Source organism: Brevundimonas faecalis, from assembly GCF_040549405.1.
Lineage (GTDB): Bacteria > Pseudomonadota > Alphaproteobacteria > Caulobacterales > Caulobacteraceae > Brevundimonas > Brevundimonas faecalis.
On sequence record NZ_JBEPTF010000006.1, the window covers coordinates 108,229 to 164,065 of the forward strand.

A 55,837-nucleotide genomic window follows, 5' to 3' on the forward strand; every position below is an offset into this window, starting at 1 on the left:
GATAGGCCGACAGGTCCAGGGCGCGGCTGGCGGCGGCCTCCAGCGGGAAGCTCATCATCACGTCGGCGGCGCTGAAGGCGGGACCGGCGAACCAGCCCGTGGCGGCCAGTTCGGTCTCCCACCAGTCGGCGTGGGTCTTGATCTGCGGATCGATGAAGCCGGACTGGGCCTTGGCTGCGATGCTCCTGACCAGGGGGCGGACCAGGCCGGGAGCGCGTCGGGGAAGTTGGGTGAAGACCAGCTTCAGCAGCAGGGGCGGCATGGCCGATCCCTCCGCATAGTGCAGCCAGTAGGTGAATTTCCGGCCGTCCGCCGTGCCGCGCGCCGGGCGCAGGCGTCCGTCGGGATCATGGGCGTCCAGCAAGTGCTCGACGACCGCGCCGGTTTCGGCCACGCGGACGTCGCCGTCGTCCACCACCGGCGACTTGCCCAGGGGATGGACGGCCTTCAGTTCGGGGGGAGCCAGCAGGGTGGCCGGATCACGCTGATAGCGCTTGATCTCGTACGCCAGACCCAGTTCCTCGAGCAGCCAGAGCACGCGCTGGGAGCGGGAGTCGTTCAAATGGTGGACCAGGATCACGCAGCCGCTCCTTCAAGGATGAAGGCGAAGCTTGCGGGGTTGACGCAGGGTCTGTCCAGTCCTGGCCTCAACGCGGGCGGCGGCCGCTCCAGCGGGCCTTGCTTCGCCCGCGACGCCCGCCGCGCGGCTGAGGCGAGGCGCTCGGACGGGACGCCTGATAGGCGCGCCACAACTCCAGCGCCAGCCCGGCCAGGGCCAGTTTGCCCGCGTTCCGTCCGGCGAAGCCCCGCGCCCGGCGCGACAGCAGGAGACCGCCCAGAAGGGTGAGAAGACGGGGCAGGGCCATGGGACGAAAACTCCGTGACGGTCAGGCGGCGTCCTGGAAGAACGGCCTGACCGCCCGGCGGTTCAGTTTCAGGACTTCGCCATCAGGGCTTCGGCGGCCAGGACGGAGCCTTCGACCCCCAGGGTGACGGCCGGTTCCGGCGTGATGCGGAACAGGGGCGAGTGGTGGCCGGGGGCGTCGTCCACCTGATCGGCGGGGGTGCCGCCGACGCTGAAATAGACGCCCTTCACCCCGCTCTCAGGAGTGACGAAATAGGCGAAGTCCTCGGCGCCCATGCCGCCGCGCGGCTTGTCGATCAGCACGTCCTCGCCAAGACCTGCCGTCAGGGCGGCGCGGACGCGGGCGGCGGTTTCCGCGTCGTTGACGGTCGGCGGGGTGTTCTCGAGCTTGGACCGGGTCACGGTCGGCAGCTTGTCCTCGGGCACGCCCAGGGCCAGGGCCGTGTTCCGCGCGATGCGGTCGATGCCGTCCAGAAGCTGGGTGCGGACCTCGGGACTGTCGGCGCGCACCGTCAGTTGCATGTCCACGCGGTCGGAGATGATGTTGTGCTTGATCCCGCCGTGGATGGCGCCGACCGTCACCACGGCCCCGTCCAGAGGATTGGTTTCACGGCTGCGCAGGGACTGCAGCGACACCACGATCTGCGAGGCCACCAGCACCGGATCGACGCCGAGGTGCGGCGAGGCGCCGTGCGTGCCGACGCCGTGGACGGTGATGTCCACGCTGTCCGAACTGGAGGAGGTGATGCCCAGCGGCGCCTCGATCTTGCCGGTCGGAGTGTCGGCCGAGACGTGGAAGGCCAGGGCGTAGTCCGGCTTGGGGAAGCGGGTGTAGAGGCCGTCCTCGATCATGGCGCGGGCGCCGAAGATGCGCTCCTCGGCGGGCTGGGCGATGAGGACCAGGGTGCCGGACCAGTTGGCCTTGCGGGCCTGCATCTGCCGCGCCGTTCCGATCAGGGCGGTGATGTGCACGTCGTGGCCGCAGGCGTGCATGACGGGCTTCTCGGCGCCGTCGCTGTCGACCTGACGCGCGGTCGAGGCGTTGGCAAGGCCCGAGTTCTCCAGCAGGGGCAGGCCGTCCATGTCGGCGCGGATCATGACGGTGGGGCCGGCGCCGTTCTTCAGCACCGCCACGACGCCCGTGCCGCCGACGCCGGTCGTGACCTCATAGCCCAGGGCGCGCAGTTCCTGGGCCATGCGGGCGGCGGTCTGGACCTCCATGCCCGACAGCTCGGGGTTGCGATGGAAGTGGTCGAACAGGGCGCCCAGGTTGGCGTCGTAGTCCGCCTTCACCGCCGCCTTCAGCCCGGCGTCCTGAGCGAAGCTCGGCGTGGCGCCCGCCGCCAGAGCCGTGGCCAGAACAGCCGTGATCGTCAGATGTTTCACTATTCTTCCCCTTGTCCCTGAAGACGACCCTATCGCGTCTGGCCGAGGCGGCAACCCTAAGACTCCTCCCCTGCGGAGCGGGGGAGGGGGACCGCGCGTAAGCGTGGTGGAGGGGGCGAAAGTCAGGCGCCGGTTTCCAGGTTTGGGCGGGTCGACGGTGAAAACAGGCTGACCGCTTTGTTTGGAGCCGGCCCCTCCACCACCTTCGGTGGTCCCCCTCCCCCGCAGGCGGGGGAGGAGCCGGCGTCTTTCCGGCCTTGCTTCGACGTCCCGTGAAAAAGCCCCCGACGTCGGAACGCCGGGGGCCGATCTCAGGGCTGGGCCGAGGCTCAGTTGTAGGACTGCACCGGGCGGACATCGAGGTCGCCGGCGCGGATGGCGGCGATGCCCTGCGCCGCGGCCAGGGCGCCGGCGGCGGTGGTGTAGTAGGGGATCTTCATCATCAGGGCCGTGCGGCGGATGGAGAAGCTGTCGGTCAGGGCCTGCTTGCCTTCGGTGGTGTTGAAGACCAGCTGGATCTCGCCGTTCTTCATGGCGTCCACGATGTTCGGGCGGCCTTCCAGCACCTTCTTGACCAGGCCGACCTCAAGGCCTTCGGACTTCAAGTAGTCATGGGTGCCGCTGGTGGCGACGACCGAGAAGCCCTGGGCCAGCAGGGACTTCACGGCCTCGAGGATGAAGGGCTTGTCCGCGTCCTTGACTGAGACGAAGGCGCAGCCTTCGGTCGGCAGGGTCGTGCCGCCGCCGATCTGCGACTTGGCGAAGGCGCGGGCGAAGGCGGGGGCCAGGTCGGCCTCGCCTTCGCGCTTCCAGTCCAGGCCCATGACCTCGCCGGTCGAACGCATTTCCGGGCCTAGGATGGTGTCGACCCCGGCGAAGCGCGCGAACGGGAAGACGGCTTCCTTGACCGCGATATGCTCCAGTTCCTTGTCCGTCAGGCCGAAGGAGGACAGCTTCTCGCCGGCCATGACCTTGGCGGCGATGGCGGCGATCGGCCGGCCGATGGTCTTGGCCACGAAGGGCGCCGTGCGGCTGGCGCGCGGGTTCACCTCCAGCACGAAGATGCGCGGCTCTGCGCTGTGCGGCTCCTCGATGGCGAACTGGACGTTCATCAGGCCGCGCACCTTCAGGGCCTTGGCCATGGCGGTGGTTTGACGCTTCAGCTCAGCGACGATCTCGGGGCGCAGCGAGAAGGGCGGCATGGAGCAGGCGCTGTCGCCCGAGTGGACGCCGGCTTCCTCGATGTGCTCCAGCACGCCGGCGACGAAGACGTCTTCGTCGTCGCACAGGGCGTCCACGTCCACCTCGGTGGCGCGGTTCAGATAGTGGTCGATCAGGACCGGATCATCGCCCGACACGCGCATGGCTTCATGGACGTAGCGGTCCAGTTGCTCGCGGTCGTGGACGATCATCATGCCGCGGCCGCCCAGGACATAGGAGGGGCGCAGGACGACGGGATAGCCGACTTCCTCGGCCTTCTGCGCGGCTTCCTCGGCGCTGCGAGCCAGGCCGTTCGGCGGCTGTTGCAGACCGATGGCCTGAAGCATCTGCTGGAAGCGCTCGCGGTCCTCGGCCAGGTCGATGCTGTCGACGCTGGTGCCCAGGATCGGCACGCCGTCCTCCTGCAGGGCATGGGCCAGCTTCAGCGGGGTCTGGCCGCCGAACTGGACGACCACGCCGATCAGTTCGCCCTTGGAGCGTTCGACATCAATCAGCTCCAGCACGTCCTCGGCCGTCAGGGGCTCGAAATAGAGGCGGTCGGAGGTGTCGTAGTCGGTCGAGACGGTCTCGGGGTTGCAGTTGACCATGATGCTCTCGACGCCGATGTCGTCGAAGGCGAAGGCCGCGTGGCAGCAGCAGTAGTCGAACTCGATGCCCTGGCCGATCCGGTTGGGACCGCCGCCAAGGATGACGGCCTTCTTCTTGTCCGAGGGTTCGGCCTCGCACTCGGGGACCTGGCCCAGGGCGCCGGTCTCATAGGTCGAATACATATAGGCCGTAGCCGAGGCGAACTCGGCGGCGCAGGTGTCGATGCGCTTGAAGGTCGGGCGGACCTTCAGGGCGCGACGGGCGGCGCGCACCTCGGCTTCGGACTTGCCGGTCAGCTGGCCCAGGCGGGCGTCGGAGAAGCCCTTGGCCTTGAGCTTGCGGAACTCGGTCTCGGTCGTGGGCAGGCCCTGGACGCGGACGTGGCCCTCGGTGCGGACGACGTCGGCGATCTGGCGCAGGAACCAGGGTTCGTAGGCGCAAGCCGAGGCGACCTCCTCGACCGTCAGGCCGTGGCGGAAGGCCTGGGCGATGACGCGGATGCGGTCCGGCGTGGGTTCGCCCAGGGCGCGGATCACGGCGGCGCGGATGGAGGCTTCGTCCTCCATCTCGGTCACGCCCTCGATCTCGACCTCGTTGAAGCCGGTCAGGCCGGTCTCCAGGCCGCGCAGGGCCTTCTGCATCGACTCCTGGAAGGTGCGGCCGATGGCCATGACCTCGCCGACCGACTTCATGGCCGTGGTCAGGTGGGGCTCGGAACCCGGATACTTCTCGAAGGCGAAGCGCGGGATCTTGGTGACGACATAGTCGATGCTCGGCTCGAAGCTGGCCGGCGTGACCTGGGTGATGTCGTTCTGCAACTCGTCCAGGGTGTAGCCGACGGCCAAGCGGGCGGCGACCTTGGCGATGGGGAAGCCGGTGGCCTTGGACGCCAGGGCGGAGGAGCGCGACACGCGCGGGTTCATCTCGATGACGACCATGCGGCCGTCGGCCGGATTGATCGCCCACTGGACGTTGGAGCCGCCGGTCTCGACGCCGATCTCGCGCAGGACGTTGATCGAGCCCGTGCGCATCAGCTGATATTCTTTGTCCGTCAGCGTCAGGGCCGGGGCCACGGTGATGCTGTCGCCGGTGTGGACGCCCATGGGATCCACGTTCTCGATCGAGCAGATGATGATGCAGTTGTCCGCCTTGTCGCGGACGACCTCCATCTCATACTCCTTCCAGCCGAGCACGGATTCCTCGATCAGGACCTCGGTCGTCGGCGACAGGTCCAGGCCGCGCTCCACGATCTCGTGGAATTCCTCGACGTTGTAGGCGATGCCGCCGCCGGTGCCGGCCAGGGTGAAGCTGGGGCGGATGATGGCGGGCAGGCCGACGAAGGCCAGGGCGTCGTCGGCCTCGTCGATGTGGTGGATGGCGCGCGAGCGGGGCGATTCCAGGCCCAGCTTGTCCATGGCGTCGCGGAACTTCTGACGGTCCTCGGCCTTGTCGATGACCTCGGCCTTGGCGCCGATCATCTCGACGCCGTATTTCGCCAGGGCGCCCGACTGTTCCAGGGCTAGGGCCGTGTTCAGGGCCGTCTGGCCGCCCATGGTCGGCAGAAGGGCGTCGGGACGCTCCTTGGCGATGATCTTCTCGACGATGTCGGGGGTGATCGGCTCGATATAGGTGGCGTCGGCCACCTCGGGGTCCGTCATGATGGTGGCGGGGTTCGAGTTGACTAGGACGACCCGGTAACCCTCGGCCTTCAGCGCCTTGCAGGCCTGAACGCCCGAATAGTCGAACTCGCACGCCTGGCCGATGACGATCGGGCCGGCGCCGATGATCAGGATGGACTTGATGTCTGTGCGCTTGGGCATCGGCGTCTACTCAGTTCGTCACGACCGCGCACTCCCAGCCGTCATAGTCCAGCTGAAAGGCCGCGGCCCAGGTTTGCATCATGGCCGATACAGGCGCGAAGGACGCCTCGTCGACCGGCATGGTGGTTTCCAGAACGGTCATGTCGCCCTGGCCTCTTGTCAGAAAACCCGCACGACGCGCGACCTCGCAGAGGTCGCCGTGCGCATCCTCGTCGCCGTAGAAATAGAACAGCGTATGGCGCGGGGTGATCCCGCTGTCGCCCTGCTCGGCCAGAGCAGCGCGCACCATAGCATCCTTTTCCTCGTGACTGTTCAGCGCCGGGCTCCACGCGCGCGAAGAAACCGGACGCAGGGCGAGCCCCCGCGACCGATCCGTTCAGGTTGTCGGTTAAGCGGCCCGTTTAGAGAGGAGGGGCCGGGGGAGCAAGGGCCAGAATGAGGCGGCTGTGGATTCAGTCCGCGCCTTCGATAGCGGCGATCCAGTCGGGCAGTTCGCCGATGCGGCTGAGGCTGACGTAGCGAGGGTGCCCCTCGGGGGCGTCGGCCAGTTCATGAGCCCAGGTGATCTCATAGGGAATATGAGCGGCGAAGGCGCCGGCCTCGATGGCGGGCAGGACGTCGGACTTCATCGAATTGCCGGCCATGACGGCCTCGGCCGCGCCGGTGCCATGGCGGGCGAAGATGCGGTCATAGGTGGAGCGATCCTTCTCGGACACGATCTCGACGGCGGCGAAGAGCTCGCCCAGGCCGGACGCCGCCAGCTTGCGCTCCTGGTCCATCAGGTCGCCCTTGGTGATCAGGACCAGGCGGTACTTCTCGGACAGTTCGGCCAGGACCTCGTCGACGCCGGGCAGGGTCTCGACAGGATGCGCCAGCATCTCGCGTCCGGCGGCCAGGATCTCGCGGATGATGTGCGGCGGGGCGGCGCCGTCGCACAGCTCCATCGCCGTCTCCAGCATCGACAGGGTGAAGCCCTTCACGCCGTAGCCGTAGAGCCGCAGGTTGCGGCGCTCGACCACCGACAGGCGCTCCATCATCACCGGCTCGTCGGCGTGGTCGGCCAGCAGATCCACGAACCGCTTCTGGCTCAGGCGGAAGATGGTCTCGTTGTGCCAGAGGGTGTCGTCGGCATCGAGGCCGACCGTGGTGATGGTCATGGGGAGGCTCCGTCGTCTTCGGCGGCTCTCTAACCCATGCCCGGCGCATTATCACGCGACGGGTGCGACATTTCGGTCTATGCGGCGAAGATGACCCAGACCGAAATCCTGCCTGATCCTCCGCATCGCATCGGATGGGCGCTGGCCGCCCTGGTGGTGGCCGGGAACATGATCGGTTCGGGCGTCTATTTGCTGCCCGCGACCCTGGCGCCGACAGGCAGCAGCAGCATTATCGGCTGGCTGATCTGCGGCCTAGGCGCGGTGACATTGGCCCTCGTGTTCGGCGGTCTGGGTCGGATGCAGCCGGACGCCGACGGCCTGTCGGACTTCACCCGGCGTGGCATGGGCCGGTTCATCGGCTATCAGACGGGACTGGCCTATTGGGCCGCCTGCCTGGCGGGCAATGTCGCCCTGGCGGTGGCGGGCACAGGCTATCTGGCCTTCTTCATTCCGGCGCTGAAGGAGCCCCTGTGGGCGGCGGTCAGCAACCTGGCCCTGATCTGGCTGACGACGGCGGCCTATGCCTCGGGCGCCAAGACGGCGGCGCGGTTCGGGGCCATTACGCTCGGCCTTGGCCTGATCCCCATCATCCTGGCCATCGTCGCCGGGGCCATGGCCTTCAGCGGCGACACCTTCGCGGCGTCGTGGAGCCCAGGCGATCAACCCCTGCTGAAGACTGTCCCCGCCTCCCTGGCTGTCATCTTCTGGGCCTTCCTGGGCGTGGAGAGCGCCGCCGCCCTGTCCAGCCTGGTCAAGAACCCCTCGGTCGACGTGGGGCGGGCTTCGCTGGGCGGCGTGGCTCTGGCCTTCATCGTCTATGTCGCCGCCAGCGTGGCGGTCTTCGGCGTCATTCCGGCCGACGTCCTGGTCCATTCGACCAGCCCCTACGCCGATCTGGTGGCGCGGGTCATGGGTTCGTCGGTGGCCGGTCTGGTCGCAGCCTGCGCCGTCATCAAGGTGCTGGGCACCATCGCCGGCTGGACCATGCTGGCCGGCGAGACCGCGCGGGGTTCGGCCGAGGCCGGCTGGATGCCGCGCTGGTTCGGCGGGGCGCAGAAGGGCAGGACCCCGCTGAGCAACCCCATCCTCAACTGCGTGGTCATGAGCGTTCTGGTCATCGCCAGCGCCCAGCCGACCCTGGGCCAGCAGTTCGGCGTCCTGATCGGCGTGACCTCGGTGCTGACCCTCTGCCTCTACGCCCTGTGCTCGCTGACGCTGTGGAAGCTGACGACCAAGACTGCCTGGCGCGTCCTGGCCGTGGTCGGCGTGGTCTTCTCGGCCTTTGCAGTCGCGGCGGCGGCGGGCGGCTATATCCTGCCCAGCGTCGGATTCTTCGCCCTGACCAGCCTGGCCTGGGTCTGGGTGCGGAAGGGCCAGAAGGCCTAAAGGTCGAAGGGCGGTTGACCCCGCCCCTGCATCTCTTTAGTCACGCCGCCGTTTGTCCGCCCGTTTTCACTGTTAGGAGCCTGCGCCATGACGACTCAGATTCTGTCCGGCGCCACCGGCGTCCTCGTGCTCGCTGACGGAACCGTCCTGCAGGGGATCGGCGTGGGCGCCGTCGGTTCGGCCCTGGGCGAGGTGGTCTTCAACACCGCCATGACGGGCTATCAGGAGATCCTGACCGACCCCTCCTACATGAGCCAGATCCTGGCCTTCACCTTCCCGCACGTCGGCAATGTCGGCGTCAATGTCGAGGACGTGGAGCAGATCGGCGACGGCGCCGGGACGGCCGCCGTGGGCGCGATCTTCCGCGATGTTCCGACCGATCCGGCCAACTGGCGCTCGCACGGCGACCTCGACGCCTGGATGAAGCGTCGCGGCGTGGTCGGCTTGTCGGGCGTGGACACGCGCGCCCTGACCAAGATCATCCGCGACAAGGGCGCGCCGCACGGCGTCATCGCCCATGATCCCGAGGGTCGCTTCGACATCGACGCCCTGGTCGCCCAGGCCAGGGCCTGGACCGGCCTGGTCGGCCTGGACCTGGCCAAGGAGGCCTCCACGCTGCAGGCCTTCGACTGGGACGAGGGCGTCTGGGAATGGCCGGCCGGCTATCCCAAGGTGGATGCGGCCGACAAGTCGGTGGTGGTCGTCGACTATGGCGTGAAGCGCAACATCCTGCGCGCACTGGCCTCGACCGGCGTCAAGATCACCGTGGTTCCGGCCACGACCTCGGCCGAGGACATCCTGGCCCGCAATCCCGACGGCGTGGTCCTGTCGAACGGTCCGGGCGATCCGGCCGCGACCGGCGAATACGCCGTGCCGGAGATCAAGAAGCTGGTCGCCAGCGGCAAGCCCATCATGGGCATCTGCCTGGGCCACCAGATGCTGGCCATCGCCCTGGGCGCCCGGACGGTCAAGATGGAGCAGGGCCACCACGGCGCCAACCATCCGGTCAAGGACCTGACGACCGGCAAGGTCGAGATCGTCTCGATGAACCACGGCTTCACAGTGGATCGCGACAGCCTGCCCGAGACCCTGGTCGAAACCCACGTCAGCCTGTTCGACGGCACCAACTGCGGCATCGCGGTCAAGGACAGGCCGATCTTCAGCGTCCAGCATCACCCCGAGGCCTCGCCCGGACCGACGGACAGCCTCTATCTGTTCAACCGCTTCGCGGACTCCATGTGGGCCTGAGGCTTCGGGCCGCCTGACCGTCAGGGCAGGGGCGCCAGCGCCGTCCGATCTCGCAGTTCGCATGCCTTGCGCACCGCCATGGGCGCGGCCGTCAGCCAATAGGCCGCGTCCTCCGTCCTGTGCGACCGCCTGCGCTCCAGGCCGCGTCGGCGGCGGGCGGCGGCGTTGTCCAGCAGGCGGGCGTGCAGGGCGCGCGGCGTCAGGACGGGAATGGCGGGGGAGCCGGGGACGGCGACGGCGTCGGGGCCTTGGGGCTCCACCGCCGGACGGGCGATGGCGATGAACATGGAGGGCTTCCTTGCGGCGATACATCCACAGGCTGTGGATAATTTCGTTATCCCTCCCGATTTCGTTCGTATTCGGACGACCCCGAGGCCGCAGAGGCCTTCTTGGTTAATGAAAACCTAACGGAGCTTTTGCGGGCCTGCCGCTTTTCCATCTGTCATGGATCGCGCCTAGAAGGGCCGTCTGGAGAATAGACATGGGATACAGCCTGATGCGGACGGCGGCGGTCGTTCTGAGCGCCGGCCTCCTGCTGGCGGCCTGCGCCAGCGGCGCGCGCAGCGACTTCGGCCTGAACGAGCGCGAGGCGGCCTCGCCCATCGGCTTTCCCAACGTCCGCTTCTCCGTCGAGGACGAGGCGGCGGCGCAGAAGATCGAACAGCAGTTGAGCGAGGGCGTGCCCAAGGGGCCGGACGGCCATTTCGACCTGATCGCCCTGTCCGGCGGCGGGGCCAACGGCGCCTTCACCGCCGGCCTGATGAACGGCTGGACCGCCAGCGGCAAACGACCCGACTTCGAGGTGGTGACGGGGGTGTCGACCGGCGCCCTGGCCGCGCCCTTCGTCTTCCTGGGGCCGCGCTGGGACGCAAGGCTGAAGGAGGCCTATACCGGCGGTCAGGCGACGGGCCTGCTGAAGAGCCGGGGCGTGCGCGCCCTGGTCGGCTCGGGCGTGTTCAGCGGCCGGCCCTTGCGCGAACTGGTCGAGAGCCATGTGGACGAGGCCCTGCTGGCCGAGGTCGCGGCCGAACACGCCAAGGGACGGCTGCTGCTGGTCGCCACCACCGACCTAGACGCCCAGCGCGGCGTCATCTGGAACATGGGCGCCATAGCCGAACGCGGCGGGCCGGAGGCTCTGGAGCTGTTCCGCGACGTCCTGATCGCCTCGGCCAGCATTCCCGGCGCCTTTCCTCCGGTCATGATCCGTTCGCAGGGGCATGGCGCGGCCTTCGAGGAAATGCACGTCGACGGCGGGGTGATGAACCCCTTCGTCGCCCTGCCGCAGATCATGTGGAACTGGGACGACGCGGCCGGGGTGTTTCAGGGCGCGCGGCTCCATGTCGTGGTCAACGGCAAGGACACCGCCCGCTTCGCCGTCACGCGCGACGCCGCCATTCCGGTCCTGACCCGCAGCCTGGACACGGTTCTGGGCGGCCAGCTGCGCGCCACCATCGCCGCCAACCGCGCCTTCGCCAGCCGCAACGGCCTGGAATTCCACGTCGCCGCCATCCCCGAGGATTTCGACGGCGCCAACAGCCTGGACTTCAGCCAGGAAGCCATGACCGCTGTCTACGACCTGGGCGAGGCCCTGGGACGAAGCGGGGAGGCGTGGAAGTAGGGCTCGCCTTTCTCCACATACTCACAGACTGTGCGTAAGTTTCCCGGGGACGGCGACGCGCGGAGCCTTCCCTTCATCCCTGAGCCGGGCTGTTTGACCCAGTGCGTTTCGACGATCGTTTCCTTGAAGAATTGAAGGCCCGCCTTCGGCCGTCCGACGTGATCGGGCGGACGGTGAAGCTCAAGCGTCAGGGACGCGAGTATGTGGGCCTGAGCCCCTTTGCGAAGGAGAAGTCGCCCAGCTTCTTCGTCAACGACGACAAGGGCTTCTTCCACGATTTCAGCTCCGGCAAGCACGGCGACGTCATCAGCTTCCTGCAGGAGACGGAACGTCTCAGCTTCGTCGAGGCGGTGCAGAGGCTGGCGGGCGAGGCGGGGATGCAGCTTCCCGCCGAGGACCCCCAGGCGGCGGAACGCGAGCAGAAGCGCCAGGGTCTGTCGGACTGGATAGACCTGGCCCAGAAGTGGTTTTCGGCCAACCTGCGCCGCTCGGTCGGCAAGGCGGCGCGGGAATATCTGGAAAAGCGCGGCCTGCCCGAGGACCAGTGGGACCGTTTCGGTCTGGGCTACGCCCCCAACGATCGCGAGGGGCTGAAGAACGCCCTGATCCAGCGCGGGGCGCGGCCCGGCGACCTGGTCGAGGCGGGGCTGCTGATCTCGCCGGAGGGCGGGGGCGCGCCCTATGACCGGTTCCGCGACCGGCTGATCTTCCCCATTCACGACGCGCGCGGCCGGGTGGTCAGCTTCGGCGGCCGGGCGATGAACCCCGATGACCGGGCCAAGTATCTGAACGGTCCGGAAAGCCCGCTGTTTCACAAGGGCGCCACCCTCTACGGCCTGCCGGAGGCGCGGCGCATCCTGGGGGCGGAGAAGCGCGGCGAGCAGGGGGTGGTCGTCGTCGAAGGCTATATGGACGTCATCGCCTGTCAGAGAGCGGGCGTCGCCGCCGTGGCCCCCATGGGCACGGCCTTGACCGAGGAGCAGATGGGCGTGCTGTGGCGCGTCAGCCCCGAGCCGGTCCTGTGCTTCGACGGAGACGGCGCCGGACAGCGCGCGGCGGCCCGGGCCATCGAGCGCGCCCTGCCCCTGTTGAAGCCGGACAAGTCGTTCCGCTTCGCCAAGCTGAACGGGGGCAAGGACCCCGACGACATCCTGCGCGAGCACGGGGCGGGGGTGCTGCGTGAACAGTTGTCGCACACCGAGGCCCTGGCCGACGTCCTGTTCCGCGTCGAGCGCGAGAAGGTCGGGGCCCTGGAGACGCCGGAGCGGCGCTCGCTGCTGAAGGCCCAGTTGCGCAAGGCGGCGGCGACCATCGCCGACACGGACCTGAGCCACGCCTATCGGCAGTATCTTCTGGACCTCAACGACGCCCTGCGGCGTCAGGATTCGACGGCGGTCTCTCCGCGCCAGGCGGGACAGGCCCTGGCGCGCAAGCGCTGGGACGACCATCGCCGCAAGGTAGTCGAAGGCGCGACGGCCGAGGGCCGTGCGGCGCGCGCGCGGCTGGTGTCGGCGCCCAAACCCCTGGCCGCCGCCGTGGCCGAAGGTCTGCTGCGCTATCCCGAAGTGGTTCACGAGAAGATGGACACCATCTCCAGCCAAGGGCTGGGGGATGAGACCTTGATGAAGCTGGGCGAGGACATCGTCCGCGTCTCGTTCGATATTCCCGACGCCGACGAAGGCCTGATGCGCAACCGCCTCAACGCCCTGGGCCACGGCGAGACCTTGAGCCGCCTGGCGCTGGTCGCTCCGGTGTCGGGGGCGCCCTTCCTGGCCGGCGGCGATCGTGAACTGTCGCGCGAGCAACTGGTTCGCGCGCTCGAAACCCTGGTGAAGATCCTGACGCTGAACCGCGCTCTGGATGAGATGAAGGACGAGGACGCGTTCGACTTCCCCGCCTTCTCGACCCTGAAGGGCGAACGCGACGCCCTGGTCCGCCATCTCGGCAGCGGGGCGATCTGGACCGATCAGGCCAGCGAGGAACTGCACTGAGAAGGGGGCGTGGAACATGAGTCTCGATGTCGCGTCGCGTGATTCGTCACGACATCTTGACTCGGCCGCCATACGTCGCCATCTGGCCCAATCGGATCATGATGCCTTGATGCACGAGGTCGAGAAGGCGGCGGCGAAGTCCGGCGCGCCATTCCTGGCTGCAGACAAGCCCCTCGGCGAGGCGAGGATCCGGTGGTCGCAGGCGTTCGACGCTCTGACCCGCGATGCGGGGGCGGGGCAGGCGCTCGCGTCAGCAAGGTCGAAGGCCCGCCGGGCCTTGGACGCCTCGGTTTTCACTCGCGTGAAGGCCGAGCGTGACGCCTTGCGACGGACCACCAAGACCGGAATGATTTTGGATGATGCCGCGGCTTCGTAACCAACGAAGTCGTCAGGCGTTGTAATTTCGCCGCAGGGGACTGATCACCCCTTTCGCGGTCGTGGAGACTGAACTGAATGAGCGCGCAGACCGAGACGCAGGACGCTGAGACCAACACCGACGGGCCCCTGCTCGATCTCACCGATGCCGCCGTCAAGAAATTCATCAAGCAGGCCAAGGCGCGCGGCTATGTGACGATGGACGAGCTGAACAAGGTCCTCAACAGCGAGGAAGTCAGCGGCGACGCCATCGAAGACACCCTGGCCATGCTGTCGGAAATGGGCGTCAACGTCGTCCAGGACGAGGAAGACGCGGCGGAATCGACCGGCACCGACGTGGCCGCCGCCGCCGAGACCTCGGTGGCCGAGACGGCGACCAAGTCCGCCTATGACCGCACCGACGACCCGGTGCGCATGTACCTGCGCGAAATGGGTTCGGTGGAGCTGCTGAGCCGCGAGGGCGAAATCGCCATCGCCAAGCGCATCGAGGCCGGCCGCGACGCCATGATCTCGGGTCTGTGCGAAAGCGCCCTGACCTTCGAGGCCATCATGGTCTGGCGCGAGGAGCTGGCCAACAACCGCATCCTGCTGCGCGAGGTCATCGACCTGGACGCCACCTACGGCATCCTCAATCCCTCGTCCCTGCCGCACAACCAGCCCCCCGCGGGCGAGGCGGGCGAGGAAGAGAAGCCCGAGAGCGACGGCGAGGGCGAAGATGAGGACGAGGACGACTTCGACGACGGCGGCGGCATGTCCATCTCGGCCCTGGAGGCCGAGCTGCGCGACGGCGTCATGGAAGTCCTGGACGCCATCGCGGCCGACTTCGGCGGCTTCCGCAAGCTGCAGGACAAGCTGGTCGAAGCCCGCCTGAAGGGCGAGGTCCTGAACGCCAAGGACCACAAGGCCTATGAGACCCTGACCGCGGCCATCAGCGATCGTCTGAAGACGATGAAGCTGAACAACAACCGCATCGAGGCCCTGGTCGAGCAGCTCTATGCGATCAACAAGCGCCTGATCGGCCTGGAAGGCCGCCTGCTGCGCCTGGCCGACAGCTACGGCATCTCGCGTCCCGAGTTCCTGAAGGCCTACTTCGGTTCCGAACTGGATCCGAGCTGGACCGAACGGGTCAAGGAGATGGGCGTGCGCTGGACCAAGTTCAGCGACAATGAAGCCGCCCAGATCGCCAAGATCCGCGCCGACGTCGCCGCCGTGGCCACCGAGGCCGGCCTGCCGATCGACGACTACCGCCGCATCGTCCAGACGGTGCAGAAGGGCGAGCGTGAAGCCCGTCAGGCCAAGAAGGAAATGGTCGAGGCCAACCTGCGCCTCGTCATCTCCATCGCCAAGAAGTACACCAACCGCGGCCTGCAGTTCCTGGACCTGATCCAGGAAGGCAACATCGGTCTGATGAAGGCGGTCGACAAGTTCGAGTACCGCCGCGGCTACAAGTTCTCGACCTACGCCACCTGGTGGATTCGTCAGGCCATCACCCGCTCGATCGCCGACCAGGCGCGGACCATCCGCATCCCGGTCCACATGATCGAGACGATCAACAAGATCGTCCGCACCAGCCGCCAGATGCTGCATGAGATCGGCCGCGAGCCGACCCCGGAAGAACTGGCCGAAAAGCTGGCCATGCCGCTGGAGAAGGTGCGCAAGGTGCTGAAGATCGCCAAGGAGCCTATCTCGCTGGAAACCCCCATCGGCGACGAGGAAGACAGCCACCTGGGCGACTTCATCGAGGACAAGAACGCCGTCCTGCCGATCGACGCCGCGATTCAGTCGAACCTGCGCGAAACCACGACCCGCGTCCTGGCCTCGCTGACCCCGCGTGAGGAACGCGTCCTGCGGATGCGCTTCGGCATCGGCATGAACACCGACCACACCCTGGAAGAAGTCGGCCAGCAGTTCAGCGTGACTCGCGAACGCATCCGTCAGATCGAGGCCAAGGCCCTGCGCAAGCTGAAGCACCCGTCGCGGTCGCGGAAGCTGCGGAGCTTCCTGGACAGCTGATCCGGGCGGGAAACGAAGATCGAAGAGAGGGGGCGGTTCAGGCGAACCGCCCCTTTTCTTTTCCTGTCAGGTCTTTGCGATCAGGCGCGGGGTGCTTCGACGATCAGGCCGACGATGCGGCGCACCACCGGCAGGACCAGCAACAGGGTAGGGAAGGCGACCAGCCAGGACAGGCCCCAGGCCGACATCCAGGTCGAGGGGAAGGCCGGGGTGAAGCCCAGGCTGCGGGCCGTGGCGATGGCCGAGACGACAAAGGTCATCAGCAGCGACAGCACCAGCGGCGTCACCAGACCGGCGTAGCGCGCCGGCAGGCGACGCGGGGTCATGAAGGAGGGGTAGCTCATATTGAAGTCGTCTCATCAATGAGGTCGTCGGCCATGTGGCATCCGCCCGAAACCGGGACGTTCCGGCCGAGACCGGAGGATGCGTTGCCTGACGTGAGACGCTTACGGCCTTCGCGAGGAAGACGAGGGGCGACCTAGCGCGTCCGATCCGGTCGCGCAAGGCCGCCCTTGGGTCAGATCAGCTTTCGAAGATGGGCTGGAAGCCGCCCCACATCATGCGCTTGCCGTCGAAGGGCATGTCCATGTCGGAGAAGTCCGGGTCGTTCTGCATCTGCTCCCAGCAGGCGTCGGCGGCGGCGCGGTCGGGCCATTTCAGCCAGGAGAAGACGACGGTTTCGCCTTCCTCGAGCTTCACCGCCAGGTCGAAGCCCGTGACCTTGCCGGGGGGGATGTCTTCACCCCAGGTCTCGACCTGTTCCAAGGCGCCGTACTTCTTGAACAGCGGCCAGGATTTCTGAGCCGAAGCGATGTAGCGCTCCTTGTCCACGATCTTAACGGGGGTCAGGAAGCCGGTGACATAGGCCATTTTGGTGTTTCCTCTGGATGTTGGCCCCTATCGCTCGCCGCGCGGCGGCTCGCTGCTTGAGGGGCGGGGGTGGATCGTCAGGGCGGGCGTAGGGTCGTGTCTTGGTCGAAAGCGACAGAACGAGCGGCTTAGCTCGGCTGCCTACCCGGCTTTGTCAGCAGCGGCTTCCAGGGCGGCTATGTCGATCTTCTTCATCGTCATCATGGCGCCGAAGGCCGCCTGGGTGCGGGCGGGGTTGGGGTCGTCGTAGAAGGCCATCAGGCGGCGCGGCGTGATCTGCCAGTTCACGCCCCAGCGATCCTTGCACCAGCCGCACTGGCTTTCCTGGCCGCCGTTTCCGACGACGGCGTCCCACAGGCGGTCGGTCTCGGCCTGATCATCGGTCATGATCATGAAGGAGACGGCCTCGGTCTGGGGGAAGATCGGTCCGCCGTTCAGGCCGACGTAGCGCCGCCCCGCCAGGGTGAACTCGACCACCAGTTCGGCGCCGGCCGGGCTGGACGGATTGTCGGAGGGACTGGCGACCACGCGGTCGATCCGGCTGTCGGGCAGGCCGAGCGAGACATAGAACTCGGCCGCCTTTTTCGCCTGGCCCAGGTCGTACCAGATGCAGGGGATGATCTTGTCGGTCATGACGCGGGTTCCGGGTTGGTGTTGACCATCCAGTCCTTGCCGAAGCGATCGCGGACCATGCCGAAGCCGGGCGACCAGGCGGTCGGGGCGAAGGGCATCTGGACCGCGCCGCCTTCCGACAGGGCGTCGAAGATGCGTTGCGCCTGGTCCTTCAGGGCGAAGTGCAGGGCGACCGAGCCCGGCTCTCCGCCGGTTTCGGCCCCGTCGGCGCAGACGCCCGGCGGGCTGTCGGAACCCATGACGGCCTGGTCGCCGATCTGCAGCCAGGCGTGGGCGATCTTGTCCTTCCACTCCGGCCCGACGGGGGCGTCCGGCATGTCGCCGAAGGTGATCAGGTCCAGTCGGTCGGCGTTGAAGATGGCGGCATAGGCCTGGAAGGCCTCGCGCGCCTCGGTCTTGAACATCAGGTTGGGGGTGATCTTCATCACGCGTCTCCTGTTGCGGTTGGGGTCTTTCAGAGGCGCTCCGCGACCTCGGCCAGTTGGTCGGCGGCGGCGCCCCAACCCATCTCGAAGCCCATGTCGCGGTGGGTCTGCATGGCCTTTTCGTCCCAGTGGCGGGCGCGGGCGGTGTAGCGGACGCCGTCGCCCTCGGGTTCGAACGTATCGATCCGCACGAAGTTCATATCGCCGGCCTGGGGGATCCAACCCTCGGTGAAGGCGCCGGTGGTGACGATGCGACGGCCGGGTTCGACCTCCAGCACCACGCCGCGGTACTCATGCCGCTCGCCCTCGGGCGACTGCATGACGATGTCGGCGCGGCCGCCGGGGCGCAGGTCGTAGTCGACCTTGGGCGTCGTCCAGGGGCGGGGCGTGAACCACTCGGTCCCGTGTTCGGTGAAGGCCTTCCAGACCGCTTCCGGCGAAGCCTTGATGAAGCGGCTGACGCTCAGTTCGAACAGGTCGCTCATGGCTCAGGCTCCGCCCATCTGGGCGACGAAGGCTTCGGGGCCCTGGGCGGCGGCCTCGGGGTCCATCCACATGATCTCCCAGATGTGGCCGTCCGGGTCGGCGTAGCTGCGGCCGTACATGAAGCCGTAGTCCTGCTTGGGGTTGGGGTCGGCCTGACCGCCGGCCGAGCCCGCGCGGGCGATGACGCCGTCCACGCCCTCGCGGCTGTCCTCGGAGACGCAGATCAGCACCTGGGCCGTCTTGTGCGCGTCGGGGATGGCGCGGTCGGTGAAGCTGGAGAACTTCTCGTGAGTCAGCAGCATGGCGTGGATGGTGTCCGAAAAGTCCATGCAGGCCGCCGTCTCGTCCGAGAACATGGGGTTCATCGTCGCGCCGACCGCCTCGTAGAAGGCGACCGAGCGGGCCAGGTCCGTGACGGGCAGATTGACGAATATGAGCTTGTTCATGGTGTTCCTCCCTTGGTCTGGTCTAACCCTGTCGTATCGTGTTATGTTAGTCAACTATGAAGTTAGAAAAAGTAACTACACAGTCCGCAGGAGGCTCCCGCCGCTATCACGACGCGTGCGGCGCGGCGCACGGCCTCGACCTCGTGGGCGAGCGCTGGGCCCTGCTGGTGATCAGAGAACTCATGATGGGGCCGCGGCGTTTCGGCGACCTGCGAAAAGACCTGTGCGGCCTGTCGGCCAACGTCCTGACGCAGAGACTGGAAGGGCTGGAGGCCTCGGGCATCGTCCGGAAGCGCAAGCTGCCGCCGCCCGCCTCGGTCCAGGTCTATGAACTGACCGACTGGGGGTATGAGATCAAGCCGGTCTTCATGGTCCTGGGCCGCTGGGCCGCGCGCTCGCCCCAGCACGACCCGACCCTGCCGATCAGCGCGGTGTCGATCATGCAGTCGTTCGAGACCATGTTCGACCCGGCCCTGGGCGCCGACGCCGACATGCGCCTGGGCTTCGCCATGGACGAGGACCGGATGGTCGTGACGGTTTCCGGCGGCGTGATCGTCGCCGCGCGCGGCGAGGTCGAGGACTGCGAGGTGGTGGTGCGCGCTCCGTCCCAGGTCGTGGCCGCCGCCGTCTACGGCAAGGTTCCGCTGGAGGCGCTGGAAGGCGAGGGGGCGATGAGCATCGAGGGCGACCGCGACGTCTTCGCCTGCTTCATCGACTTCTTCCACCTGCCGGAGAAGGTGGCGGGCTGAGGGTCAGGCCAGGATGTCCAGCAGGGTTCCGGTCATCTCGTCGGCGGTGCGGACGACGGCGGCGTTGGCGGTGAAGTCCTGCTTGGCGCGAATCTGCTCGACCGCCTCGACGGCATAGTCGTCCATCGCGCCTGAGGCGACGCGCCGGGCGCTGGTTTCGAAGCGGGCGGCGGCGTCCTGCATTCCTGCGACGGCGATGCTCAGCGGCGGGATCATCATAGGAACGGCTCCGGGCGGACGGCGGACGTCGTCGGTCAGGCGGCCAGAATGAGGGCTCATGGTCAACGGCCGTTCAACGGACGTGGTGAACGCCGGTCTTTTTCGGGAATAACGCCCCACCTCGGCCCTTATTGGTGTATAGGGAGCGCCTTCTTCCCGCCCGGCCGGCCTGAGACGCCTTGGCCGGGCGCGGTCGTTTCGGCGACCGCCTTGCTCTTTTTCAGGTCGTATATGCCCTTTCCCGCGATCCACCCCGCGCTAGACCGCGCTCTCGCCAACAAGGGCTATGCCGAGCCCACCCCCGTTCAGGCGGCCGTTCTGGAAGGCCACGGCGAGGCCGACATGCTGGTCTCGGCCCAGACCGGATCGGGCAAGACGGTGGCCTTCGGTCTGGCCGCGGCCTCGTCCCTGCTGGGCGAGAACGAAACCTTTGGTCCCGCCGACGCGCCGCTGATGCTGGCCATCGCGCCGACGCGCGAACTGGCGCTGCAGGTCTCGGCCGAGCTGGAATGGCTGTACGGAGAGTCCAAGGCCAAGATCACCACCTGCGTCGGCGGCATGGACGCCCGCAAGGAAGCCCGCGCCCTGAACTTCGGCATCCACATCGTGGTCGGCACGCCCGGCCGCCTGAAGGACCACATCGACCGCGGCAACCTGGACTTGTCGGCGCTGAAGGTGCTGGTGCTCGACGAGGCCGACGAGATGCTCGACATGGGCTTCCGCGAAGACCTGGAATACATCCTGGAGCAGTCGCCGCCCGAGCGTCGCACCCTGCTGTTCTCGGCCACCATCGCCCGCGACATCGCCATGATGGCCAAGCGCTATCAGCGCGACGCCGTGCGCATCGACACCGTCGACCGCAGCCAGCCGCACAGCGACATCGAATACCGCGCCCTGCGCATCGCCCCCAACGAGATCGAGCACGCCGTCGTCAACGTGCTGCGCTTCTATGAGGCGCCGGGCGCCCTGGTCTTCTGCTCGACGCGCGACAGCGTGCGTCACCTGCAGTCCTCGCTGCTGGAGCGCGGCTTCGCGACCGTGGCCCTGTCGGGCGAGATGGGCCAGCGCGAGCGCACCGACGCGCTTCAGGCCCTGCGCGACGGCCGCGCCCGCGTCTGCGTCGCCACCGATGTGGCCGCGCGCGGTCTGGACCTGCCCGACCTGGGCCTGGTGATCCACGCCGAACTGCCGATCAACAAGGCCACCATGCTGCACCGTTCGGGCCGCACCGGCCGCGCGGGCAAGAAGGGCACCTCCATCCTGCTGGTGCCGAGCAGCCGTCGCCGCAAGGCCGAGATGCTGCTGGGTTCGGCGGGCGTCGAGGCGACCTGGGCCGGGGCGCCGACCGCCGACGAGATCCTGGCCAAGGACGAGCAGCGCCTGCTGGCCGCCCCCGTCTTCGCCGAGGAAGGCAATGAGGACGACGCCGGCCTGATCGCCAAGCTGGTGGCCGAGCGCACGGCGGAAGACCTGGCCCGCGCCCTGCTGGTCCTGCTGCGCAAGGACCTGCCGGCGCCTGAAGACCTGGTCGATCCGGGCCAGGGCCCGCAGCGCAAGCCGCGCGGGGAGGCGGGCGACAAGTTCGCCGCCGGGGCCTCGCCCTTCGAGCGCCTGCAGCCGGACCAGGTCTCGTGGTTCCGCATGGACATCGGCCGCAACCGCAACGCCGATCCCAAGTGGCTGATCCCGATGATCTGCCGCATCGGCGGCATCACCAAGCAGCAGATCGGCTCGATCAAGACCTTCCCCGAAGAGACGCGCTTCGAGATCGCCAACACCCACGTCGAGGCCTTCAAGAAGCTGGCGGCCATGAACACCCAGGAGGCGAACATCACGCCTTCGGAAGCCCCGCACGCGGGCATGTTCAAGGGCGGGACGCGCAACCGTCGCGACGAAGGCGGCGAGCGCCCCTACGCCAAGAAGCCCTTCCGCCGCGACGAGGACGGGGAGGGCGGTCGCCCGCCGTTCAAGAAGAAGCCGTGGCAACCGCGCGAGGGCGAAGGCGGCGGTGAACGCCCGGCCTTCAACAAGAAGCCCTACGCCCCCCGTCCCGAGGGCGAGCGCGCCGAACGGCCGGAAGGCGACAAGAAGCCCTTCGCCAAGGGGCCGGGCGCCAAGAAGCCGTTCAAGCCCAAGGGCGATTTCAAGCCAGGCGGCAAACCGGGCTTCAAGCCGGGCGGCAAGCCTCCCTTCGCCAAGGGCGGCAAGAAGCCGGGCAAGCGCTTCGACTGATCGAGGCGTCCTGACTTGCCCCCGGCGCGATCCAGGGGCAGGCTGGGGTCATGAGCACTCGGCAACCCGAAGGGCGGTACGCCTCGTTCGAGGCCTTCTACCCCTATTACATCCATGAGCACTCCAACCGGACGTGCCGCCGCATCCATGTGGTCGGCACCGGTCTGGTGATCGCGGCCTTCCTGGCCTTCTGCGTTACGCGCAATCCCTGGTGGCTGCTGGCCATGCCGATCGTCGGCTACGGCTTCGCCTGGGTCGGGCATTTCTTCTTCGAGAAGAACAGGCCGGCGACCTTCAAATATCCGCTGTGGAGCCTGATGGGCGACTTCCGCCTGTTTTTCGAGACGGTGACGGGCAGGCGGAAGTTCTGACGTCCGCCCCGTGCGAGAGGCATGAAAAAGGCGGCTGGATCGCTCCAGCCGCCTTTTTCATCATGCCTGTGAACGGCCTCAGTTCGAGGCGTTCTCCCAGGCCGGGGGGCAGCCCTGGAAGTCGCCGGCGTCGGCGATGGTCAGGGTCTTCATGTTCAGGCTCTGGGCCTGGCGCATCGAGCCGCGGCCGTGGCCGGTGTAGAGATCGATCTTGGCGCCCTTGATCGCGCCGCCGGTGTCCGAGGCGTACCAGTAACCGTCGTGGCGGGTGCCGTCGGCCAGGCGCAGGCCGACCGTTTCACGAATGAAGAGGCGGGTGCGGCGCGGGATGACGCGCGGGTCGACGGCGACCGTGCGCATGGCGATCGGACGGCAACCGAGCGAGTCGTTGCCCGTCGCGCCGCCGCCGCCTGCGTGATAGAGGCGGGCTGAGGCGCGCCAGTCGGGATCGCCTTCCATCAACTCGGCCTGTTCGGCCGAAAGGGCGGAGGCTTCGACGGAACCTTCATCCGCCGCGGGGGTTTCCACGACCGCAGCCGCCTCCAGGGCGACGACGGCTTCATAGGGCTGGGGCTCTCCGGAACCGGAGAGGGCGGCCCAAAACATGGCCAACGCGGCGGCTGTGTTCAGCATCGAACAGACTCAGGAAGCACCGGCCCCGACACGATCCGGCGCGGGCTATGTCGCTTTCAATTGTGGCGAAACCGTGTCGCTTGAGATCAGGCGCATCCTTTCGGTGTGATTAACAGCGATGTCATCCACAGGCGGATCAGCATATCGCCCAATTGTCACAGCATATGTGGCGGCAACGAAATCAATATTCGACGTATCTGACTTCTATACTGTAGCGATAAGCTGTCCGGTTAACGTCTTTGTCGGGGCATGTAACACTTTATTTCCAAGAAATGCTGTCGATGAACCCAAGATAACGGCGGCGTGATCGTGCGGCCACGCATGGGCATGAGCGGGTGGAGGCGAGCGCCGGAATGGGATAAGCCGTCGTTTCCCTTTCCGAATTTTCCGCCGGTGTTCCCCGATGAAGCGTCAAGTCAAACGCCTGATGATCTCCGCCGCCGCCGTCATGCTGGTCGCCGCGCCCGCCGTCCACGTCGGCGCCTGGGGAAGTTCGGGGCACCGTGTGATCGGTGTCGCCGCCATGCGCCACCTGCCGGGCGACCTGCCGGCCTTCCTGCGCACGGCCGGGGCCGCCGCCGACGTCGGCGAATATTCGCGCGAGCCCGACCGCTGGAAGGGCGCGGGTCAGCCGCATGACCGCGAGCGCGACACGGCCCACTTCGTCGACATGGACGACCAGGGGCGGGTGATGGACGCGCGCGGCATGACTATGGCCGAGCTGCCGCGCCTGAAATCGGAATACGACGCCGCCCTGATCCGCGCGGGTCTGGACGTGGATAAGGCGGGCTATCTGCCCTACGCGATTATGGACGCCTGGCAGAACCTGGAGCGGGACTTCGCCTACTGGCGCGTCCTGACCGCCGCGGAGGCGCGCGAGGCCGATCCGGGCAAGCAGGCCTGGTACAAGGCCGATCGCGAGCGTCGCGAGGCCCTGATCCTGCGCGACATCGGCGTGCTGAGCCACTATGTCGGCGACGCCTCTCAGCCGCACCACACGACCATTCACTTCAACGGCTGGGCCGGGGAAAACCCCGAGGGCTTCACCACCTCGCGCCGCACCCACGGCGATTTCGAAGGGGCCTTCACCAGCCGCGTCCTGCGTCTGGATGCGGTGGAGGCGGCCATGGCGCCGCCGAACGTCGAGGGCTTCGATCTGCGCGCCCGCACGGCGGCTCAACTGAACGCCACCCTGGCGACGGTGACGCCCTTCTACCGGCTGGAGAAGGCTGGGGCCTTCAAGGACACGGACCCGCGCGGCGCCGTCTTCGTCGCCGAGCGCCTGGCGGCCGGGGCGTCGGAACTGCGCGACTTCGTGACCGCCGCCTGGCGCGTCTCGGCTGGCAGCTCCGTCGGCTGGCCGGCGGTCAAGGTGGCCGAGGTCGAGGCTGGGCGGGTCGACCCCTGGATCTCGATGATCGGCGACGACTGACGCCTTCTTACTTCTCCCCTTGCGGGAGAAGGTGGCCCGGAGGGCCGGATGAGGGGTGTCTGCGCAAAGGTCCGAGAGGAACCTTCGTCCGTCAGGCTTCGTCTGCCGCCTTCTCCCTCAAGGGGAGAAGGGGTAAGGACCGCCCATGACTGAACTCACGCCCCCCGTCGTCATCCTCGACAAGTCCCAGATGGCCGACAACATCGGCTCGGTCGCCCGGGTCATGGCCAATTTCGGCCTGTCGGAACTGCGGCTGGTCAGCCCGCGCGACGGCTGGCCCCAGGATCGCGCCTGGGCCACGGCGTCCGGCGCGGACTGGGTGCTGGAAGGGGTGAAGGTGTTCGACAGCGTGGCCGAGGCCATGGCCGACCTGAACACCGTCTTCGCCACCACCGCTCGCCCGCGCGAGACGCGCCAGCCGGTCCGCACCCCGCGCGAAAGCGCCCGCATCCTCTATGACGACACGGCGTCGGGTCTGAAGACCGGCCTGCTGTTCGGCGGCGAGCGCGCGGGGTTGGAGACGACCGACATCGCCCTGTGCGCCGGGATCGTCACCATCCCGATCGACCCCCGGCACCATTCGCTGAACCTGGCCCAGGCCGTGGCGATCAACGCCTATGAGTGGCGCACCCTGATCCTGGACGCTCCGCCGCCGCGCTTCCGCGAGGGCGATCCGCCGGCGTCGAACGACCTGCTGCTGGGCATGTACGAGCATTTCGAGGCCGAGCTGGAGGCGGGGGGCTTCTTCCATCCGCCCGAGAAGAAGCGCTCCATGAGCCAGAACCTGAGGGTCATGCTGGGCCGCGCCGCCTTCACCGAGCAGGAGGTCGCCACCATGCGCGGCGCCGTCCACGCCCTCGCCAAGGGGCGGGGCCGGGTGCTGGCCAAGCTGGCCGAGAAACGCGCGACGGAAGCGAAGGGCGAGTGAAGCTCGCCCTCGTCTATCCCCTGGCCGCCCTGGCCGAGATCGGCGGCTGTTTCGCCTTCTGGGCCTGGCTCAAGCTGGACCGCTCGCCGGTCTGGCTGGTTCCCGGCGTGATCAGCCTGATCGCCTTCGCCTGGCTTCTGACCCTGGTTCCCAGCGATGCGGCGGGTCGGGCCTTCGCGGCCTATGGCGGAGTCTATATCTGCGCGTCTCTGGCCTGGATGGCCCTGGTGGAGAAGACGACGCCGGATCGCTGGGACCTGATCGGCGGGGCCGTCTGCCTGATCGGGGCCGGGCTCATCCTGTTCGGGCCGCGCGGCTGAACGCCTCCCCTGCGAAGCGGGGGAGGAGCTTACGGTCAAAGGCTGGCCAGGAAGGGCGGCAGGACCTGCGTCGCCGGGCCGTAGACGCCCTCGTCGAACAGGCGGGCGCCGGGCGTCGGCTCCAGGTTGATCTCCACCGTCCGGGCCCCGGCCATGCGCGCCGACTGGACGAAGCCCGCCGCCGGATAGACCGCGCCCGAGGTGCCGATGGACAGGAAGAGGTCGCACCGCTCCAACGCCGCCTCGATCCGCTCCATCTCCAGCGGGATTTCTCCGAACCAGACGATGTGCGGGCGCATGCGGCCGCCGGGATGATGCGGCGACGGATGATCGGCCAGGAGATCGCCGGGCCAGTCGCTGACCACGCCCGAGGCGGTGCAGCGCGCCTTCAGCAGTTCGCCGTGCATGTGGATCAGTTCGAACCTCTTGGCGGGGGCGACCTCGGCGTGGGCGCGGTCGTGCAGGTCATCCACGTTCTGCGTCACCAGCAGGAAGCCGCCGTCCCAGCGCGCGGCCAGATCGGCCAGGGCGCGATGGGCGGCGTTGGGCTGAACGTCGCCTAATCGCCGCCGCCGCTGGTTGTAGAAGTCCTGCACCAGAGCAGGGTCAGCCGCGAACCCCTCGGGCGTCGCCACCGCCTCGATGCGATGCCCCTCCCACAGCCCGTCCGAGGCGCGGAAGGTCGGCACGCCGCTCTCGGCGGAGACGCCGGCGCCGGTCAGGACGACGAGGTTCATCGGTTGGTTCTCCGTTGGCGTCGCTGATGCGCCAGCAGGCTTTCGGACGCGGCGTACTCAAGCGGAAGGTCAAACTTGGCGCGGCGATCATAGTCGCGAGCGTTCTTGATGTTGGTGGCCCGGATCAACCGCCAAGCCCTCCATCCAATGAAACTTGCCGAAATGACGGTCCACGCCAGGCCCAGCAACCAAGCCGTCCAGGGCAGGGAGGCGACGAAATGGTGAAAGAGGATGAGCGGCGGGAACATTGCGAACGGAACGGCGGCCAACAGGTCGTGGCGTCGAATGTCCAATGGGCCGATCTCAAGGCGCGGCGTTCGACAGCAGGGCGTCCACCAGACGACGAACTTTCAGATAGGCGAGACTCAGGCTCTGCATCGTCGTCAGTCTAGCCCTGATTCCGATCGACCGCCGCTGACAGCCGCTCATGCAGCCAGTCGATCATGGCGCGGACCTTGGGCGGGACGTGGCGGGGGTGGGGGTGGACGGCCCAGACGCCTTCGTCAGGCGGGCGTTGGTCGTCGAGCAGGGAGACGAGGGCGCCGGACGCCAGAGCCTCGGCCACGTAGAAGTCGGGCAACTGGCACAGGCCGAGGCCTTGCAACGCCGCGTCCAGCACCGCCGCGCCGGAGTTGCAGCGCCAACGGCCGGAGGGGCGAAGGCTGACCTCGCGCCCGGCCTCGGTGAAGCGCCAATGTTCGGACGAGCCGATCAGGCCGTCGTGGCTGGCGATCTCGGACAGGTCGCGCGGGGCGCCGCGCCGGGCCAGATAGTCCGGGCTGGCGCACAGGATCAGCCGCCGCGACGCCAGGCGTCGCGCCATCAGGCGGGAGTCGGTCAGGTGGCCGAACCGCACCGCCAGATCATAACCGTCGCCGACCAGGTCACGCAGGCGGTTGTCGAGGTCCAGTTCGATCCGCAGTTCCGGGTTCTGGCGTGCGAAGGCGTTGACGGCGGGAGCGATGAACCGCTCGCCGTAGGAGACGGAACAGGTCATGCGCAGCAGGCCGCGCGGGGCCTGATCGTCCGGCTGAACGGCGGCCAGGGCCTCGTCGCGCTCGTCGATCAGGCGGCGACAGCGGGCCAGGAAGTCGCGGCCGGCGTCGGTCAGTTCGACCCGGCGGGTGGTGCGATGGAGCAGGCGGGTCTGCAGGCGATCCTCCAGCCGGGCGATCTCGCGGCTGACGGCGGAGGTCGACAGGCCCAGCCGCTTGGCGGCGGCCGAGAAACTGGCCTGTTCGGCGACAGCGGTGAATTCGTCGATCCCGTCCCAACGGCTCATCGGGACGTTCGATCATGATTGTTGCATTACGACAATAATGTTTTGCGGTCGTCGCCATATCCGCCCCGCCGCGACGGGCGTAGAACAGACGCCAATTCAGTCACCTCATGCCCCTGAAGCAGCGAGCGACCGCGTCGCGAGCGTTAGGGGCGTCCGAAGGACCACTCACCATGAAAACCCGCGCCGCCGTCGCGTTCGAAGCCAAACGCCCGCTCGAGATCGTCGAGGTCGATCTGGAGGGCCCGCGCGCGGGCGAGGTGCTGATCGAGATCAAGGCCACGGGGGTCTGCCACACTGACGCCTATACGCTGGACGGTCTGGACTCCGAGGGCATCTTCCCGTCGATCCTGGGCCATGAAGGCGCAGGCGTGGTGGTCGAGGTGGGGCCGGGTGTGACCAGCCTCGCGGTCGGCGACCATGTCATCCCGCTCTACACGCCGGAATGCCGTCAGTGTAAGTCGTGCCTGAGCCGCAAGACCAACCTGTGCACCTCGATCCGGGCGACGCAGGGCAAGGGTCTGATGCCCGACGGCTCCAGCCGCTTCAGCTACAAGGGTCAGGCCATCGCCCACTACATGGGCTGCTCGACCTTCTCGAACTACACCGTCCTGCCCGAGATCGCGGTGGCCAAGATCCGCAAGGACGCCCCCTTCGACAAGGCCTGCTATATCGGCTGCGGCGTGACGACGGGCGTGGGCGCCGTGGTCAACACGGCCAAGGTCGAGCCGGGCGCCAAGGCCGTGGTCTTCGGTCTGGGCGGCATCGGCCTGAACGTCATCCAGGGGCTGAAGCTGGTCGGGGCCGACATGATCGTCGGCGTCGACATCAACGGCGACAAGGAGGAATGGGGCCGCCGCTTCGGCATGACCCATTTCGTCAATCCCAAGGACGTCTCCGACGTGGTGGCCCATCTGGTCGAGCTGACCGACGGCGGCGCCGACTATACCTTCGACTGCACCGGCAACACCGTGGTCATGCGTCAGGCGCTGGAAGCCTGCCATCGCGGCTGGGGCGAGAGCATCGTCATTGGCGTGGCCGAGGCGGGCAAGGAGATCGCCACCCGTCCGTTCCAACTGGTCACCGGCCGTGTCTGGAAGGGCTCGGCCTTCGGCGGCGCGCGCGGCCGCACCGACACGCCGAAGATCGTCGACTGGTACATGGACGGCAAGATCGAGATCGACCCCATGATCACCCACACCCTGCCGCTGGAACGCATCAACGAGGCCTTCGACCTGATGCACGAAGGCAAGAGCATCCGTTCGGTGATCGTCTTCTAATCAGGAAGGATACGCGATGAGTGACTGGAAGCTGCCGTGGAGCGGGGCCTGCCTGTGCGGTCGGGTGCAGGTCCATGTGACGGAGGCGCCGGTTTTCGCCTCCGCCTGTCACTGTCGCGCCTGCCAGAAGCTGACGGGCGGGGCCTATTCGCTGACCCTGATGCTGCCGGCCTCGGGGCTGTCGGTGGAGGGCGAGACGGAGATCGGCGGTCTGCACAATCCTGTGCCGGAGCATCACTTCTGTCCCTCGTGCAAGACCTGGCTGTTCACGCGCGGCATAGCCGACGGGCAGTTCGTCAACCTGCGGCCCAGCCTGCTGGACGACGGGGCCTGGGTGCGTCCCTACGCCGACACCTATGTGACGGAGCGACTGTCGGGCGCCCAGTCCGGCGCCCGGATCGGCTATCCGGAATTCCCGCCGGTCGAAGACTACGCCGAACTGATGAGCGGCTATGCCCGTGAAGGCGTGCGGCCGGATTGAGCAGCTGCAGCAATAGTCAGTTGCCAAAAGAAACTTTAAAGGCTTAGCTTGCCGCGCTCGGCGAAGGGCCGGGTCTTCTGGGAGGATGAAACATGTTCACTCACGTCACGCTCGGCGCCAACGACGTCGAGGCGTCGCGCAAATTCTATGACGCGGTGCTCGGCGCCCTGGGCCATCAGCCCGGCGTGCCCAGCGAGGTGCCCATGCCCGGCGTCTGGTACATGACGCCGCGCGGCATGCTAGGCGTGGTCACGCCGCGCGACGGTCAGGCCGCCTGCCACGCCAACGGCGGCACCATCGGCTTCGCAGCGCCGAACCCGGAAGCCGTCATCGCCTTCGCCGAGGCCGGGGTTGCGGCGGGCGGCGTGGCCATCGAGGATCCGGCGGGTCCGCGCAGCACGGCGTTCGGCGTCATGCACCTGGCCTATCTGCGCGATCCGTCGGGCAACAAGGTCTGCGCCGTTCACCGGGCGAGCTGAGGATTGAAGCGATGAAGACGAAGGCGGCGGCGTGGGCGGGGCTGGCGACGATCGGGCTGTCCCTGGGATTGGCCGCATGCGATCGTGCCGGCGGCAGGTCCGACGCGCCGCCTTCGGCTTCGGCTCCGGCGGAAGCCTGGGCCGGCAAGGACGTGGTCCTCTATCTGCCCGATCCCGTCATGAAGAAGCGGGTCGAGGTCTCGGTCCTGTCGCCCTATGTGCAGGCGGCGGGGACGGCGGCCGAGGGCGCCGTGCGCGCCGCGCCGGTTCAGCCCGGCGCCTCGGGCATGCTGCTGCTGATGGTCAAGCCGGGCGGACGGGCCAGGGCCTGGGTCGTCACCGGCGAACCGGCGCCTTCGCCTGAAACCGTCGCGGCCGTGGTCAAGGCGGTCGAGTCCCTGCCTGCGCCCGCCGTGCGCGAGGGACCGATTCTGGTCGGGATCGGCTTCGACGCCTGGGGCGGCGGCCCTCCGCCCGCCGGGGCCAGCCCGCCGATCCCGCGCGACTGGTATGGGCATTTTGCGAAGGACGGCGGCCTGCTGGACGACGCCTTCATGGCCCGCGTCTGGCCCGACTGATCGGAGTTTGAGTTGATGGAAACGATCAAGAGCCACATCGTCTACGGCGGGACCCTGCGCTATCTGAAGCACGACAGCGCGACCACCGGCACGTCCATGACCCTGTCGGTCTTCGTTCCGGCAGGCGAAGGCCCGTTCCCGGTCCTGATCTGGCTGTCGGGCCTGACCTGCACCGAGGACAATTTCACGACCAAGGCTGGGGCCTACAAGGCCGCCGCCAAGCACGGCGTCATCATCGTCGCGCCGGACACCTCGCCGCGCGGCGAGGGCGTGGCCGACGACCCCGCCTATGATATGGGCCAGGGCGCGGGCTTCTATATCGACGCGACGCAGGCGCCCTGGACGCCGCATTTCCGCATGGAATCCTATGTCGTGGGCGAGTTGATCGCCCTGATCGACGCCGGGTTCCCGACCACCGGGACGCGCTCCGTCTTCGGCCACTCCATGGGCGGACATGGGGCGCTGACGCTGGCCTTGCGTCATCCCGAACTGTTCCGGTCGGTCTCGGCCTTCGCGCCGATTTCGTCGCCGACCCGCTGTCCCTGGGGCGAGAAAGCCTTCAGCGCCTATCTGGGGGCGGACCGCGCGGCGTGGGCCGGGCACGACGCGGCCTTGCTGATCGAAGGCGGGGCTGCGACCGGCGTCTATGACGACATCCTGGTGGATCAGGGCGAGGCCGATCCCTTCCTGGTCGAGCAGCTGAAGCCGGAACTGCTGAAAGCGGCGGCGGAAAAGGCGGGGCAGGGGCTGACCCTGCGCATGCAGCCGGGCTATGATCACTCCTACTTCTTCATGGCCAGCTTCGTGGACGACCACGTGGCCTTCCATGCGACCCGCCTGAAAGCCTGAGACTTCAATGACCGACGCCGCCCCGAACTTCGACCACGTGGACTTCGACGCCCTGTTCGCCGCCCTGTGCAGCGAGGTCGGTTTCTGCCTGCATGAAAAGGGTCAGAAGAAGGTGGTCGAGGCCCTGCCGCGCGGCCTGGACGCCGCGATGAAGGCGGTTCTGGCGGCCGAAGGCGTGGACGAACCGAATGCTCCGGGGGACCTGAAGAAGGCCGTGCGCGACTGTATCAAGAGCCACGTCCAGAAGGACTGATCCTCTTTCTTCCCCAGCATGGATGAAACTTCATCCGCTGAAGCCTTGCGGGCGGCGAAGGCTCCGCTAGCATCCGCGCCAAAATCGCTTTGGAGGGAAGCTCATGATGGATCGTCGCAAGCTGTTGATGTCGGTCGCCGCGGGAGGGGCCCTGGCCGCCGTCGGCCCGGTTCGCGCCCTGGCCCAGACCGCCGCCGCGCCCGCCGCCGGGGCCGCCTCGGCCCAGTTCCTGGCCCTGTTGGACAAGATCGCGCAGGAGATGATCCTGTCGGATCCAGAGACCCTGACCATGCTGGGCATGGATCGCGGGCCGATGGCGCAGGCGCGCTTCAAGCTGAGCGACCGGTCCCAGGCCAAGGTCGACGCCGACAAGGTCAAGTTCACCGACGCCATGAAGGCGGTGAAGGCCATCGACCGCAAGGCCTTGGGCACGGACGAACAGGTCTACTACGACACCCTGGAGTTCTTCGGCGACACGGTGATGGACGGCTACCGCTTCCCTTACGGCGGCGGCTTCTCGCCCTCGCCCTATGTCGTCAGCCAACTGGGCGGCGCCTATCAGCAGATCCCCGACTTCCTGGACAGCCAGCACCGCCTCGACACGCCGGACGACGCCGAGGCCTATCTGTCGCGTCTGTCCGACTTCGCCAAGGGGCTGGACGACGAGCGGGCGCGGATGCAGGCCGAGTTCGCGGCCGGGGCCGTGCCGCCGGACTTCGTCATCGACCGCACCCTGACCCAGATGGGCGCCATCACCGGCACGCCCGCGGCCGACTCGGTCATGACCCGGTCCCTGGCGCGCAGGACGGCGGCGAACAATATTCCGGGCGAGTGGGCCGCGAAGGCCCAGGCCATCCTGACCAACGAGGTCTATCCGGCCATACAGCGCCAGGCTGACGCCCTGAAGGCCGTGCGTCCGAACGCGACCCATGACGGCGGCGTCTGGCGTCTGCCGGACGGCGAGGCCTACTACCGCTTCGGGCTGAAATACTACACCACCTCCTCGATGACGCCGGACGAGGTGCATCAGATGGGTCTGGAACAGGTGGCCGAAATCTCGGCCCGCACCGACGCCCTGCTGAAGGCGCAGGGAATGACCCAGGGCTCGGTCGGCGCCCGCGTCGCTGCGCTCGGCAAGGATCCGCGCTTCCTCTACCCGAACACGGACGCCGCCAAGGAAGAGCTGATCAAGGAACTGAACGCCCAGATGGTCGCCATCCAGGCGCGCATGCCGGAATACTTCGGCCGCCTGCCCAAGTCGCCGTGCGACATCAAGCGCGTGCCGGTCGCGATCGAGGCCGGTGCGCCGGGCGGATATTACCAGTCGCCGGCCTTGGACGGCTCGCGTCCGGGCGCCTACTACATCAATCTGCGCGACACGGCCGAATGGCCCAAGTGGACCCTGCCGACCCTGACCTATCACGAGGCGGTTCCGGGCCACCACTTCCAGATCGCCCTGCAGCAGGAGAAGCCGGACACCCCGCTGTTGATGAAGGTCATGGGCTTCTCGGCCTACTCCGAGGGCTGGGGCCTGTACGCCGAGCAACTGGCGGACGAGATCGGCGCCTATGAGAACGACCCCTTCGGCCAGATCGGCTATCTGCAGTCGCTGATGTTCCGCGCCGCGCGCCTGGTCGTGGACTCCGGCTTGCACCACAAGCGCTGGAGCCGCGAACAGGGCATCCGCTACATGGTCGACACTCTGGGCGACCAGGAATCTAGCATCGCCACCGAGGTCGAGCGCTACTGCGTCTGGCCGGGCCAGGCGTCCAGCTACAAGGTCGGCCACACCACCTGGGTCCGCCTGCGTGAAGACGCCAAGCGCCGCCTGGGCGCCCGCTTCGACATCAAGGGCTTCCACGACACGGGCCTGAACCTGGGCGGCGTGCCGCTGACGGTTCTGGAGCGTGCGATGAACGCCTGGACCCCCGCCTGACCGTTTGAAGGCGACGGGCGCGCCGGCCCGATGTGCATGCGTAGCGGGAGGCGTCCGGCGCGGCGCCGCCCGTTCGGAAGGGTATCCTGATGATCGATCGCCGCAGTCTTCTGCTGTCCGCCGCCGCCACGGCCGCTGTTTCGCCGGGCCTGGCCCAGGCGGCCGTCGCTGAAGACGCCGACGGTCGCCTGAACGCCCTTCTGGACGGCTGGTTCGAGGCCGACATCGACGAGGCCCCGGAATATGCGACCAACCTGGGCCTGGATCGCGGCGCCCGCGCCGGCCTGGCGTCGAAGCTGAGCGAGGCCGGCCCCGCCGCCATCCGCAAGGACCGCGACAAGGCGATCAACCGTTGGGCCATGCTGCGCGCCTTCGACCAGACAGGCCTGTCCCAGGCGGGCGCCTTGAACTACGCCATCGCCGCCTTCGGGCGCGAGACGGCGGCCGAGACGGCTCGCTTCGCCTATGGCGCCGGGCCGGGCCGTCCGTCGCCCTATGTCGTGACCCAGTTGTCGGGCGCCTATTTCGAGACGCCGGACTTCATGGACAACCAGCACCGCATCGAGGACGCGGCGGGCGCCGACGCCTTCCTGTCGCGCCTGGACGCCTTCGCCGGGGTGCTGGACGGCGAGACGGACAAGGTGCGCGAGGACGCCGGGCTGGGCGTCGTCCCGCCCGACTTCATCATCGACCGCATGCTGCCGCAGATCCGCGCGCTGCGCGACGCCTCGGCCGCCGACATGGCCATGATCAAGTCACTGGCGCGCAAGACCGCCGCCCTGAACCTGACGGGTTATGAGGCGCGCGCGGCCGCCATCGTGGACCAGAAGGTCAAACCCGCCCTGGCGCGCCAGGTCGAGGCGCTGGAGAAGATCCGCCCGAGCGCCGTCCATGACGCGGGCGTCTGGCGCCTGCCTGACGGCGAGGCCTTCTACGCGGCCGGGCTGAAGTCCAACACCACCACCACCCTGAGCGCCGCCGAAATCCACCGGATGGGCCGTGAGCAGGTGGCCGAGATCAGCGCCGAGATCGACGCCATCCTGAAGTCGCAGGGCTATACGCAGGGAACCGTGGGCGAACGCGTCCAGGCCCTGAACAAGGACCCGGCCCAGCTCTTCCCCAATACGGATGCGGGCAAGGAGGAACTGCTGGTCTGGCTGAACCAACTGGTCGCCCAGTTGGAGCCGAAACTGCCGACGGTCTTCGGGCGCTTGCCGAAGTCGCATGTCGAGATCCGGCGCGTGCCTGTGTCGATCCAGTCGGGCGCGCCGGGCGGATATTATCAGGGGCCGCCGCTGGATGGGTCGCGACCCGGCGCCTACTACATCAACCTGCGTGACAGCGGGAACTGGCCCCGGTTCGCCCTGCCGACCCTGACCTATCACGAGGCCTCGCCGGGCCATCACCTGCAGGTGGCGCTGCAGCGCGAGTCGGGCGAACTGCCGCAATGGCGTCGGGCCAGCGGCTTCTCGGCCTATAACGAGGGCTGGGCGCTGTACGCCGAGGCGGTGGCGGCCAACGACCTGAACGTCTACGCCGACAATCCCCTGGGCCGCGTCGGCTTCCTGATGTCCTATCTGTTCCGGGCGGTGCGCCTGGTGGTCGACACCGGCATCCATCATGAGCGCTGGAGCCGCGAACAGGCGGTCGAGTACATGGCGGCCTCGGGCGCCAAACCGCTGGACGCCTCCAACAGCGAGATCAATCGCTATTCCGTCTGGCCGGGCCAGGCCTGCGCCTACAAGGTCGGCCACACGGTCATCGCCCGCCTGCGCAAGGAGGCGGAGGCCAAGTCGGGCTTCGACCTGCGCGCCTTCCACGACAAGGTGCTGGTGAACGGTTCCCTGCCGCTGGCGGTGCTGGAAGCCCAGATGCGGCGCTGACGCGCAACTGAGCCCTGAAACGAAAGACGGCCCGGACGTTCGCGCGTCCGGGCCGTTTTCATGTCCGGCGTCGCGGTGCGGTCAGATCGCCGCGCGCCAGGTGGTCGGCCACAGTTCCTGGGGCACGGCCGTGCAGCTCGGCATGGTCTTCTCGTCCAGCAGGGCGAAGCCTTCGCCGGTCCAGGCCCAGGTTCCCATGCGGCCGCAGTCGCCGATTCCGCGTCCCCGACCGAAGGCGAACAGGGTGCGGCTTTTGGGCTCATAGCGGCTGTTGACCAGTTCCTCTTCGCTGCCGTTCGCCGTGGGGAAGCTGACCAACCGGGGCGCGGTCCCGTCCGCCGGGGTGATGAAATAGACCTGGTTGAAGTTGTAGGCGCCCTCGCCGCAGGGGACGCTCCACAACAGTTTGTCCTGGGCCAGGCGGGACACTTCGATATCCGGGTCGAACCGTTCGCCCGTGCGAGACTCGGCCAGGCACTCCTTCACCTTGGGGTGGGCCAGGAGGGCGGGCGACAGGTCGTCCTGCACCAGGCCGTTCTGGGAGACGGCGGCGGCGATGACGACGCGCGGCGCGGCGGGGACGGCGGGCACGCTGGAGGCCGGGCGGTCGCCGCGACGGATCAGGGCGGTGGTCGTGCCCAGTCGTCCCTGACGCTCGTCGATCCACAGGAAGGCGGCGGCGGCCCCGCCCAGGCTGACCCTAATCTGCTTGTCGCCGCGTCTGACGGCCACGGAGGAGCCGTTCCCCAGGTCCTGCAGCAGCTGGGCCGAAGGCGTCTTGAAGGCGATGACGTCGCCTTCCTCATCCATCTTGGTGTTCTCGCCCGCATAGCGGCGACCGTCGATGACGGCGTGAACCGAACCCTCGCCGTCTTCCAGACCCCAGCCGCCCATATGGACCACGGGGCGGGCGTCCGGACCGGGGTCCAGGGTGACCAGGACGAAGCCCATGTGGTTCGCGCCCGGGCCGAAGGCCACGCAGTGGTTGGTGTTGTCGCAGGTCGCGGTCCAGTCGCGGAAGTCGCGTGTCACGCTGGGCGGATTGGCGACGGCGGCCTGGACGGCGGGAGCGGCGGCCGGTTCAGCGGCGGCGGCCTGCGCCGCCGGGGTTTCCGACGTGGCCGCGGCCTTTGGATTCTTGCAGGCGACGAGCGCGAGGGGGAGGAGGGCGACGGAGGCGGCGAACCGCAGGCGGCTAAGCGTCATCAGGCGTTCCATGCGTCTTGATCGATCGGCGACGGTAAGCGTAGCCGTGAATAGGGCAAGCGGGCGAGCGGCCGTTTCGTTCCGGCTTTTCCGCCTCGGCGTTTTCGCGACGGCCATGCGGCTTTCGTCCCCTTTGCGCCCGCGCTCGCGTCTCGCTATATGCCCTGCACCGAATTCCTTCCCTGAGAGACAGAGGCGTAAGCATGGCCAAGATCAAGGTCGCCAACCCCATCGTGGACATCGACGGCGACGAGATGACCCGGATCATCTGGCAGATGATCAAGGACAAGCTGGTCTTCCCCTATCTGGACCTGGACCTCGACTACTACGACCTCGGCATGGAAAACCGCGACGCCACCGACGACCAGGTGACGATCGACGCGGCCAAGGCCATCCAGAAGCACGGCGTCGGCGTCAAGTGCGCCACCATCACCCCGGACGAGGCCCGGGTGAAGGAATTCGGCCTGAAGAAGATGTGGAAGTCGCCGAACGGCACCATCCGCAACATCCTGGGCGGCGTCGTCTTCCGCGAGCCGATCATCTGCTCGAACGTGCCGCGCCTGGTGCCCGGCTGGACCCAGCCGATCGTCGTCGGCCGCCACGCCTTCGGCGACCAGTACAAGGCCACGGACTTCCTGGTTCCCGGTCCCGGCAAGCTGACGATCAAGTTCCAGGGCGAAGACGGCCAGGTCATCGAGCACGAAGTGTTCGACTTCCCGTCGTCGGGCGTGGCCATGGGCATGTACAACCTGGACGACTCGATCACCGAGTTCGCCCGCGCCAGCTTCTCGTTCGGCCTGCAGCGCAACTTCCCAGTCTATCTGTCGACCAAGAACACCATCCTGAAAGCCTATGACGGCCGTTTCAAGGACATCTTCCAGAAGGTGTTCGACGAAGAGTTCGCCGCTGAGTTCAAGGCCAAGGGCCTGACCTATGAGCACCGTCTGATCGACGACATGGTGGCCGCGGCCATCAAGTGGTCGGGCGGTTTCGTCTGGGCGTGCAAGAACTATGACGGCGACGTGCAGTCGGACGTCGTCGCCCAGGGCTTCGGCTCGCTGGGCCTGATGACCTCGGTGCTGATGACGCCGGACGGCAAGGTGCTGGAATCGGAAGCCGCCCACGGCACCGTGACCCGTCACTATCGCCAGCATCAGAAGGGCGAGGCCACCTCGACCAACTCGATCGCCTCGATCTACGCCTGGACGCGCGGCTTCTCGCACCGCGCCAAGCTGGACGACAACGCCGAACTGGCCGAATTCGCCGCCACCCTGGAACGCGTCGTGGTCGAGACCGTCGAGGCGGGCTTCATGACCAAGGACCTGGCCCTGCTGGTCGGCGATCAGCAGTCCTGGCTGACCACTGAAGGCTTCCTGGACAAGGTGTCCGAGAACCTGAAGAAGGCTCTGCCGGGCATCGGCTGAGGTTAGGCGCGACCTCGCGTTCAAGCAGCGCGAAGCGCGTTAGCGCACCAACCGCGCTCAAGCAGCGCGAAGCGCGGTAGCGCACCAAGAACAAGGCCCGTCGGATATTTCCGGCGGGCTTTTTTCGTTCCTGGACCTGCGTGAAAACCCGCCATTGAGCCCAGGCTCGAACCATGTCCTTATGAAGGTTAAGGGTTTTCGGCGTCGTGTCGTCATCCCGTCGCGTTCGTAAGGCAGGGGAGGGCCCATGAACCGTAAACTGATGATCCGCCTGGGGATTGGGGCGGCGGGGCTGTTCGTCGCGGCCTATGGTCTTTCGCCCCTGCTGGCGGCGAAGTCCCTGGTGCAGGCGGCCAAGGCGGGGGACGAAACGGCGCTGGAGCGCAAGGTCGACTTTCCGGCCTTCCGGCAGAGCCTGAAGGACGAACTGAACGCCCAGATGATGGCCGAGATGCGCAAGGAGGCGAAGGCCAAGGGCGACGACGGCCTAGCCGCGCTGGGCATGCTGCTGGGACCGGCCATCGTGGGCGGGGCGGTGGACGTCTTCGTCACGCCCCAGGCCATATCCATGATGGTCAAGGAAGGCCAGGCGCCGGGGCCGGACTTGGCCAGGTCGGCCGTCTCGCCGCCGAAGCCCAAGGACGCGGAAAAGGTGCGTCAGTCCTGGGGTTATCGCGACCTGGACACCTTCGCCGTCACCCTGACCAAGGAGGACAAGCCGGACGAGAAGATCGCCCTGCTGATGAAGCGTCGGAACCTGTTCAGCTGGAAGCTGGCGGCGGCGGACCTGGGCGATCCGGAGTGAAGAGGGAGGGCTGAAGTCAGCCGAAGAAAAAGGGCGGCGCATCCGATGCGCCGCCCTTTCCTGTCTGGGGTTGTAGAGCGATCAGCCCTTCAGGGCCGCCCGGACGGCGTTCAGGCCCTCTTCTGCCTTGGAGCCGTCGGGGGCGCCGCCTTGGGCGAAGTCGGGCTTGCCGCCGGCGCCCTGGCCGCCCATGGCGATGACGGCCGCGCGGGCCAGGTCGGCCGCATTGACCTTGCCGGCCAGATCGCTGGTGGCGGCGACCGTGACCGCCGCCTTGCCGTCCGTCACGCCGACCAGGGCGACGACGCCCGTGCCGACCTGCTTGCGGAAGTCCTCGGCCACGCCGCGCAGGCCCTTGCCATCGACGCCGTCCAGGACGCGGGCGATCAGCTTGACGCCGTTGATCTCTTCCGGCGCGGCGTTGGCGCTGGAGCCGCCGAGGGCCAGTTGCTTCTTCAGGTCGGCGACCTGCTTCTCCAGAGCCTTGCGCTCGGCGCTCAGGGCCTCGACGCGGGCCGGAACCTCGGCGGGCTGGATCTTGAAGCCCTGGGCCAGTTGGCGGGCGACATTGGCCTGATCCAGCAGGAAGCGGCGGGCCGCCTCCCCGGTCAGGGCCTCGACCCGGCGCACGCCGGCGGCGACGCCGCCCTCGGAGACGATCTTGAACAGGGCGATGTCGCCGGTGCGGAAGACGTGGGTGCCGCCGCACAGTTCGACCGAATAGGCCCCTTGCCCGGTCAGGGCGCGGCCGATGGTCAGGACGCGGACCTCGTCGCCGTACTTCTCGCCGAACAGGGCCACGGCGCCGGCCGCGATGGCGGCGTCGGGCGTCATCAGTTCGGTGGTGACCGGGACGTTCTGGCGGATGACCGCGTTCACCTCGTCCTCGACGCGGGCGATCTCCTCGTCCGTCATCGGGGCGTTGTGGCTGAAGTCGAAGCGCATGCGGTCGGCGTCGACCATCTGGCCCTTCTGGGCCACGTGCGGGCCCAGGACGTTCTTCACGGCGGCGTGGAACAGGTGGGCGGCCGAGTGGTTGGCGCGGGTCGTGGGGCGCGAGCCCGGCTCGACCGTGGCGGTCACGACCGCGCCGGTCGCCAGCGAACCCTTGGTCACCTCAAGCGTGTGAACGTGCAGGTCGCCGCCGTGCTTCTTGGTGTCCAGGACGCGGCCTTCGCCGCCGTTCCAGACGAAGACGCCCTTGTCGCCCGCCTGGCCGCCGCCTTCGCCGTAGAAGGGGGTCTGGTTCAGAAGGACCTCGACCGTTTCGCCGGTTGCGGCCGAGGCGGCTTCCTCGCCGTCCTTGACGACGGCCAGGACCTTGCCCTCGCTGGTCTCGGACTCATAGCCGGTGAAGGCGGTGGCGCCGTGCTGGTCGCGCAGGGCCAGCCAGGCCCCGGCCGAAGCCGTCTGGCCCGAGCCCTTCCAGTGCTCGCGCGAGCGGTCACGCTGCTCGGCCATGGCGGTCTCGAAACCGTCGACATTGACGCTGAAGCCGCGACGGCGGGCTTCGTCCTGCGTCAGGTCCAGAGGGAAGCCGTAGGTGTCATAGAGGGTGAAGGCGGTCTGGCCGTCCAGCATGTCGCCGGCCTTGAAGCCGGTCGTGGCCTGATCGAACAGGTTCATGCCGCGGCCCAGGGTGGTGCGGAAGCGGATCTCTTCCTGCTTCAGCGTGTCCTCGATGAAGGCCTGGGCGCGGCCCAGTTCCGGATAGGCCTCGCCCATTTCCTGGACCAGGGTCGGCACCAGACGGTGCATCAGCGGGTCCTGGGCGCCCAGCAGGTGGGCGTGACGCATGGCGCGGCGCATGATGCGGCGCAGGACGTAGCCCCGGCCCTCGTTCGACGGGGTCACGCCGTCGGCGATCAGGAAGGCGGTCGAGCGCAGGTGGTCGGCGATGACGCGGTGCGACGGCGCGCGCTCGCCTTCGGCCTTCGTGCTGGTCAGTTCTTCCGAGGCGTTGATCAGGCTCTTGAACAGGTCGACTTCATAGTTGGAGTGGACGCCCTGCAGGACGGCGGCGATGCGCTCCAGACCCATGCCGGTATCGACGCTGGGCTTGGGAAGGTCGCGAACGATCTCGTCGTTCTCCTTCTCGTACTGCATGAAGACGTTGTTCCAGATCTCCACGAAGCGGTCGCCGTCTTCATCGGGGCTTCCGGGAGGACCGCCGAAGATGTGGTCGCCGTGGTCGTAGAAGATTTCGGTGCAGGGGCCGCACGGACCGCTGTCGCCCATGGCCCAGAAGTTGTCGGCCGTGGGGATGCGGATGATCTTCTCGTCCGCGAAGCCCGTGACCTTCTTCCAGATGTCGAAGGCCTCGTCGTCGGTGTGATAGACGGTGACCAGCAGGCGCTTGGGATCGAGGCCGAACTCCTTGGTCAGCAGGCCCCAGGCGCTCTCGATGGCGTGGTCCTTGAAATAGTCGCCGAACGAGAAGTTGCCGAGCATTTCAAAGAAGGTGTGGTGACGCGCGGTGTAGCCGACGTTGTCCAGGTCGTTGTGCTTGCCGCCGGCGCGCACGCATTTCTGCGACGAGGTCGCGCGCTTGTAGGGCGGGACGGCCGCGCCGGTGAAATAGTCCTTGAACGGCACCATGCCCGCGTTGACGAACAGCAGGGTCGGGTCGTTCTGCGGCACCAGCGGAGCCGACTGCACCTTCTCGTGGCTGTCGGCCGCGAAGTAGTCGAGGAAGGTGGAGCGGATCTGTTTCAGGCTGGTCATGGGCGTATCGCTCTAAGGAAATCGGGCGCGCGGGGAGAATATCGGAACGGGCGTCATATAGGGATTTTGCGCCGAACGCATCACTCGCGCGTGATCGCGTGGGCGAGGCGGCGCTTTTCGGGCGGACGGACCCTAGTCGTGCAGGCGATGCGGCGCGACGACGACCCCGTCCGCGTCGGCATAGAGCCAGTCGCCGGGTGTGAAGATGACGCCGCCGAAGGCCGTGGGGATGTCGATCTCGCCGATGGCGTCGCGGCCGGCGCGCAGGGGGATGGTCCCGATGGCCTTGATCCCCACCGACATGGCGTCGATCACGCCGCTGTCGCGGATGGCGCCGTGGACCACGATCCCGGCCCAGCCGTTGTCGACGGCCAGCTTGGCCAGGTTGTCGCCGACCAGGGCGCGCTTCAGCGAGCCGCCGCCGTTGACCACCAGGACCGCGCCCTGGCCGGGCCGCTCCAGCGTCTGACGGACCAGGGCGTTGTCGTCCAGAACGCTCAGGGTCCGGATCGGGCCGTGGAAGCTCGCGACCTTGCCGAAGGTGCGGAACGGAATATGGCAGACCTTCACCACGTCGGGATGGGCGTCGCAGAGATCGGCGGTGGCGGTGGACATGGAAGGCTCCGTTTCGTCGAGACGGACAGCTTGCCCGGCGCAGGGCGTCGCGACCAGTGGAGCGGGAAGGAAATCGAGCAGCCTGTTCAATCCTGGTCGAGGCCGGGGGGCGCGATCGCGGAGTCTGCTGCGGATAAAAAGAGGCCCGCCCGAGGTGCTCGGGCGGGCCTGTCTCCGTCTTGCCGGGCCCCGCGGGGTCGGTAGGCGGGTCGCGGGGCGACGGACGGAGAAGATCCTGGTCGTGACGAGGAGAGGCTGATCAGCCCTCCAGGTCCTGACCCTCGTCGGGTTCGGGCGATCCCAGCATGTCGTCGGCGATCTTGGCCGTGGACTGACGCACGGCCTTTTCGATGGCGGCGGCGATGTCCGGGTTGGCCTTGAGGAACTCCTTGGCGTTCTCGCGGCCCTGGCCGATGCGGGTGGAGTCGTAGGAGAACCAGGAGCCCGACTTCTCGATGACGTTGGCCTTGACGCCCAGGTCGATGATCTCGCCGATCTTGGACACGCCCTCGCCGTACATGATGTCGAACAGCACCTCGCGGAAGGGCGGGGCGACCTTGTTCTTGACCACCTTCACCCGGGTCGAGTTGCCGACCACCTCGTCGCGGTTCTTGATCGCGCCGGTGCGGCGGATGTCGAGGCGGACCGAGGCGTAGAATTTCAGGGCATTGCCGCCCGTGGTCGTTTCCGGCGAACCGTACATGACCCCGATCTTGTGACGGATCTGGTTGATGAAGATGACGATGCACTTGGACTTGGCGATCGAGGCCGTCAGCTTGCGCAGGGCCTGCGACATCAGCCTGGCTTGAAGGCCGGGCAGGCTGTCGCCCATCTCGCCTTCGATTTCGGCGCGCGGCGTCAGGGCGGCGACCGAGTCGACCACCACGATGTCCACGGCGCCCGAGCGGACCAGGGTGTCGGTGATCTCCAGCGCCTGTTCGCCGTGATCGGGCTGGGAGACCAGCAGGTCGTCCAGGTTCACGCCCAGCTTCTGCGCATAGGCCGGGTCCAGCGCGTGTTCGGCGTCGACGAAGGCGGCCACGCCGCCAGCCTTCTGGGCTTCGGCCACGGTGTGCAGGGCGAGGGTGGTCTTGCCCGAGGATTCCGGACCGAAGATCTCGATCACCCGGCCCTTGGGCAGGCCGCCGATGCCCAGGGCCATGTCCAGGCCCAGCGAGCCGGTCGAGATGCTTTCGATCTCATTGGCGACGCCGCCCTTGCCGAGCTTCATCACCGAGCCCTTGCCGAAGGCGCGATCGATCTGCGCGATCGCCGCCTCAAGAGCGCGTTGCTTTTCGCCGTCTTCTTTACCCACGAGTTTCAAAGCCGCCTGTGCCATTGGTTTTCTCTCCCTTGCCATGATTCCATTCTGGGCTTCGGGAGAGACCCGCCAGGACCCGCTCCCTCTGTGAGACGGACTATGTGCATGGTTTGTTCTGGTTCACAAGATGTTCTCATTTGCGCCGCGAGAACAAAATGCGACCTACGACCGATATTGACGTATGAATTTCAGCGCCAGAAGGGGCGGGCGGCGCGGAAACGCGCCTCGGCCTTGACGGCGGCGGCCAGCAGGGCGGTTTCGTCTCCCTCGCGGCGGCCGATGATGCGGCCGGCGGCGAAGGCGACGACGGGATCGTTCAGCCCGCTTTCAAAGGGAATGCGGTCGCGGGCCACGGCCAGGTCATTCAAGGCGCCCAGAGTTTCCTGCACGTCTTCCAGGGTCTTCAGATAGCGCCTGCGACGTTTCTTCGAGCCCTTGCCGAACAGGTCGCCGAAGAATTCGGCTCCGTAGCGCAGCCGCTTGGCCTGGATGCGCAGGCGATGCCGCTCCTCGGCCGACATCCGCGCCAGATCGCGGCCGCGCCGCGCGATCTTGCGATGAAGACCGTCCAGGGCCTGTTTCGCGAAGGCGTCGGCCGCCTGGTCCGGCAGGGACGCAGTTTCGACCCAGATCAGGGTCTCCAGCGCCAGGCGGGCGTAACGCGACGACTGCAGGCCGGCCATGACCCGATCATAGGCCTGGGTCCGGGCGGCCAGCAGGCTGCGTCCCAGGGGCGCCAGGTCGGGAGAGGGGGCGGCCAGGGCGGCGGGATGAAAGACCTCGCGGATGAAGACGTCCAGGTCGCGCGCGACGTCGCTCTCGTGCGCCAGCCATTTCAGCTCCGCTTCGATCCGTTCGCGCCCGGGCTTGTCCAGCAGGGGTCGGAAGATCGACAGGGCGGCTCGCAACCGACGCAGGCCCACGCGCATCTGGTGCACGGCCTCGGGGCGACGCGCCGTCCGCAACAGTTCGGCGTTGGCCGAGACCTGGGCCAGGCAGGCCAGGGCGATCCGGCGAAAGGCCTCGCCCGCGCTCGCATTGGGGGACAGAGGGGCGTGGACGGCCCCGTGCGGCGCCAGACGGGCGCCCAGGGCCAGTCGACGGCCGCGTTCCGATTTGGATTCGAAGACGGGAAAGACAGGCAGATCGTCGACCAGTCGCCGCGCCAGGTCGAACAGGGCCTGACGCGGCCCGGACTTCAACTCCAGTTCCAGTTCATAGACCGGCTCTCGTCGCTCGTCGGCGGACAGTTCGCCGGCGTCGAAGGCGGCCTCGATCTCGGCCCCGTCCGTGGCGGTCAGGCGTGTTCGGCGCACGACGGCGGAGACGAAGCGGGGCGACAGGGCCTTGCGGCGGCCCTTGAGCAGTCTGTGCGCCGGGGTGTGTTTCAGGGCGGCGAGATCCAGGCCCTCCTCGACCACCGGGACCTCCCACTCGTCGCGCGCTGTCTGACCGGGGGCGATCTGGCGCTTCAAGGTCTGGACGAAGCCGTTCCGCGTCGCGCGCACCCGCAGGCTGAAGCCGGCGGCGGCCAAGGCGTCGTCCGGGGTGTCGAAATAGGTCGAGCGCAGGCGGTCCGTCGTCTGCGCTCCCTGCAGCGCCGGATGCCCCGACAGGCGCACGACGGCGCCGGGGCCGAGGCGGAACTTCAGTTCGGTTTCCGTCGAGGACGAAGCCATGGGCCTATTCTAGGCTTCTCGTCGTCATCCCGGAAGCGGCGAAGCTAGGGGGCTCAGTCCCGCGCCACCTGGAAGCCGGCGAAGGACTGGCTGACCGGCATCAGCTCCAGGGCGTTGATGTTCAGGTGGGGCGGCAGGCTCGCGACCCAGAACAGGGTCTCGGCGATGTCCTCGCCCGTCATCGGCTGGGCGCCGCCGTACAGGGTGTCCGAGGCGGCCTGATCGCCGCCGGTGCGGACGAGGGTGAACTCGGTCTCGGTCATGCCGGGCTCGATGGAGGTGACGCGCACCCCCGTGCCGTGCAGGTCGGACCGCAGGCCCAGCGAGAACTGGCGCACGAAGGCCTTGGTCCCGCCATAGGCGTTGCCGCCCTTGTAGGGATAGGTCGCGGCCACCGAACTGATGTTCAGAATGGCGCCCTTGCGCGCGATCAGGCGGGGCAGCAGGCGGCGCGTGATGGTCACCAGACCGGTGATGTTGGTGTCGATCATCTGACGCCACTGGTCCAGATCGGCGTCCTGAGCGGCGGCCGTGCCGAGCGCCAGACCGGCGTTGTTGATCAGGACGTCGATGTCGCGGAAGCCCTCGGGCAGGGCGTCCAGGGCCGCGTCGATCGCGGCCTCGTCGCGGATGTCGAAGGCGATGGGATGGACCACGTCGGCGCCCAGTTCGGCGACCAGATCATTCAGGCGCTCAGCGCGGCGGCCGGTGGCGATGATCTTCCAGCCCGCCGAGGCGAAGCGGCGCGCCGAGGCCTGTCCGATGCCGGAGGTGGCGCCGGTGATGAGGACGGTTCCGCTCATGATCTGCTCCTGTTCGCTGTCGGGGCTGTCTAGCGCCGCTACGGAATGAAAGCGATCCTCTCCTCTCCTCCCCTGCGCAGCGGGGGAGGGGGACCGCGCGCAAGCGTGGTGGAGGGGGCGAAGGTTCGGGGGACGGTGTCTAGGTGAGGATGGGCGTCGGTGGAAACGGGGTCGAGGGTCGGCGCTTGAGGTGCGCCCCCACCACCACCTTCGGTGGTCCCCCTCCCCCGCAGGCGGGGGAGGAGTTCAGTCAGGCGGCGCGGTTCTTCACCAGGTCGTCGACGACCGAAGGGTCGGCCAGGGTCGAGGTGTCGCCCAGGGCGCCGATCTCGTTCTCGGCGATCTTGCGCAGGATGCGCCGCATGATCTTGCCCGAGCGGGTCTTGGGCAGGCCCGGCGCCCACTGGATGACGTCGGGGGCGGCGATGGGGCCGATCTCCTCGCGGACCTGGGCGATCAGTTCCTTGCGCAGGGCGTCGGTCGCCTCGACCCCCTTGTTCAGGGTGACATAGGCGTAGATGCCCTGACCCTTGATGTCGTGGGGGAAGCCGACCACAGCGGCCTCGGCCACATCGTCGTGCAGAACGAGCGCACTCTCGACCTCGGCCGTGCCCATGCGGTGGCCCGAGACGTTGATGACGTCGTCGACCCGGCCGGTGATCCAGTAGTAGCCGTCCTCGTCCCGGCGGCAGCCGTCGCCGGTGAAATACTTGCCCGGATAGGTCGAGAAATAGGTGTCGAAGAAGCGCTGGTGGTCGCCATAGACGGTGCGCATCTGGCCGGGCCAGCTGTCGGTGATGCACAGGTTGCCTTCGGTCGCGCCTTCCAGAACGCCGCCCTCGGCGTCGACGATCTGCAACTCGACGCCGGGCAGGGGCTTGGTCGCCGAACCCGGCTTGAGGTCGGTGGCGCCGGGCAGGGGCGAGACCAGGACGCCGCCGGTCTCGGTCTGCCACCAGGTGTCGACGATGGGCAGGCGGCCGTCGCCGACCACCTCATGATACCAGCGCCAGGCCTCGGGGTTGATCGGCTCGCCGACGCTGCCCAGCAGACGCAGGCTCTTGCGGCTGGTCGCCTTCACCGGCGCATCCCCTTCACGCATCAGCGAGCGCAGGGCGGTGGGAGCGGTGTAGAATATCTCGACCTGATGCTTGTCGATGACCTGCCAGAAGCGGCTGACGGTCGGGTAGTTGGGCACGCCCTCGAACAGCAGGGTCGTCGCCCCATTGGCCAGGGGGCCGTAGACCCCATAGGAGTGGCCCGTCACCCAGCCCACGTCGGCGGTGCACCAGAAGACCTCGCCGGGACGGTAATCAAAGACCAGTTCGTGGGTGTAGCCGGCCCAGAACAGATAGCCGCCCGTGGTGTGCAGCACCCCCTTGGGCTTTCCGGTCGAACCCGAGGTGTAGAGGATGAAGAGCGGATCCTCGGCCTGCATCGGCTCTGGATGGCAATGGGCCGTGACCTCGGCGGCCTCGGTCTCATAGTCCCGGTCGCGACCCGCGACGAAGCCCACGTCCGCGCCGGTGTGGCGGATCAGCAGGACGCCGTCGACGCCCGAGACCTTTTCAAGCGCCTTGTCGACATTGGCCTTCAGCGGGACCTTCTTGCCGCCGCGGCAGCCCTCGTCGGCGGTGATGACGAAGGTGGAGCCGCAGTCCTCGATGCGCCCGGCGATGCTGTCGGGCGAGAAGCCGCCGAAGATGACCGAGTGGACCGCGCCGATGCGGGCGCAGGCCAGCATGGCGTAGGCCGCCTCCGGGATCATGGGCAGATAGATGGTGACGCGGTCGCCCTTCTGGACGCCGTTGGCCTTCAGCACATTGGCCATGCGGCAGACGCGCTCATGAAGTTGGCCGTAGGTGACGTGCTCGCTGTCGGTCGGCTCGTCGCCCTCCCAGATGATGGCGACATCGTTCGCACGGTGGGGCAGATGGCGATCGATGCACTCAGCCGAGACGTTCAGGACCCCGTCCTCGAACCAGCGGATGCGGAAGTCGGCCTTGTCGAACGACACGTCCTTGATCTTCGACGGGAAGGTCATCCAGTCGAGGCGTTTGGCCTGTTCGGCCCAGTAGGCTTCCGGGGTTTCGCGCGCCGCGATCCGGGCCGCCTCATAGGCGTCGCGGTCCATGTGGGCGCGGGCGGCCAGGTCGGCGGGAACGGGGTAGATCTCCGGATCGGACACGCGAAATTCCTCCAGTCTTTTCTTCTTAGAAGCCGTATTTGGCGAACAGGATCAGACGGGTCATGTCGCCGTCCAGTCCGGATTCCAATTCACGGTCAGCGAACATCACTTCGGCGCCGACATCAAACCCTGCAAGCGGGGTCCAGATCAGGTTGGCGTGAAGGCTCTGGGCCGAGGCGTTGGCGCCGGTTCCGGTCAGCAGGACGTCGTTGTCCACCTTCTGCGCCGACCAGACCAGGCTGGAGCGCCAGCCCGGCGCCCAGACGTGGCGATAGGCGGCGAAGCCCGCGACGATCCCGATGGTCTCCAACTCGCCCGAGGCCGTCAGCACGGCGTCGTTGGAGAAGTTCAGGCCGACGTAGCGGCCGATCCCCTCGCCGCCGGTCAACATCAGGCGGACGTCGTCCTGCGCCCCGACCTTGAACTTGGCCGAGGCCGACAGGCCCCAGCCGGTGGCCGAACCGTCGATGTTGGTCGCCGGGTTCTGATACTTCAGCTGGCGCAGCAGGCCCGCCAACTGGACGTCGCCCCAGGGGCGGCTGATCGCATAGCGGGCGGTCAGGTCGGGCAGGCTGTTGTCATCGGCGACGATGCGCGTCCCGCCGCCGAAGGGGGTGACGGTGGTCTCGGGGTTCTCCAGCGAGACGGAGAAGGGGCCGCGCGTATAGCGAACCTGGGCCTGGCGGGCGAAGACCGTGCCCTCGGCCGCGCCGATGAAGTCGGCGGATTCCGGCAGGACGGCGGTGTTCTGGAAATTGGTCCATTCCTGGCCGATCAGCCAGTTGTCGACGGTGACGAAGGCGCGGCGCAGGGCCGGGTTCGATCCGCTGGTGGTGCGCTGGTCGCCGGAGCCGGGCAGGGTCTGGAAGTCCATCTCCAGCCGCGTCGCGACCTTGTGGCCCGCCACCGTCCCGTCGGTGGTCAGCCAGAAGCGGGTCTGGCGGGCGTTGAAGTCGGCGGCCGTGTCCTCGTCCGCGCCCCCGATCGGAATGGAGCCGGGCAGGTGATAGTCGCGCAGGGCGTCGCCGTTGGCCGGATCGCCGCCGGAATAGCTGGAGGCCACGGCGTCGGCCTTGATGAAGCCGCCGAACTTCACCGTGTGGTCGCCGATGCGGAAGCCCTCTTCGCGCGGGGCGGGGGCCGAAACCGGCGTGGGCGCGGGGCGGGTCTCCAGACGGATGATGTCCTGAGACATGGCCTGGTTTTGCGAAGCCTGCTGCGTTCGGGCGGCGGCGACTTCGGATTTCAGGCTGTTCAGCTCGGCTTCGAGCTGGGCGATGCGGGCTTCGAGGGCGGCGTCGGCGTTCTGAGCCAGGACGGCGCCGGGCGTGAGCAACAGCGCAGCCGCGGCCGCGCCGCCGAGCAGGCGGGGTCTTCCCATGTCATAATCCTCCCAGACCTTGCGGTCGCAGGGCCTGTCTGATGCAGGCCTCAGGACGGGAGCATTCCGCGCGCAACGGGTTTGCGGCCATTAGCCATTCGTCTAGTTTCGACCAAAGTCGAGGCGCGGCATGGTGTCGTCAGCAGTGCGGCCGAGCCTCGAAAAGAACCGCGCGCGGGAAGGACCTTCATGGATCGCATCGTCGTCGCCGACGACCATCCCCTGTTCCGGGCGGCCCTTCGATCGGCCGTGGAGAAGGCCGCGCCCGGCGCTGAAATCCTCGAATGCGCCAGCCTGGCGGAGGTGCAGGCGGCCCTGGCGAGCGGGGCGGCCGATCTGCTGTTGCTGGACCTCAAGCTGTCGGACAGCGAGGGAATGGCGGGCCTGACCCTGATCCGCGCCGATCATCCGGCCGTGCCCGTGGCGATCGTCTCGGCCAGCGAGGAGCCCCAGACCGTGCGCCGCGCCCTGACCCTGGGGGCGGCGGGCTTCATCCCGAAATCGGCGGCCCTGCCGGTCATGGTCGAGGCCATATCGGCGGTCCTGGCCGGAGACGGCTGGTCGCCCGACGTCGGGGAAGCGGAGGCGGAGGAGGGCGACCTGGCCGCCCGCATCGCCAGCCTGACCCCGTCCCAGGTGCGCATCCTGGAAGGCCTGAGGGCCGGGCGGCTGAACAAGCAGATCGCCTTCGACCTCGGCGTCACCGAGGCCACCATCAAGGCCCATCTGACCAGCGTCTTCCGCAAGCTGGGGGTGCACAACCGAACCCAGGCGGTGATCCTGGCCCAGTCGATCGATCTCTAGCGCGACAGGAAGGCCTTCAGCGCCGCCGGCTTGACCGGCTTGGGCAGCAGGGTCGCGCCCGCCGCCGTCGCCGTTTCCTTCAGCCCCTCGCGAGTGTCCGCGGTGACCAGGCCGATGCGGCGCAGGCCCCGTGCGCGCAGGGCGTCGGCCACGCTCAGGCCGTCGTCGCCGTCGCCCAGATGAAGGTCGACCAGGGCGGCGTCGAACGGTCCCTGGGCCGCGATCCCCTCGGCGGCTGATCGCGCCGTCGTCGCCTGGGCGCCCCAACGGGTCAGCAGGGCGGTCAGGGCGTCGAGGATGGCCGGCTCGTTGTCCACGCACAGCACCCGCAGGCCCGCCAGCGGCAGGCGAGCGTCGCCCTCGGTCGGCGCGACGGGCATGGCTCGCGCTGGGGCTCGCGGCGCGTCGACGCGGAAGGTCGTGCCGTGACCCAGGCGCGAAGCCATGGACAGCGGATGGCGCAGCAGGTCCGACAGCTTCTGCACGATGGCCAAGCCCAGGCCCGCGCCGGGCTCGTCCACCGGGGCGCCGGGCAGACGCACGAACTCGCCGAAGACGGTTTCGCGGTCGGCGTCGGGGATGCCGCGTCCGGTGTCGCAGACCAGGATCCGGACCCTGCCGCCGTCGCGTCGGGCGCCGACCAGGACGCGGCCCTTGTCGGTATAGCGGATGGCGTTGGCGATCAGGTTCTGCAGCATGGAGCGCAGCAGATCGGGGTCGGAGGCGACCCACAGGCTCGACGGCATGACCGTCAGCGGCAAGCCCTTGGCCTGGGCCATGGGGGCGAACTCGCGGCGCAGTTCGGCGAACAGGGCGTCCAGCGACAGGGGGGCGACCGCAGGTTGGACCCCGCCCGCCTCCAGCTTGGACAGGTTCAGCAGGGCGGTCAGCAGGCGGTGGGCGCTGTCGATGGCGCGGTCGGCGTTGGTCGCCAGACCGCGGGCGGCGGACCCCGCCGCCAGGGCCGGCTCCTCCTTCAGGGCGGCGATGAACAGGCGCGCGGCGTGCAGGGGCTGCAACAGGTCGTGGCTGGCGGCGGCCAGGAAGCGGGTCTTGGAGGCGGTGGCGTCCTCGGCCTGGCGGCGGGCCTCCTCCAGCCGTTCGGTGCGGTCGGCGACACGGGCCTCCAACTGCTCGTTGGCCTCCTCCAGATCGCGGGCGGCGCGGCGCAGGGCGGTGATGTCGGTATAGCTGGTGGCGTAGCCGCCGCCGGGAATGGGCGCGCCGGAGGAGCGCAGGATGCGCCCGTCCGGCTGCTCGCGCTCATGGTCGTGGGGGATGCGGCGGGCCAGGGCCTCCAGCCGCCGTTCGACCCAGGCGTCGAGCCCGCCGGGGCCGGTGTCGGTCTCGCCTCGCTCGGCGTTCAGGCGATAGACGGCGGCGATGGGCAGGCCGACGTGGATGAAGCCGGCGGGTAGGTCGAACATCTCGACATAGCGCCGGTTCCAGGCGGTCAGGCGCAGGTCCTCGTCCACCACGCTGACGCCCTGGTCGATGTTGTCCAGGGTGGTCTGCAGCAGGTCGCGGTTGAACTGAACGGCCTGGGAGGCCTCGTCCAGCATCCGCACCACGTCCTCGGGCGCGCGACCCCCGGCGGCCAGGGCTGCGGCGATGACGCGGCGGGCCGAGGCGGCGCCCACGGCGCCCGCCAGCATCCGCTCGGCCGCCCGGGCCAGGGCGGCGTCGGCCGGCTCGGCGTCGCGCAGCCTCACGTCCGTCTCCCGGGCCCAGGCGGCGAAGGCGCGCTCGGCCCGCTCGTCGCCGATGAAGCGGGCGACCAGGGCCTTGAGATCGCCGACCGAGGCTCCGGCCGAACCGCCGCGTCCCTCCAGCCAGTCCGGCCCCAGGCGATCGACGAAGGCGCGGGCCTGGACCCGGTCGATCAGGCGCGGCGTTCCCATCCGCGACACCAGGACGAAGACCCCGAGGTTCAGCGTCAGGCTGAGGAAGACCCCGGCGGCGAAGGGGTCCTGCAGCCCCATCATGGCCGGGACGTTCAGGCCGAAGCCCGGCGCCAGCTGGGGCGCGGCCAGCATGATCAGCCAGACCGCCATGCCGACGGCCAGTCCCGCCAGGGCGCCGCGCGAGCGTCCGCCGCGCCACAGCACCGCGCCGAACAGGGCGGGCGCCAACTGGGCCAGGGCGGCGAAGGACAACAACCCCATGGCCGCCAGACCGCGCGACTGGTCCATGGCCTGGTAGTAGAGCCAGGCCATCAGCAGCAGGGCCACGATGGCGACCCGCCGGATGTTCAGGATCAGGCGCGCCATGTCGCCGGTCCCGTCCCGGCCGCGCTCTTCCCGTCGACGGCGTTCGGCGGTCAGCAGGGGCAGGATCAGGTTGTTGGACACCATGGCCGACAGGGCCACAGCCTCGACGATGACCATGGCGGTGGCGGCCGAGAAGCCGCCGACGAAGACCACGGCGGTCAGGATCGACTGGCCGCTGTTCAGGGGCAGGGCCAGGACCAGAAGGTCCGGATTGACGCTGGGCGTGAACAGGCCGCCCGCCGCCACCAGGGGCAGGACCGCCAGGCTGGTCAGCAGCAGATAGACGGGGAAGATCCAGCGCGCGCGCCGCACCTGGGCCGGATCCCCGCCCTCGACGAAGGCGACGTGGAACTGACGCGGCAGGCAGAAGACGGCCAGGCTCGCCACCAGGACGATGGCCCAGAAGCGTCCGTCAAGGTCGGGCCAACGCGCCAGGTCGCCCAGACTGGCGACGACGTCGGCCTGGGCCGGCGCCTGGCGCAGCAGCATCAGGGCGAAGACGGCTACGGCCAGCAGGGCCGCCAGCTTGACGATGGATTCAATGCCGATGGCCTGGATCAGGCCGCGATTGTGCTCGGTCAGGTCAGGACGGCGGGCGCCGAACAGGATGGCGAACCCGGCCAGGACCCCGGCCATGACCAGGACCGTCACGCCTTCGGACCCGGCCACCGGCGTGCCGGCCGTCAGCATCTCTCCCGCCATGGACAGGGATTTCAGCTGCAGGGCGATATAGGGCAGGGAGCCCAGGATGGCGACGGCGGCGACCGCCGCGCCCAGGGCCGGGCTCTTGCCGTAGCGCGACGAGATGAAGTCGGCCATCGAGCCGACGTTCTCGCGCCGGGCCGCCGCCGCGATCCGCTTCCACAGCGGGAACAGGACCGTCACGCCGAGCGCCGGGCCGATATAGATGGGCAGGTATTCCCACGCCGACCGCGCCGCCGTCCCCACCGCCCCGTAATAGGTCCAGGAGGTGCAGTAGATGGCCAGGGACAGGGCGTAGAGCGACGGTCCCAGGGCTCCGCCGCGCGCCTTCACCGACGGCCGCTCGTACCACCAGGCCACCGCGAACAGGACGGCCATGTAGGCGGCCACGAGGGCCAGGGTCGCGAGGCTGAGCATGACCGGCATCTGGGACCGAGCGAGGCTGTGGGACAAGGATAAAAAACAGGCGGTCCGGCCGAAGCCGAACCGCCTTCTCGCCGACCCTGGCGGGCCAGTGAAGCTTGTCGGCCTTTAGTCGTGGATGTTCACGTCCTTGCCTTCCTTCACGAAGATCGCGCCGACGATCAGGGTCAGCACCGCGATCGCGATCGGATACCAGAGGCCGTAGTAGATGTTGCCCGTGGCCGCGACCATGGCGAAGGCGGTGGTCGGCAGGAAGCCGCCGAACCAGCCGTTGCCGATGTGATAGGGCAGGGACATGGAGGTGTAGCGCACCTTGGTCGGGAACATCTCGACCAGGGCGGCGGCGATCGGGCCGTAGACCATGGTCACATAGAGGACCAGCAGGAAGAGGATGCCGATCACCAGGGGCTTGTTGACCAGGGCGCTGTCGGCCTTGGCCGGATAGCCGGCCTCGGTCAGGGCGGAGGTCAGACCGGCGTCCCATTCCTTCTTGCGGGCGTCGAACTCGGGCTTGGCCATGACCGTGCCGTCGAAGGCGTCGACTACACGGTCGCCGATGCGGACCTGGGTCACGGCGCCGGCCGGGGCGGCTTCATTGACATAGGTGACGCCGGCCTTGGCCAGGTGGGTCTTGGCGATGTCGCAGGAGCTGTTGAAGACGGTCTTGCCGACGGGGTCGAACTGGAAGTGGCAGTCGGCTGGGTCGGCGATCACCGTCACCGGCGCCGAGGCGGCAGCGGCGGCCAGACGCGGGTTGGCCGCGCCGGTCAGGGCGTTGAACAGCGGGAAGTAGGTCAGGGCGGCCAGCAGGCAGCCTAGCAGGATGATGGGCTTGCGCCCCACCTTGTCCGACAGCCAGCCGAAGAAGACGAAGAAGGGCGTCGCCAGGGCCAGGGCGGCGGCGATCAGGATATTCGACAGGGCCGGATCGACCTTCAGCGTCTTCTCGAGGAAGAAGAGGGCGTAGAACTGGCCCGTGTACCAGACCACGGCCTGACCGGCGGCCAGACCGAAGAGGGCGATCAGCACCAGCTTCAGGTTCGGCCACTTCATGAAGCTGTCCTTCAGCGGCGTGGTCGAGCCCTTGCCCTCGGCCTTCATGCGCTTGAAGGCAGGGCTTTCCGACAGCTTCAGGCGGATCCACAGGCTCACGCCCAGCAGCAGGATCGAGACGATGAAGGGGATGCGCCAGCCCCAGCTGACGAAGGCCTCCTCGCCGATGACGAAGCGGACGCCCAGGATCACCATCAGGCTGAGCAACAGGCCCACGGTGGCGGTGATCTGGATGAAGGAGGTGTAGAAGCCGCGCTTGCCGTGCGGAGCGTGCTCGGCGACGTAGGTGGCGGCGCCGCCGTATTCGCCGCCCAGGGCCAGGCCCTGGATCAGGCGCATCAGCACCAGGATGATCGGGGCGGCGATGCCGATGGCGGCGTAGGGCGGCAGGAGACCGACCACGAAGGTCGACAGGCCCATCAGCAGCATGGTCACCAGGAAGGTGTTCTTGCGCCCCCACAGGTCGCCCATGCGCCCGAAGACGATGGCCCCGAACGGGCGCACCGCGAAGCCGGCGGCGAAGGCCATCAGGGCGAAGATGAAGCCGGTGGTCTCGTTCACGCCCGAGAAGAACTGGGCGGAGATGATCGCGGCCAGCGAGCCGTAAAGATAGAAGTCGTACCATTCGATGACGGTGCCGACGGACGACGCCAGAATCACCAGCCGGTCGTTCTTGTCGACCGTGTGTTCCGCGCCCCCCGGCGCACCCATGGTGCGATCGGTCATGGGCAGTCCCTTCCTGTGCGGCCGCAGGACGCGGCGCGTTTCCCTCGCGCTCCATTTGTTTTTGCGGAGCGTCGGAAGGGAGAGTGACAGCAGGAACGCAGGTTTGCGGAGAGCGACCTTGGTCGAATGAGGGGCGGCGCACCCTCTCCCGGCGGGAGAGGGATCATATCCCCATGCAGAGATATTTGATCTCCAGGTAGTCCTCGATGCCGTGGCTGGAGCCTTCGCGGCCCAGACCCGATTGCTTGATCCCGCCGAAGGGGGCGACTTCGGTGGAGATGAGGCCGGTGTTTATCCCGATCATCCCGGTTTCCAGGGCCTCGGCCACACGCCAGACGCGGCTCAGGTCGCGGGCGTAGAAATAGCCGGCCAGACCGAAGATGGTGTCATTGGCGAGCGCAACGCCTTCCTCTTCCGTCTCGAAACGGACGACGCCGGAGACGGGACCGAAGGTCTCCTCGCGGCACATCTGCATGTCCTGGGTCACGCCCGACAGGACGGTCGGCTGGAAGAAGGTGCGGCCCAACTCATGGCGGGCGCCGCCGG

At 68.0% G+C, this 55,837-nt stretch carries 52 protein-coding genes (2 of these 52 running past the window's edge); 23 read left to right on the top strand and 29 right to left on the bottom strand.

The window, feature by feature from the left end; translation table 11 throughout:
* The 6 genes from ABIE19_RS16675 to ABIE19_RS16700 all read right to left on the bottom strand — a co-directional run.
* Positions 1-580 carry the 5' portion of a glutathione S-transferase gene (locus ABIE19_RS16675; RefSeq protein WP_354090367.1) on the bottom strand. 89 nt of this gene lie to the left of the window's left edge, so only the first 580 of its 669 coding nucleotides appear in the window; it begins with the start codon at positions 578-580; its stop codon lies off the left edge, out of view.
* A gap of 67 nt (positions 581-647) precedes the next feature.
* Positions 648-866, bottom strand: a complete 219-nt coding sequence (locus ABIE19_RS16680; RefSeq protein WP_354090368.1) for a cysteine protease — start codon at positions 864-866, stop codon at positions 648-650.
* A 68-nt stretch (positions 867-934) separates the two neighbouring features.
* A complete protein-coding gene (locus tag ABIE19_RS16685) occupies positions 935-2,251 on the bottom strand; it encodes an amidohydrolase (RefSeq protein ID WP_354090369.1) in 1,317 nt (438 codons plus the stop codon).
* Positions 2,252-2,580: 329 nt separating this feature from the next.
* The gene (gene carB, locus ABIE19_RS16690) at positions 2,581-5,880 is read right to left on the bottom strand and encodes a carbamoyl-phosphate synthase large subunit (RefSeq protein ID WP_354090370.1); all 3,300 of its coding nucleotides are present in this window, start codon (positions 5,878-5,880) and stop codon (positions 2,581-2,583) included.
* A 10-nt stretch (positions 5,881-5,890) separates the two neighbouring features.
* On the bottom strand, positions 5,891-6,169 hold the full coding sequence (locus tag ABIE19_RS16695) for a ribonuclease E inhibitor RraB (protein WP_354090371.1): 279 nt from the start codon (positions 6,167-6,169) through the stop codon (positions 5,891-5,893).
* Between the two features lie 163 nt (positions 6,170-6,332).
* Complete coding sequence (locus tag ABIE19_RS16700; RefSeq protein WP_354090372.1) at positions 6,333-7,037, bottom strand: HAD family hydrolase; 705 nt, start codon at positions 7,035-7,037, stop codon at positions 6,333-6,335.
* 90 nt (positions 7,038-7,127) lie between these two features.
* Between ABIE19_RS16700 and ABIE19_RS16705 the strand changes: the two genes are divergently transcribed.
* Entirely contained in the window at positions 7,128-8,423 is a 1,296-nt protein-coding gene (locus ABIE19_RS16705; RefSeq protein ID WP_354090373.1) for an amino acid permease, read from the top strand.
* A gap of 87 nt (positions 8,424-8,510) precedes the next feature.
* A complete protein-coding gene (gene carA / locus ABIE19_RS16710) occupies positions 8,511-9,671 on the top strand; it encodes a glutamine-hydrolyzing carbamoyl-phosphate synthase small subunit (protein ID WP_354090374.1) in 1,161 nt (386 codons plus the stop codon).
* A gap of 20 nt (positions 9,672-9,691) precedes the next feature.
* Here carA and ABIE19_RS16715 read toward each other — a convergent pair whose 3' ends face one another.
* Positions 9,692-9,958 carry a hypothetical protein gene (locus ABIE19_RS16715; protein WP_354090375.1) on the bottom strand — a complete coding sequence of 89 codons (267 nt, stop codon included), beginning with the start codon at positions 9,956-9,958 and terminating at the stop codon, positions 9,692-9,694.
* A gap of 194 nt (positions 9,959-10,152) precedes the next feature.
* On the opposite strand from ABIE19_RS16715, the gene ABIE19_RS16720 reads away from it, so the two are divergent.
* The 4 genes from ABIE19_RS16720 to rpoD all read left to right on the top strand — a co-directional run bounded on the left by ABIE19_RS16720 (position 10,153) and on the right by rpoD (position 15,668).
* Entirely contained in the window at positions 10,153-11,289 is a 1,137-nt protein-coding gene (locus ABIE19_RS16720; protein WP_354090376.1) for a patatin-like phospholipase family protein, read from the top strand.
* 101 nt (positions 11,290-11,390) lie between these two features.
* Positions 11,391-13,280 carry a DNA primase gene (dnaG, locus tag ABIE19_RS16725; protein WP_354090377.1) on the top strand — a complete coding sequence of 630 codons (1,890 nt, stop codon included), beginning with the start codon at positions 11,391-11,393 and terminating at the stop codon, positions 13,278-13,280.
* 16 nt (positions 13,281-13,296) lie between these two features.
* Positions 13,297-13,656, top strand: a complete 360-nt coding sequence (locus ABIE19_RS16730; protein WP_354090378.1) for a hypothetical protein — start codon at positions 13,297-13,299, stop codon at positions 13,654-13,656.
* Between the two features lie 77 nt (positions 13,657-13,733).
* Positions 13,734-15,668 (top strand): RNA polymerase sigma factor RpoD, encoded by a 1,935-nt coding sequence (gene rpoD / locus ABIE19_RS16735; protein WP_354090379.1) that lies wholly within the window; start codon positions 13,734-13,736, stop codon positions 15,666-15,668.
* 80 nt (positions 15,669-15,748) lie between these two features.
* Here rpoD and ABIE19_RS16740 read toward each other — a convergent pair whose 3' ends face one another.
* The 6 genes from ABIE19_RS16740 to ABIE19_RS16765 all read right to left on the bottom strand — a co-directional run bounded on the left by ABIE19_RS16740 (position 15,749) and on the right by ABIE19_RS16765 (position 18,528).
* A complete protein-coding gene (locus ABIE19_RS16740; RefSeq protein WP_354090380.1) occupies positions 15,749-16,012 on the bottom strand; it encodes a DUF2798 domain-containing protein in 264 nt (87 codons plus the stop codon).
* 178 nt (positions 16,013-16,190) lie between these two features.
* Positions 16,191-16,538: a DUF1428 domain-containing protein gene (locus ABIE19_RS16745; RefSeq protein ID WP_354090381.1), complete on the bottom strand. Its 348-nt coding sequence runs from the start codon at positions 16,536-16,538 to the stop codon at positions 16,191-16,193.
* A gap of 141 nt (positions 16,539-16,679) precedes the next feature.
* Positions 16,680-17,171 carry a VOC family protein gene (locus tag ABIE19_RS16750; RefSeq protein WP_354090382.1) on the bottom strand — a complete coding sequence of 164 codons (492 nt, stop codon included), beginning with the start codon at positions 17,169-17,171 and terminating at the stop codon, positions 16,680-16,682.
* Positions 17,168-17,596 carry a VOC family protein gene (locus ABIE19_RS16755; protein WP_354090383.1) on the bottom strand — a complete coding sequence of 143 codons (429 nt, stop codon included), beginning with the start codon at positions 17,594-17,596 and terminating at the stop codon, positions 17,168-17,170. The genes ABIE19_RS16750 and ABIE19_RS16755 overlap by 4 nt, the downstream gene beginning before the upstream one ends.
* A 29-nt stretch (positions 17,597-17,625) precedes the next feature.
* Positions 17,626-18,081 carry an SRPBCC family protein gene (locus tag ABIE19_RS16760; protein WP_354090384.1) on the bottom strand — a complete coding sequence of 152 codons (456 nt, stop codon included), beginning with the start codon at positions 18,079-18,081 and terminating at the stop codon, positions 17,626-17,628.
* A 3-nt stretch (positions 18,082-18,084) separates the two neighbouring features.
* Positions 18,085-18,528 carry a VOC family protein gene (locus tag ABIE19_RS16765; protein ID WP_354090385.1) on the bottom strand — a complete coding sequence of 148 codons (444 nt, stop codon included), beginning with the start codon at positions 18,526-18,528 and terminating at the stop codon, positions 18,085-18,087.
* 56 nt (positions 18,529-18,584) lie between these two features.
* Between ABIE19_RS16765 and ABIE19_RS16770 the strand changes: the two genes are divergently transcribed.
* On the top strand, positions 18,585-19,277 hold the full coding sequence (locus ABIE19_RS16770; protein WP_354090386.1) for a winged helix-turn-helix transcriptional regulator: 693 nt from the start codon (positions 18,585-18,587) through the stop codon (positions 19,275-19,277).
* A gap of 3 nt (positions 19,278-19,280) precedes the next feature.
* Here the strand turns inward: ABIE19_RS16770 and ABIE19_RS16775 are convergent, their stop codons facing one another.
* Positions 19,281-19,556, bottom strand: coding sequence for a flagellar basal body rod C-terminal domain-containing protein (locus ABIE19_RS16775; protein WP_354090387.1), 276 nt, complete (start codon positions 19,554-19,556; stop codon positions 19,281-19,283).
* 171 nt (positions 19,557-19,727) lie between these two features.
* Here ABIE19_RS16775 and ABIE19_RS16780 point away from each other — a divergent pair, with 171 nt between their 5' ends.
* Both ABIE19_RS16780 and ABIE19_RS16785 read left to right on the top strand, forming a co-directional pair.
* Positions 19,728-21,728, top strand: a complete 2,001-nt coding sequence (locus ABIE19_RS16780) for a DEAD/DEAH box helicase (protein ID WP_354090388.1) — start codon at positions 19,728-19,730, stop codon at positions 21,726-21,728.
* A 50-nt stretch (positions 21,729-21,778) separates the two neighbouring features.
* Positions 21,779-22,099, top strand: a complete 321-nt coding sequence (locus ABIE19_RS16785; RefSeq protein ID WP_354090389.1) for an Mpo1-like protein — start codon at positions 21,779-21,781, stop codon at positions 22,097-22,099.
* Between the two features lie 78 nt (positions 22,100-22,177).
* On the opposite strand, the gene ABIE19_RS16790 is transcribed toward ABIE19_RS16785, so the two are convergent.
* On the bottom strand, positions 22,178-22,732 hold the full coding sequence (locus tag ABIE19_RS16790; protein WP_354090390.1) for a 3D domain-containing protein: 555 nt from the start codon (positions 22,730-22,732) through the stop codon (positions 22,178-22,180).
* Between the two features lie 403 nt (positions 22,733-23,135).
* On the opposite strand from ABIE19_RS16790, the gene ABIE19_RS16795 reads away from it, so the two are divergent.
* From ABIE19_RS16795 to ABIE19_RS16805, 3 genes are all read left to right on the top strand, one after another.
* Complete coding sequence (locus tag ABIE19_RS16795; RefSeq protein ID WP_354090391.1) at positions 23,136-24,164, top strand: phospholipase C/P1 nuclease family protein; 1,029 nt, start codon at positions 23,136-23,138, stop codon at positions 24,162-24,164.
* 145 nt (positions 24,165-24,309) lie between these two features.
* Entirely contained in the window at positions 24,310-25,092 is a 783-nt protein-coding gene (locus tag ABIE19_RS16800) for an RNA methyltransferase (RefSeq protein WP_354090392.1), read from the top strand.
* Positions 25,089-25,412, top strand: a complete 324-nt coding sequence (locus ABIE19_RS16805; protein ID WP_354090393.1) for a YnfA family protein — start codon at positions 25,089-25,091, stop codon at positions 25,410-25,412. Before ABIE19_RS16800 ends, ABIE19_RS16805 begins: the two co-directional genes overlap by 4 nt.
* 35 nt (positions 25,413-25,447) lie before the next feature.
* Here the strand turns inward: ABIE19_RS16805 and ABIE19_RS16810 are convergent, their stop codons facing one another.
* From ABIE19_RS16810 to ABIE19_RS16820, 3 genes are all read right to left on the bottom strand, one after another.
* Positions 25,448-26,149: an NAD-dependent deacylase gene (locus ABIE19_RS16810; protein ID WP_354090394.1), complete on the bottom strand. Its 702-nt coding sequence runs from the start codon at positions 26,147-26,149 to the stop codon at positions 25,448-25,450.
* On the bottom strand, positions 26,146-26,442 hold the full coding sequence (locus ABIE19_RS16815; RefSeq protein ID WP_354090395.1) for a hypothetical protein: 297 nt from the start codon (positions 26,440-26,442) through the stop codon (positions 26,146-26,148). The genes ABIE19_RS16810 and ABIE19_RS16815 overlap by 4 nt, the downstream gene beginning before the upstream one ends.
* 95 nt (positions 26,443-26,537) lie before the next feature.
* Positions 26,538-27,431 (bottom strand): LysR family transcriptional regulator, encoded by an 894-nt coding sequence (locus ABIE19_RS16820; protein WP_354090396.1) that lies wholly within the window; start codon positions 27,429-27,431, stop codon positions 26,538-26,540.
* A gap of 170 nt (positions 27,432-27,601) precedes the next feature.
* Here ABIE19_RS16820 and ABIE19_RS16825 point away from each other — a divergent pair, with 170 nt between their 5' ends.
* The 8 genes from ABIE19_RS16825 (at position 27,602) to ABIE19_RS16860 (ending at position 35,167) form a co-directional block, all read left to right on the top strand.
* Complete coding sequence (locus ABIE19_RS16825; protein WP_354090397.1) at positions 27,602-28,708, top strand: S-(hydroxymethyl)glutathione dehydrogenase/class III alcohol dehydrogenase; 1,107 nt, start codon at positions 27,602-27,604, stop codon at positions 28,706-28,708.
* Between the two features lie 16 nt (positions 28,709-28,724).
* Positions 28,725-29,189, top strand: coding sequence for a GFA family protein (locus tag ABIE19_RS16830; protein ID WP_354090398.1), 465 nt, complete (start codon positions 28,725-28,727; stop codon positions 29,187-29,189).
* 92 nt (positions 29,190-29,281) lie between these two features.
* Entirely contained in the window at positions 29,282-29,668 is a 387-nt protein-coding gene (locus ABIE19_RS16835; protein ID WP_354090399.1) for a VOC family protein, read from the top strand.
* Positions 29,669-29,679: 11 nt separating this feature from the next.
* Positions 29,680-30,246: a hypothetical protein gene (locus ABIE19_RS16840; RefSeq protein ID WP_354090400.1), complete on the top strand. Its 567-nt coding sequence runs from the start codon at positions 29,680-29,682 to the stop codon at positions 30,244-30,246.
* A gap of 15 nt (positions 30,247-30,261) precedes the next feature.
* Positions 30,262-31,095: an S-formylglutathione hydrolase gene (gene fghA, locus ABIE19_RS16845; protein ID WP_354090401.1), complete on the top strand. Its 834-nt coding sequence runs from the start codon at positions 30,262-30,264 to the stop codon at positions 31,093-31,095.
* Between the two features lie 7 nt (positions 31,096-31,102).
* The gene (locus tag ABIE19_RS16850) at positions 31,103-31,348 is read left to right on the top strand and encodes a hypothetical protein (protein ID WP_354090402.1); all 246 of its coding nucleotides are present in this window, start codon (positions 31,103-31,105) and stop codon (positions 31,346-31,348) included.
* A 103-nt stretch (positions 31,349-31,451) separates the two neighbouring features.
* Complete coding sequence (locus ABIE19_RS16855) at positions 31,452-33,284, top strand: DUF885 domain-containing protein (RefSeq protein WP_354090404.1); 1,833 nt, start codon at positions 31,452-31,454, stop codon at positions 33,282-33,284.
* Between the two features lie 89 nt (positions 33,285-33,373).
* Entirely contained in the window at positions 33,374-35,167 is a 1,794-nt protein-coding gene (locus tag ABIE19_RS16860) for a DUF885 domain-containing protein (RefSeq protein ID WP_354090405.1), read from the top strand.
* Between the two features lie 81 nt (positions 35,168-35,248).
* Here the strand turns inward: ABIE19_RS16860 and ABIE19_RS16865 are convergent, their stop codons facing one another.
* A complete protein-coding gene (locus ABIE19_RS16865) occupies positions 35,249-36,373 on the bottom strand; it encodes a DUF1176 domain-containing protein (RefSeq protein WP_354090406.1) in 1,125 nt (374 codons plus the stop codon).
* Between the two features lie 203 nt (positions 36,374-36,576).
* On the opposite strand from ABIE19_RS16865, the gene ABIE19_RS16870 reads away from it, so the two are divergent.
* On the top strand, positions 36,577-37,797 hold the full coding sequence (locus ABIE19_RS16870) for an NADP-dependent isocitrate dehydrogenase (RefSeq protein ID WP_354090407.1): 1,221 nt from the start codon (positions 36,577-36,579) through the stop codon (positions 37,795-37,797).
* Positions 37,798-38,044: 247 nt separating this feature from the next.
* Entirely contained in the window at positions 38,045-38,602 is a 558-nt protein-coding gene (locus tag ABIE19_RS16875) for a DUF2939 domain-containing protein (protein ID WP_354090408.1), read from the top strand.
* An 81-nt stretch (positions 38,603-38,683) separates the two neighbouring features.
* Here ABIE19_RS16875 and alaS read toward each other — a convergent pair whose 3' ends face one another.
* From alaS to ABIE19_RS16910, 7 genes are all read right to left on the bottom strand, one after another.
* On the bottom strand, positions 38,684-41,326 hold the full coding sequence (alaS, locus tag ABIE19_RS16880; RefSeq protein WP_354090409.1) for an alanine--tRNA ligase: 2,643 nt from the start codon (positions 41,324-41,326) through the stop codon (positions 38,684-38,686).
* Positions 41,327-41,458: 132 nt separating this feature from the next.
* Positions 41,459-41,941 (bottom strand): ribonuclease E activity regulator RraA, encoded by a 483-nt coding sequence (gene rraA / locus ABIE19_RS16885; protein ID WP_354090410.1) that lies wholly within the window; start codon positions 41,939-41,941, stop codon positions 41,459-41,461.
* A gap of 259 nt (positions 41,942-42,200) precedes the next feature.
* On the bottom strand, positions 42,201-43,280 hold the full coding sequence (recA, locus tag ABIE19_RS16890; RefSeq protein WP_354090411.1) for a recombinase RecA: 1,080 nt from the start codon (positions 43,278-43,280) through the stop codon (positions 42,201-42,203).
* A 170-nt stretch (positions 43,281-43,450) separates the two neighbouring features.
* A complete protein-coding gene (locus ABIE19_RS16895; protein ID WP_354090412.1) occupies positions 43,451-44,941 on the bottom strand; it encodes a CYTH and CHAD domain-containing protein in 1,491 nt (496 codons plus the stop codon).
* 53 nt (positions 44,942-44,994) lie between these two features.
* Positions 44,995-45,744 (bottom strand): SDR family NAD(P)-dependent oxidoreductase, encoded by a 750-nt coding sequence (locus ABIE19_RS16900; protein ID WP_354090413.1) that lies wholly within the window; start codon positions 45,742-45,744, stop codon positions 44,995-44,997.
* A 250-nt stretch (positions 45,745-45,994) separates the two neighbouring features.
* Positions 45,995-47,932 carry an acetate--CoA ligase gene (gene acs, locus ABIE19_RS16905; RefSeq protein WP_354090414.1) on the bottom strand — a complete coding sequence of 646 codons (1,938 nt, stop codon included), beginning with the start codon at positions 47,930-47,932 and terminating at the stop codon, positions 45,995-45,997.
* Between the two features lie 25 nt (positions 47,933-47,957).
* Positions 47,958-49,313 (bottom strand): DcaP family trimeric outer membrane transporter, encoded by a 1,356-nt coding sequence (locus ABIE19_RS16910; protein WP_354090415.1) that lies wholly within the window; start codon positions 49,311-49,313, stop codon positions 47,958-47,960.
* 189 nt (positions 49,314-49,502) lie between these two features.
* Here ABIE19_RS16910 and ABIE19_RS16915 point away from each other — a divergent pair, with 189 nt between their 5' ends.
* Entirely contained in the window at positions 49,503-50,117 is a 615-nt protein-coding gene (locus ABIE19_RS16915; RefSeq protein WP_354090416.1) for a response regulator transcription factor, read from the top strand.
* Here ABIE19_RS16915 and ABIE19_RS16920 read toward each other — a convergent pair.
* The 3 genes from ABIE19_RS16920 to ABIE19_RS16930 form a co-directional block, all read right to left on the bottom strand.
* A complete protein-coding gene (locus ABIE19_RS16920) occupies positions 50,114-53,506 on the bottom strand; it encodes a hybrid sensor histidine kinase/response regulator (protein WP_354090417.1) in 3,393 nt (1,130 codons plus the stop codon). The genes ABIE19_RS16915 and ABIE19_RS16920 overlap by 4 nt on opposite strands.
* Before the next feature lie 114 nt (positions 53,507-53,620).
* Complete coding sequence (locus ABIE19_RS16925; RefSeq protein WP_354090418.1) at positions 53,621-55,291, bottom strand: MFS transporter; 1,671 nt, start codon at positions 55,289-55,291, stop codon at positions 53,621-53,623.
* Between the two features lie 163 nt (positions 55,292-55,454).
* Positions 55,455-55,837, bottom strand: partial view of an NAD-dependent succinate-semialdehyde dehydrogenase gene (locus ABIE19_RS16930; RefSeq protein WP_354090419.1) — the 3' end only. It continues 1,063 nt past the right edge of the window; 383 of the gene's 1,446 nt are visible here — the last part of the coding sequence; its start codon lies beyond the right edge, outside the window; the stop codon is at positions 55,455-55,457.

Bases quoted from the DNA above. Each gene is read 5' to 3' on its own strand.
- ABIE19_RS16680 (WP_354090368.1), bottom strand. From the start codon at position 866: ATGGCCCTGCCCCGTCTTCTCACCCTTCTGGGCGGTCTCCTGCTGTCG.
- carB (WP_354090370.1), bottom strand. From the start codon at position 5,880: ATGCCCAAGCGCACAGACATCAAGTCCATCCTGATCATCGGCGCCGGC.
- ABIE19_RS16695 (WP_354090371.1), bottom strand. From the start codon at position 6,169: ATGGTGCGCGCTGCTCTGGCCGAGCAGGGCGACAGCGGGATCACCCCG.
- ABIE19_RS16700 (WP_354090372.1), bottom strand. From the start codon at position 7,037: ATGACCATCACCACGGTCGGCCTCGATGCCGACGACACCCTCTGGCAC.
- ABIE19_RS16705 (WP_354090373.1), top strand. From the start codon at position 7,128: ATGACCCAGACCGAAATCCTGCCTGATCCTCCGCATCGCATCGGATGG.
- carA (WP_354090374.1), top strand. From the start codon at position 8,511: ATGACGACTCAGATTCTGTCCGGCGCCACCGGCGTCCTCGTGCTCGCT.
- ABIE19_RS16715 (WP_354090375.1), bottom strand. From the start codon at position 9,958: ATGTTCATCGCCATCGCCCGTCCGGCGGTGGAGCCCCAAGGCCCCGAC.
- ABIE19_RS16720 (WP_354090376.1), top strand. From the start codon at position 10,153: ATGGGATACAGCCTGATGCGGACGGCGGCGGTCGTTCTGAGCGCCGGC.
- ABIE19_RS16730 (WP_354090378.1), top strand. From the start codon at position 13,297: ATGAGTCTCGATGTCGCGTCGCGTGATTCGTCACGACATCTTGACTCG.
- rpoD (WP_354090379.1), top strand. From the start codon at position 13,734: ATGAGCGCGCAGACCGAGACGCAGGACGCTGAGACCAACACCGACGGG.
- ABIE19_RS16740 (WP_354090380.1), bottom strand. From the start codon at position 16,012: ATGAGCTACCCCTCCTTCATGACCCCGCGTCGCCTGCCGGCGCGCTAC.
- ABIE19_RS16745 (WP_354090381.1), bottom strand. From the start codon at position 16,538: ATGGCCTATGTCACCGGCTTCCTGACCCCCGTTAAGATCGTGGACAAG.
- ABIE19_RS16750 (WP_354090382.1), bottom strand. From the start codon at position 17,171: ATGACCGACAAGATCATCCCCTGCATCTGGTACGACCTGGGCCAGGCG.
- ABIE19_RS16755 (WP_354090383.1), bottom strand. From the start codon at position 17,596: ATGAAGATCACCCCCAACCTGATGTTCAAGACCGAGGCGCGCGAGGCC.
- ABIE19_RS16760 (WP_354090384.1), bottom strand. From the start codon at position 18,081: ATGAGCGACCTGTTCGAACTGAGCGTCAGCCGCTTCATCAAGGCTTCG.
- ABIE19_RS16765 (WP_354090385.1), bottom strand. From the start codon at position 18,528: ATGAACAAGCTCATATTCGTCAATCTGCCCGTCACGGACCTGGCCCGC.
- ABIE19_RS16770 (WP_354090386.1), top strand. From the start codon at position 18,585: ATGAAGTTAGAAAAAGTAACTACACAGTCCGCAGGAGGCTCCCGCCGC.
- ABIE19_RS16775 (WP_354090387.1), bottom strand. From the start codon at position 19,556: ATGAGCCCTCATTCTGGCCGCCTGACCGACGACGTCCGCCGTCCGCCC.
- ABIE19_RS16780 (WP_354090388.1), top strand. From the start codon at position 19,728: ATGCCCTTTCCCGCGATCCACCCCGCGCTAGACCGCGCTCTCGCCAAC.
- ABIE19_RS16785 (WP_354090389.1), top strand. From the start codon at position 21,779: ATGAGCACTCGGCAACCCGAAGGGCGGTACGCCTCGTTCGAGGCCTTC.
- ABIE19_RS16790 (WP_354090390.1), bottom strand. From the start codon at position 22,732: ATGCTGAACACAGCCGCCGCGTTGGCCATGTTTTGGGCCGCCCTCTCC.
- ABIE19_RS16795 (WP_354090391.1), top strand. From the start codon at position 23,136: ATGAAGCGTCAAGTCAAACGCCTGATGATCTCCGCCGCCGCCGTCATG.
- ABIE19_RS16800 (WP_354090392.1), top strand. From the start codon at position 24,310: ATGACTGAACTCACGCCCCCCGTCGTCATCCTCGACAAGTCCCAGATG.
- ABIE19_RS16810 (WP_354090394.1), bottom strand. From the start codon at position 26,149: ATGAACCTCGTCGTCCTGACCGGCGCCGGCGTCTCCGCCGAGAGCGGC.
- ABIE19_RS16820 (WP_354090396.1), bottom strand. From the start codon at position 27,431: ATGAGCCGTTGGGACGGGATCGACGAATTCACCGCTGTCGCCGAACAG.
- ABIE19_RS16825 (WP_354090397.1), top strand. From the start codon at position 27,602: ATGAAAACCCGCGCCGCCGTCGCGTTCGAAGCCAAACGCCCGCTCGAG.
- ABIE19_RS16830 (WP_354090398.1), top strand. From the start codon at position 28,725: ATGAGTGACTGGAAGCTGCCGTGGAGCGGGGCCTGCCTGTGCGGTCGG.
- ABIE19_RS16835 (WP_354090399.1), top strand. From the start codon at position 29,282: ATGTTCACTCACGTCACGCTCGGCGCCAACGACGTCGAGGCGTCGCGC.
- ABIE19_RS16840 (WP_354090400.1), top strand. From the start codon at position 29,680: ATGAAGACGAAGGCGGCGGCGTGGGCGGGGCTGGCGACGATCGGGCTG.
- fghA (WP_354090401.1), top strand. From the start codon at position 30,262: ATGGAAACGATCAAGAGCCACATCGTCTACGGCGGGACCCTGCGCTAT.
- ABIE19_RS16850 (WP_354090402.1), top strand. From the start codon at position 31,103: ATGACCGACGCCGCCCCGAACTTCGACCACGTGGACTTCGACGCCCTG.
- ABIE19_RS16855 (WP_354090404.1), top strand. From the start codon at position 31,452: ATGATGGATCGTCGCAAGCTGTTGATGTCGGTCGCCGCGGGAGGGGCC.
- ABIE19_RS16860 (WP_354090405.1), top strand. From the start codon at position 33,374: ATGATCGATCGCCGCAGTCTTCTGCTGTCCGCCGCCGCCACGGCCGCT.
- ABIE19_RS16865 (WP_354090406.1), bottom strand. From the start codon at position 36,373: ATGACGCTTAGCCGCCTGCGGTTCGCCGCCTCCGTCGCCCTCCTCCCC.
- ABIE19_RS16870 (WP_354090407.1), top strand. From the start codon at position 36,577: ATGGCCAAGATCAAGGTCGCCAACCCCATCGTGGACATCGACGGCGAC.
- ABIE19_RS16875 (WP_354090408.1), top strand. From the start codon at position 38,045: ATGAACCGTAAACTGATGATCCGCCTGGGGATTGGGGCGGCGGGGCTG.
- alaS (WP_354090409.1), bottom strand. From the start codon at position 41,326: ATGACCAGCCTGAAACAGATCCGCTCCACCTTCCTCGACTACTTCGCG.
- rraA (WP_354090410.1), bottom strand. From the start codon at position 41,941: ATGTCCACCGCCACCGCCGATCTCTGCGACGCCCATCCCGACGTGGTG.
- recA (WP_354090411.1), bottom strand. From the start codon at position 43,280: ATGGCACAGGCGGCTTTGAAACTCGTGGGTAAAGAAGACGGCGAAAAG.
- ABIE19_RS16895 (WP_354090412.1), bottom strand. From the start codon at position 44,941: ATGGCTTCGTCCTCGACGGAAACCGAACTGAAGTTCCGCCTCGGCCCC.
- ABIE19_RS16900 (WP_354090413.1), bottom strand. From the start codon at position 45,744: ATGAGCGGAACCGTCCTCATCACCGGCGCCACCTCCGGCATCGGACAG.
- ABIE19_RS16910 (WP_354090415.1), bottom strand. From the start codon at position 49,313: ATGGGAAGACCCCGCCTGCTCGGCGGCGCGGCCGCGGCTGCGCTGTTG.
- ABIE19_RS16915 (WP_354090416.1), top strand. From the start codon at position 49,503: ATGGATCGCATCGTCGTCGCCGACGACCATCCCCTGTTCCGGGCGGCC.
- ABIE19_RS16920 (WP_354090417.1), bottom strand. From the start codon at position 53,506: ATGCTCAGCCTCGCGACCCTGGCCCTCGTGGCCGCCTACATGGCCGTC.
- ABIE19_RS16925 (WP_354090418.1), bottom strand. From the start codon at position 55,291: ATGACCGATCGCACCATGGGTGCGCCGGGGGGCGCGGAACACACGGTC.